At 41.1% G+C, this 57,671-nt stretch carries 48 protein-coding genes and 1 pseudogene (1 of these 49 running past the window's edge); 37 read left to right on the top strand and 12 right to left on the bottom strand.

Annotated features, from left to right (window positions below; genetic code table 11):
* The first annotated feature begins 40 nt into the window (after positions 1-40).
* Positions 41-85: a hypothetical protein gene (locus K5Q22_RS09885; RefSeq protein WP_363316014.1), complete on the top strand. Its 45-nt coding sequence runs from the start codon at positions 41-43 to the stop codon at positions 83-85.
* 105 nt (positions 86-190) lie between these two features.
* Here K5Q22_RS09885 and K5Q22_RS02365 read toward each other — a convergent pair whose 3' ends face one another.
* Positions 191-1,276 (bottom strand): Xaa-Pro peptidase family protein, encoded by a 1,086-nt coding sequence (locus tag K5Q22_RS02365; protein WP_024409133.1) that lies wholly within the window; start codon positions 1,274-1,276, stop codon positions 191-193.
* A gap of 210 nt (positions 1,277-1,486) precedes the next feature.
* Here K5Q22_RS02365 and ccpA point away from each other — a divergent pair, with 210 nt between their 5' ends.
* From ccpA to thrS, 9 genes and pseudogenes are all read left to right on the top strand, one after another.
* A complete protein-coding gene (ccpA, locus tag K5Q22_RS02370; protein WP_004298830.1) occupies positions 1,487-2,491 on the top strand; it encodes a catabolite control protein A in 1,005 nt (334 codons plus the stop codon).
* Positions 2,492-3,558: 1,067 nt separating this feature from the next.
* Positions 3,559-4,209 (top strand): response regulator transcription factor, encoded by a 651-nt coding sequence (locus K5Q22_RS02375; protein WP_024384330.1) that lies wholly within the window; start codon positions 3,559-3,561, stop codon positions 4,207-4,209.
* Positions 4,210-5,571, top strand: a complete 1,362-nt coding sequence (locus K5Q22_RS02380) for a HAMP domain-containing sensor histidine kinase (protein ID WP_205013469.1) — start codon at positions 4,210-4,212, stop codon at positions 5,569-5,571.
* 1,219 nt (positions 5,572-6,790) lie between these two features.
* On the top strand, positions 6,791-11,311 hold the full coding sequence (locus K5Q22_RS09890) for a DUF445 family protein (RefSeq protein WP_205013625.1): 4,521 nt from the start codon (positions 6,791-6,793) through the stop codon (positions 11,309-11,311).
* Between the two features lie 104 nt (positions 11,312-11,415).
* Entirely contained in the window at positions 11,416-12,414 is a 999-nt protein-coding gene (locus K5Q22_RS02390) for a glycosyltransferase family 4 protein (protein WP_014637671.1), read from the top strand.
* Complete coding sequence (locus K5Q22_RS02395) at positions 12,415-13,728, top strand: glycosyltransferase family 4 protein (protein WP_205013470.1); 1,314 nt, start codon at positions 12,415-12,417, stop codon at positions 13,726-13,728.
* A 14-nt stretch (positions 13,729-13,742) separates the two neighbouring features.
* A complete protein-coding gene (locus K5Q22_RS02400) occupies positions 13,743-14,117 on the top strand; it encodes a hypothetical protein (protein ID WP_105119128.1) in 375 nt (124 codons plus the stop codon).
* A gap of 263 nt (positions 14,118-14,380) precedes the next feature.
* Positions 14,381-14,787: pseudogene (locus K5Q22_RS09720) on the top strand (MazG-like protein).
* Positions 14,788-14,901: 114 nt separating this feature from the next.
* Complete coding sequence (thrS, locus tag K5Q22_RS02410; protein WP_205013471.1) at positions 14,902-16,851, top strand: threonine--tRNA ligase; 1,950 nt, start codon at positions 14,902-14,904, stop codon at positions 16,849-16,851.
* Between the two features lie 177 nt (positions 16,852-17,028).
* Here thrS and K5Q22_RS02415 read toward each other — a convergent pair whose 3' ends face one another.
* Genes K5Q22_RS02415 through K5Q22_RS02430 form a run of 4 tightly spaced genes read right to left on the bottom strand, consistent with a single transcriptional unit; the run spans position 17,029 to position 20,027 of the window.
* Positions 17,029-17,688 (bottom strand): amino acid ABC transporter permease, encoded by a 660-nt coding sequence (locus tag K5Q22_RS02415; protein ID WP_024384909.1) that lies wholly within the window; start codon positions 17,686-17,688, stop codon positions 17,029-17,031.
* A 14-nt stretch (positions 17,689-17,702) separates the two neighbouring features.
* Positions 17,703-18,401, bottom strand: coding sequence for an amino acid ABC transporter permease (locus tag K5Q22_RS02420; RefSeq protein ID WP_004298848.1), 699 nt, complete (start codon positions 18,399-18,401; stop codon positions 17,703-17,705).
* A 14-nt stretch (positions 18,402-18,415) separates the two neighbouring features.
* On the bottom strand, positions 18,416-19,255 hold the full coding sequence (locus K5Q22_RS02425) for a transporter substrate-binding domain-containing protein (protein WP_205013472.1): 840 nt from the start codon (positions 19,253-19,255) through the stop codon (positions 18,416-18,418).
* Between the two features lie 10 nt (positions 19,256-19,265).
* Positions 19,266-20,027 (bottom strand): amino acid ABC transporter ATP-binding protein, encoded by a 762-nt coding sequence (locus tag K5Q22_RS02430; RefSeq protein WP_002935839.1) that lies wholly within the window; start codon positions 20,025-20,027, stop codon positions 19,266-19,268.
* A gap of 193 nt (positions 20,028-20,220) precedes the next feature.
* On the opposite strand from K5Q22_RS02430, the gene yycF reads away from it, so the two are divergent.
* The 12 genes from yycF (at position 20,221) to K5Q22_RS02490 (ending at position 33,338) form a co-directional block, all read left to right on the top strand.
* Positions 20,221-20,925, top strand: a complete 705-nt coding sequence (gene yycF, locus K5Q22_RS02435; RefSeq protein WP_004298854.1) for a response regulator YycF — start codon at positions 20,221-20,223, stop codon at positions 20,923-20,925.
* Positions 20,918-22,267, top strand: coding sequence for a cell wall metabolism sensor histidine kinase VicK (gene vicK / locus K5Q22_RS02440; protein WP_105095421.1), 1,350 nt, complete (start codon positions 20,918-20,920; stop codon positions 22,265-22,267). The genes yycF and vicK overlap by 8 nt, the downstream gene beginning before the upstream one ends.
* A gap of 6 nt (positions 22,268-22,273) precedes the next feature.
* Positions 22,274-23,077, top strand: coding sequence for an MBL fold metallo-hydrolase (locus K5Q22_RS02445; RefSeq protein ID WP_024407014.1), 804 nt, complete (start codon positions 22,274-22,276; stop codon positions 23,075-23,077).
* Between the two features lie 253 nt (positions 23,078-23,330).
* A complete protein-coding gene (gene vga(F), locus K5Q22_RS02450) occupies positions 23,331-24,716 on the top strand; it encodes an ABC-F type ribosomal protection protein Vga(F) (RefSeq protein ID WP_205013473.1) in 1,386 nt (461 codons plus the stop codon).
* Positions 24,717-24,807: 91 nt separating this feature from the next.
* The gene (gene pbp2b, locus K5Q22_RS02455) at positions 24,808-26,883 is read left to right on the top strand and encodes a penicillin-binding protein PBP2B (RefSeq protein WP_024384903.1); all 2,076 of its coding nucleotides are present in this window, start codon (positions 24,808-24,810) and stop codon (positions 26,881-26,883) included.
* Between the two features lie 8 nt (positions 26,884-26,891).
* Entirely contained in the window at positions 26,892-27,488 is a 597-nt protein-coding gene (recR, locus tag K5Q22_RS02460) for a recombination mediator RecR (RefSeq protein ID WP_002935848.1), read from the top strand.
* 104 nt (positions 27,489-27,592) lie between these two features.
* Positions 27,593-28,639 (top strand): D-alanine--D-alanine ligase, encoded by a 1,047-nt coding sequence (locus K5Q22_RS02465; RefSeq protein WP_205013474.1) that lies wholly within the window; start codon positions 27,593-27,595, stop codon positions 28,637-28,639.
* 103 nt (positions 28,640-28,742) lie between these two features.
* Positions 28,743-29,123 (top strand): OsmC family protein, encoded by a 381-nt coding sequence (locus tag K5Q22_RS02470; protein WP_205013475.1) that lies wholly within the window; start codon positions 28,743-28,745, stop codon positions 29,121-29,123.
* Positions 29,124-30,200 (top strand): ABC transporter permease, encoded by a 1,077-nt coding sequence (locus K5Q22_RS02475; protein ID WP_205013476.1) that lies wholly within the window; start codon positions 29,124-29,126, stop codon positions 30,198-30,200. It abuts the gene before it with no gap.
* 9 nt (positions 30,201-30,209) lie between these two features.
* The gene (locus K5Q22_RS02480) at positions 30,210-30,878 is read left to right on the top strand and encodes an ABC transporter ATP-binding protein (RefSeq protein WP_205013477.1); all 669 of its coding nucleotides are present in this window, start codon (positions 30,210-30,212) and stop codon (positions 30,876-30,878) included.
* Between the two features lie 310 nt (positions 30,879-31,188).
* Positions 31,189-32,550 carry a UDP-N-acetylmuramoyl-tripeptide--D-alanyl-D-alanine ligase gene (murF, locus tag K5Q22_RS02485; RefSeq protein WP_205013478.1) on the top strand — a complete coding sequence of 454 codons (1,362 nt, stop codon included), beginning with the start codon at positions 31,189-31,191 and terminating at the stop codon, positions 32,548-32,550.
* An 89-nt stretch (positions 32,551-32,639) separates the two neighbouring features.
* Positions 32,640-33,338: a TIGR02206 family membrane protein gene (locus K5Q22_RS02490; RefSeq protein WP_205013479.1), complete on the top strand. Its 699-nt coding sequence runs from the start codon at positions 32,640-32,642 to the stop codon at positions 33,336-33,338.
* A gap of 29 nt (positions 33,339-33,367) precedes the next feature.
* On the opposite strand, the gene K5Q22_RS02495 is transcribed toward K5Q22_RS02490, so the two are convergent.
* Positions 33,368-35,704, bottom strand: a complete 2,337-nt coding sequence (locus tag K5Q22_RS02495) for a cation-translocating P-type ATPase (RefSeq protein ID WP_205013480.1) — start codon at positions 35,702-35,704, stop codon at positions 33,368-33,370.
* Positions 35,705-35,939: 235 nt separating this feature from the next.
* On the opposite strand from K5Q22_RS02495, the gene K5Q22_RS02500 reads away from it, so the two are divergent.
* Together K5Q22_RS02500 and K5Q22_RS02505 are read left to right on the top strand one after the other, a co-directional pair.
* Positions 35,940-37,484 (top strand): peptide chain release factor 3, encoded by a 1,545-nt coding sequence (locus K5Q22_RS02500; protein ID WP_105134474.1) that lies wholly within the window; start codon positions 35,940-35,942, stop codon positions 37,482-37,484.
* Between the two features lie 337 nt (positions 37,485-37,821).
* Positions 37,822-39,417 carry an ABC transporter ATP-binding protein gene (locus K5Q22_RS02505; protein WP_167787073.1) on the top strand — a complete coding sequence of 532 codons (1,596 nt, stop codon included), beginning with the start codon at positions 37,822-37,824 and terminating at the stop codon, positions 39,415-39,417.
* A 109-nt stretch (positions 39,418-39,526) separates the two neighbouring features.
* Here the strand turns inward: K5Q22_RS02505 and K5Q22_RS02510 are convergent, their stop codons facing one another.
* The gene (locus K5Q22_RS02510) at positions 39,527-40,279 is read right to left on the bottom strand and encodes a hypothetical protein (protein ID WP_205013481.1); all 753 of its coding nucleotides are present in this window, start codon (positions 40,277-40,279) and stop codon (positions 39,527-39,529) included.
* Positions 40,280-40,504: 225 nt separating this feature from the next.
* On the opposite strand from K5Q22_RS02510, the gene K5Q22_RS02515 reads away from it, so the two are divergent.
* The 5 genes from K5Q22_RS02515 to K5Q22_RS02535 all read left to right on the top strand — a co-directional run bounded on the left by K5Q22_RS02515 (position 40,505) and on the right by K5Q22_RS02535 (position 44,840).
* Positions 40,505-40,888 carry a PH domain-containing protein gene (locus K5Q22_RS02515; protein WP_002936200.1) on the top strand — a complete coding sequence of 128 codons (384 nt, stop codon included), beginning with the start codon at positions 40,505-40,507 and terminating at the stop codon, positions 40,886-40,888.
* A 77-nt stretch (positions 40,889-40,965) separates the two neighbouring features.
* Positions 40,966-41,559: a YitT family protein gene (locus K5Q22_RS02520; protein WP_205013482.1), complete on the top strand. Its 594-nt coding sequence runs from the start codon at positions 40,966-40,968 to the stop codon at positions 41,557-41,559.
* A 429-nt stretch (positions 41,560-41,988) separates the two neighbouring features.
* Positions 41,989-43,569: a DEAD/DEAH box helicase gene (locus K5Q22_RS02525; protein ID WP_205013483.1), complete on the top strand. Its 1,581-nt coding sequence runs from the start codon at positions 41,989-41,991 to the stop codon at positions 43,567-43,569.
* A 130-nt stretch (positions 43,570-43,699) separates the two neighbouring features.
* Positions 43,700-44,107 (top strand): GNAT family N-acetyltransferase, encoded by a 408-nt coding sequence (locus tag K5Q22_RS02530; protein ID WP_205013484.1) that lies wholly within the window; start codon positions 43,700-43,702, stop codon positions 44,105-44,107.
* Positions 44,108-44,228: 121 nt separating this feature from the next.
* Complete coding sequence (locus tag K5Q22_RS02535) at positions 44,229-44,840, top strand: FMN-dependent NADH-azoreductase (RefSeq protein WP_205013485.1); 612 nt, start codon at positions 44,229-44,231, stop codon at positions 44,838-44,840.
* A gap of 15 nt (positions 44,841-44,855) precedes the next feature.
* Here the strand turns inward: K5Q22_RS02535 and K5Q22_RS02540 are convergent, their stop codons facing one another.
* The 4 genes from K5Q22_RS02540 to K5Q22_RS02555 all read right to left on the bottom strand — a co-directional run bounded on the left by K5Q22_RS02540 (position 44,856) and on the right by K5Q22_RS02555 (position 46,463).
* Positions 44,856-45,128: a GIY-YIG nuclease family protein gene (locus K5Q22_RS02540; RefSeq protein ID WP_205013486.1), complete on the bottom strand. Its 273-nt coding sequence runs from the start codon at positions 45,126-45,128 to the stop codon at positions 44,856-44,858.
* Complete coding sequence (locus tag K5Q22_RS02545; protein ID WP_205013487.1) at positions 45,118-45,867, bottom strand: tRNA1(Val) (adenine(37)-N6)-methyltransferase; 750 nt, start codon at positions 45,865-45,867, stop codon at positions 45,118-45,120. The genes K5Q22_RS02540 and K5Q22_RS02545 overlap by 11 nt, the downstream gene beginning before the upstream one ends.
* An 80-nt stretch (positions 45,868-45,947) precedes the next feature.
* Entirely contained in the window at positions 45,948-46,199 is a 252-nt protein-coding gene (locus K5Q22_RS02550) for a hypothetical protein (protein WP_205013488.1), read from the bottom strand.
* Positions 46,200-46,208: 9 nt separating this feature from the next.
* Complete coding sequence (locus tag K5Q22_RS02555) at positions 46,209-46,463, bottom strand: hypothetical protein (RefSeq protein ID WP_024407103.1); 255 nt, start codon at positions 46,461-46,463, stop codon at positions 46,209-46,211.
* A 477-nt stretch (positions 46,464-46,940) separates the two neighbouring features.
* On the opposite strand from K5Q22_RS02555, the gene K5Q22_RS02560 reads away from it, so the two are divergent.
* Complete coding sequence (locus tag K5Q22_RS02560; protein ID WP_205013489.1) at positions 46,941-48,032, top strand: cystathionine gamma-synthase; 1,092 nt, start codon at positions 46,941-46,943, stop codon at positions 48,030-48,032.
* Between the two features lie 3 nt (positions 48,033-48,035).
* Positions 48,036-49,196, top strand: coding sequence for a MalY/PatB family protein (locus tag K5Q22_RS02565; RefSeq protein WP_205013490.1), 1,161 nt, complete (start codon positions 48,036-48,038; stop codon positions 49,194-49,196).
* Between the two features lie 31 nt (positions 49,197-49,227).
* On the opposite strand, the gene K5Q22_RS02570 is transcribed toward K5Q22_RS02565, so the two are convergent.
* Positions 49,228-50,067, bottom strand: coding sequence for an AraC family transcriptional regulator (locus K5Q22_RS02570; RefSeq protein ID WP_205013491.1), 840 nt, complete (start codon positions 50,065-50,067; stop codon positions 49,228-49,230).
* 105 nt (positions 50,068-50,172) lie between these two features.
* Between K5Q22_RS02570 and K5Q22_RS02575 the strand changes: the two genes are divergently transcribed.
* The 6 genes from K5Q22_RS02575 to K5Q22_RS02600 all read left to right on the top strand — a co-directional run.
* Entirely contained in the window at positions 50,173-52,347 is a 2,175-nt protein-coding gene (locus K5Q22_RS02575) for an alpha-galactosidase (RefSeq protein ID WP_205013492.1), read from the top strand.
* 12 nt (positions 52,348-52,359) lie between these two features.
* On the top strand, positions 52,360-53,595 hold the full coding sequence (locus tag K5Q22_RS02580; protein WP_105125873.1) for an extracellular solute-binding protein: 1,236 nt from the start codon (positions 52,360-52,362) through the stop codon (positions 53,593-53,595).
* A gap of 134 nt (positions 53,596-53,729) precedes the next feature.
* Complete coding sequence (locus tag K5Q22_RS02585; protein ID WP_205013626.1) at positions 53,730-54,602, top strand: carbohydrate ABC transporter permease; 873 nt, start codon at positions 53,730-53,732, stop codon at positions 54,600-54,602.
* A 10-nt stretch (positions 54,603-54,612) separates the two neighbouring features.
* Positions 54,613-55,443, top strand: a complete 831-nt coding sequence (locus tag K5Q22_RS02590) for a carbohydrate ABC transporter permease (protein ID WP_044983387.1) — start codon at positions 54,613-54,615, stop codon at positions 55,441-55,443.
* 69 nt (positions 55,444-55,512) lie between these two features.
* Entirely contained in the window at positions 55,513-56,961 is a 1,449-nt protein-coding gene (gene gtfA / locus K5Q22_RS02595) for a sucrose phosphorylase (protein WP_205013493.1), read from the top strand.
* Between the two features lie 71 nt (positions 56,962-57,032).
* Positions 57,033-57,671, top strand: partial view of an alpha-glucosidase gene (locus K5Q22_RS02600; protein WP_205013494.1) — the 5' portion only. 978 nt of this gene lie beyond the right edge of the window; only the first 639 of its 1,617 coding nucleotides appear in the window; its start codon is at positions 57,033-57,035; its stop codon lies beyond the right edge, outside the window.

The following is a 57,671-nucleotide window of genomic DNA, read 5'->3' on the forward strand; positions in this document are numbered from 1 at the left end:
TGAAAGCACATCTGCACTTGCATTGGTAGGTTTAGCTTTGTTGGGTACAGTTGCAGTGGCGTCACGTCGTCGCAAAGAAAAATAATAGGCTTTAGTTAGTAGCCCAAAGAGAAAAATCAGAAGTTCAAAGCGGACTTCTGATTTTTTTTGATGAAAATTGGTGAAGGAAGCATAACAAAAAAGAAGGGGGTTACCCTTCAAAATACAAAAGTTCTTTTGGTGTTTTTGTAAAGACTTCAAAGCCATTTTTGGTAACGTAACCACAATCCTCGATACGAACACCAACTTTTCCAGGGATGTAAATACCAGGCTCGACAGAGAAACACATACCTTCTTCGATGACCAAATCATTGCCTTCCATAATCGATGGGAATTCATGGACACTCATTCCCAAACCGTGACCGAGTCGGTGGTTGAAGTACTCGCCATAACCTGCTTTTTCAATCACAGAGCGAGCGGCATAGTCAATCTCACCAGCAGTCACACCAGGCTTAATCATATTGACAGCGGCCATGTGAGCCTCCAGAGTCAAGTTGTAAATATCTTTTTTAAACTGATCAGGTTTACCGACAGCGACAGTCCGTGTCATATCAGACGTATAGCCCAAAGCTTCCACGCCTAGGTCGAACAATAGCAGAGCGTTATTCTCGATTTTGTTTGTTGAGGGAATACCGTGTGGATTTGCGGCATTGTCGCCTGTTAAGACCATGGTCTCAAAGCTCATTTTTGAGATGCCTTGTTTCTTCATTTCAAATTCAATCTGAGCAATAATATCCGTCTCGGTTACGTTGAGTGAGATATTGTTAAACCCAACCTGCATAGCCTTATCCGCAAACTCTCCAGCAACCAGCATTTTTTCAATTTCATCACGAGATTTGATCAATTTCATAGTATTAATCAGAGGTGTAATGTCTGAAAATGGTTGGCTAAAGATAGACTGAAGACCATGGTAGCGGGTTAAATTCAAATTATCAAATTCTGCACCGATTGCTGAGAAAGATTTTTGTGGCAATTTGCTCTTGATAATCTGCCATGGATTTTCTGAGTCCATATAGCCGGCTACAGGAAAGTCAACAGTCGCAACCGCACGTTCTACATCCAAGGCAGGGAGAAAGAGTAGTGAGTCGTGGTCAGGCATAACAAAGAGCATCATGTGGCGCTCATGAGGATCGCTATGATAGCCAGTCAGATAATAGATGCTAACAGGATCAGAGAAGATGGCCAGGTCCATTTTGTTGGCTTCTAAGTAGGATTTAACATGATGTAATTTTGACATAGTGGAGACCTTTCTAGCATGTAGTGGTAAAAAAAAGTGAAAGTTTCGTTTATTATATAGACTATTGTTCCAAAAAATGAAAAAAATTGCAAGTATTATCAAAAAAATGGTGTTTTTCTCTTGAAAGTGGTTTCAAAAAGTGATACACTATACTTGAGTGAAAGCGTAATTTTCATAGAACTAGAACTATTGAAAGGGAGTACATAACGTATGTTAAACACTGACGATACGGTAACGATTTATGACGTTGCCCGCGAAGCAGGTGTATCCATGGCGACAGTATCGCGCGTGGTAAATGGGAATAAAAACGTAAAGGAAAATACTCGTAAAAAAGTATTAGAAGTCATCGACCGTTTGGATTATCGTCCAAATGCTGTTGCACGTGGATTGGCCAGCAAGAAGACTACCACTGTGGGGGTTGTGATTCCAAACATTGCTAATGCTTATTTTGCAACCTTGGCCAAAGGTATCGATGATATTGCCGATATGTACAAATACAATATCGTCCTAGCAAACAGTGATGAAAATGATGAGAAAGAAATCAATGTGGTAAATACCCTGTTCTCAAAACAGGTGGACGGAATCATTTTCATGGGTTATCATTTGACAGACAAGATTCGTGCGGAGTTTTCACGCTCACGTACACCGATTGTTTTAGCTGGTACCGTGGATTTGGAGCACCAATTACCTAGTGTCAATATTGACTATGCTGCCGCTAGTGTTGATGCAGTCAATCTGTTAGCTAAGAACAACAAGAAAATTGCCTTTGTATCAGGGCCGCTTGTAGATGACATCAATGGTAAAGTTCGTTTTGCAGGCTACAAACAAGGCTTGAAGGACAACGGAATCGAGTTTAACGAAGGATTGGTTTTTGAATCCAAGTATAAATACGAGGAAGGCTACGCTCTAGCAGAACGTATTTTGAATGCCGGAGCAACTGCAGCTTATGTTGCAGAAGATGAGATTGCTGCTGGTCTATTGAATGGTGTCAGTGATATGGGCATCAAGGTTCCAGAAGACTTTGAAATCATTACAAGCGATGATTCCCTAGTGACCAAGTTTACCCGTCCAAACCTGACCTCTATCAATCAGCCGCTATACGATATTGGTGCAATTGCTATGCGCATGCTCACCAAAATCATGCACAAGGAAGAGTTGGAAAACCGTGAGGTAGTTCTTAACCACGGAATCAAAGTACGGAAATCAACTAAGTGATAAATGAAAATAGCACTTCATCTATTGTGAGTGCTATTTTTATAAACTAAGGAATACTCTAATCTATATAAAAATAAAAGAGCAGTCACAGTTAACGTGATTGCTCTCTCTTTTTACCAAGCAAGTGATTAAACGAGTTGTATATTACCTGGGGGAGGATTTACAACATATTTTTGAAAAATTGGTCGTATATTTTTGGGGGAAAATAGTTTGCTAAATGCAACTATAAATATATAAGACCAATCAAATCTAGCATATACTAAAAAGTGAATGGCTAGGTTGATATTCAAATTATTCCGATCACACTTGCTTTATAATAATATCAAAAAAATCTACAAAAAAACCGTGTTTAATGTATTTTTTTTCTGTTTTTTGAAAAAATATCAACATATTTCAACATAAACTCTGTTGATATTGCACGGGAAATAGACTATGTTTGATTGATAAAAATATTTTTGAACAGATTAGTTGAATTTTTTGGGGATTATATATATAATATCTTTGCTAAAATGAATATATTTTGCATTTGGAATCACAGAGATCAAGACTACTTACTTTTGTAGCAAATTCATCTGATGAGACCTTCGTTTTTACCAAGCAATTGTGATATTTTATAGAGGCTGTTCGGGGGGACAGTTAGATTGTTTGAATGACAGCTCAATGATTGGAACATGTTTGAAAGTAGAAGACTTGTTTTTTCATTAGTTTTCTTACAATGTTTTAATTTTTGAGCAAGATATTTTATTGATTCCACTAGTCACCTTGACATGCTCGTTAATCTATTTTTAACGAAAACAAGCTGTATGAACAAAAAGTTGGACGACACGAACTTTTATTTCGTAAGCTTAGTGATATGAGGTGGAATTTTTACATTATTTACCTCTGTACAGTTTTGAGTTCTTGCAGAGGCTTTATTTTGTTTTCGATAAAAATGGATAGCGAGTAGGCTTGCGAACGAACGTTTGCGGGCGTGTAATCATTTTCGCTAAGAATTAGGAGTTTTGCCATTGCAGGCTACCTAATTGTTAGAATTGCTAGATTGTTTTATAAAAATGGAAGGAGAGCACATGGCAAAAATTTTAGTATTAGAAGATGATTTAGTTATTAATCAGGTAGTCTGCGAATTTTTAAGAGATAGTGGTCACGATGTTTTACCTCTATTTGACGGTGGACAGGCATTAGAAGAAATCCAGAAAATGGAATTTGATCTGCTTATTTTGGATATTATGGTGCCGACGATGACAGGATTGGAGTTATTGACAGCAGTTCGGAAAATTTCATCTGTTCCAGTATTGGTTTTGACTGCTTTAAGTGATGAGTATACTCAATTAATTAGCTTTAATCAGGATATAAGTGATTTTGTGACAAAGCCGTTTTCACCTCTTGTTTTAATGAAGAGAATTGAAAATATTTTAAAAGTAAAACATGTGGATGAGACTATACGAATAGGTGACATCCTTATTGATCAACAGGCTGGCTATGTTCATGTAGGGGAGCAGGAAGTACAGTTAACGAAGAAAGAGTATGAGGTCTTCCTCTACTTGGCAAAAAGAAAAGGTAATATTGTGAGTCGAGATAATCTAATGATGGGAATTTGGGGGTATACAGAATTGGATAGTCGTGTGTTAGATAATCATATTAAAAATATTCGTAAAAAGTTGCCTAGCTTACACTTAAAAACGGTAGTTGGTCGTGGTTACCAAATTGAAGAGGGTTAGATGAAACTTGCCCGTAGACAATTTATTATCGTTACATCTCTAATTTCAGTTACATCCCTCATTCTCGTTGCCCTACTTTATTTTGCTATGCCGATTTATTATAATCAGCAGAGACGTCAAGAATTACGAGATAATTTTAATACTGTTATGGTTAATTTGGACGGTCAATCGAACGAAGATATTCTGACCAATATTGAAAAGTATGATTTGAATCGTCCAGATTTATTGTATAGTCTTTTTGATAGTAATGGTGAGCGACTCTGGCCAAGAGAAGAATTGATAACTGATGATCAGGGGAGACATCCTAATTATAAAAATCTTAGCTCCTACGATGAAGTAGGGTCATGGTCGACAACGCTTGTTTCCAAAGAGAATACAGCTTATATTTTGATGGCAGAATATGGCTTTACTAGCCTTTCGCAAGTCAGTCAATCACTCTTGACCCTCTATCCTTTCGTGATGATCTTGATTGTTATTCTGGCACTGATTGTGGGAGCAATTTATAGTAAATTGTCTACTCGACGAATTGCTTTGATTTCAGAGACTGCACGTAAGATGCAAAGTTTAGAAAGCGGGATTGAATGTCAGGTAGTTGGTCAGGATGAAATTTCTGTTTTGGCTCAGGATGTGAATCGTCTCTATTCTAAACTGCTAATGAGTATTGAAGAGTTGAGAATAGAGACGAAACAGGCACAGAATAGAGAACGTGAAAAATCAGAATTTCTTCGGATGACTTCTCATGAACTAAAGACTCCGATTGCCAGTATGATGGGGCTTGTAGAGGGAATGATTTATAATGTAGGAGAATTTAAAAATCATGACCTTTATTTGAAAAAATGTCGTACAATTTTACAAAATCAATCAGAGTTGGTACATTCCATCTTGGATGCAACTAATATGGAAATTTCTACTCGAAATCCGGAAGAGATTTTCCAACTAGATGAAGTACTTCAGGAATCAATGGCGAGTTACAATGCATTAGCGATTGTTAACCAGTATCAATTCTCAACTATATTGTCTCCGACATCTATAAAAGGTGATCGTGTCTTGTTGATGAAGGCTTTAAAAAATATTATTGATAATGCTTTCCGATACAGTCGTTCAGGAGGAAAGATTAGTCTGATTTGCAAACAAGGGACGTTTATTGTGGATAATGAAGTGGCCCATATTTTACCTGAAGATGAGATAGAAAAGTTGTTCCTTCCTTTCTATAGACCGGATTATAGTCGTGCTAAGCAAGATGGGGGGACTGGGATTGGTTTGTATTTAGTGAAGCAAGTTTTGGATAAGCATGGTTTTAATTATAGTTTCACAGTGGTTGACGATAGTACTATGCGTTTTCGCATCGACTTTGACTTATAAAATTTATCGCCCATGTTGTATTAAGTAAATAGTAGAGAGAATACAAGTATTCTCTCTCTTTTTTATGCTCAAGTAATAGGGGGGATGGGAATGTGGGAAGGAAGAAATTCCTTTTTTTGCTTGTTATTATGTGTTAGTATCAACACGAATAGGGGAAGCTTATTTGATTTCCAATGGCCGTATTGCGAGTCAAAATTAAAAAATGTTATCAGGGAAAAGATATGATTTGTAAGAGATTTTCTCTTATTAGATGATACCTTTTGCCAGTATTTCATGACTACCAATAAACATGTATAGATTTTCAGTACAAAAAAAACAGAGTAAAAACAGATATTTTTGCATATATTTCCTTTCTAAAATAAAATCACAATGTTAAACTAATAATAGGCCAAAAAACAATATAATAAAAGGAGGTATTTCTATGGGAACAGGTGAAGATGGAGGACGAACTGTTGAACTAATCAGCGAGACAAAGGTGCGCCTTCATAAGGTAAAAAAGAAGTGGCTACGTAGAGTAACACGTCTTGTTCGCAAAAGAAAATTGGCAAGAGATTTGGATGATGTAAGAATTTCAAGTCCATCAATGGTCAAGGGGATCGTATCTATAGGGGCGTTATTGAGCGGTGTAGCGATAGAGCAAGTTGTGACTGAGGATGTCGTATATGCTTCAGAGTATACAGAAGAAACAGCGCTGGCAATGACTGATGAAGTCACAATGAATACGGTTGCATCGGAGAATGCTGAGCCCGCATCTATTGATGGTGAGCATAGTGTTTCAGAAAGTACAGAACCTGTTATAGAAGAGGTAGTGGAGGAGACTGTTGAAGAATCAATATCGGAGGAGGAAACTGTTCCTCTTGCAAGGGATAATAGTCGACTAGAGGCTATAATAGCTTCGATGAAAGCAGCGCTTACGGAATTGGTTGACCCCGGTGAACAGGCAGATTCTCAGGCTTATAAAGATTACCTGGAGGCACGAACTCGCTTAGAAGAAAAGTTAAAACTGGCTGAACAACTATTACAAGATAAGAGTCGGACACAAGAGGAATTAGATAAAGCAGCCTTGGAGTATGGTCAGGATGCAATCAATTTGACACGTTTGGCTGAAGAGTTTCGGACTTATTCGGCAAGTGTCGGTAGTGGTTTTAGAAGGTTGACCAATCAAGAAGTCATCACTTCAGGAACTGTTTCATTATCGATTCCCTCGACGGTTGAACCAATGGGCTTATCAGGGGGACAACTTCGTGCCACGATTCAATTTTCTGTCAATGATTTAGCTAAAGCTGGAGATCAATTCACAGTAACGTTATCCCAAAGTTTGAATCTATCAGGTAGCGGGGTACCGGCAGACGTAAAAATTCCTGATATTGTGGTAGATGGAAAAGTTATTGCAACAGGGGTTTGGAATCATGATGCTCGTACAATTACCTATACTCTAAATTCTAATGTTGATGATTTAAAATCTGTTACTGGAAGTATTAATCTTTCGGTATTTGTGGACCAGAAAGTTGTACAGAGTGAAGGAAGCCAGCAGTTTGCTGTCACTTTGAATAATCAATATTCAGATAGCCGTTATGCAAACGTAGTTTATTCAAATCCTGCAACTCGTATAGATGGTGCCTATTCTCTTCGGGCGTATTTGACCAATATTAATTTAACAAACGGAACTTATGACCATGTTATCTATCTAAACGAGAACGGAAGAAACAATAATAATTACAATGAAATTGTGCAGATTGTTTCCAAAGGAGCATCCAGTTTTTCAGCGGCAACAACTACTATTCGTGCCTATAGTGTGCCACAAGGACAGTTTATTGATAGTATGGAGGGGGATTTTTCGAACTATGCAGATGCTTCAAATAGGATAACCTCCAGTTTTGGCACAAATGGTCAATCCTTACGGTTGAATATTGGTGGCTATACAGGTTCACCGTTGTTAATTGTTGTTAGCAGCCGAGTTGATGTTAATTCAACAAAGAATATTTTGACAGAGACAACTTATGCGAACAGTGCGATGAATACTGGAAGTAGATGGACTAATGAAAACTACATGTTTTCTAATGCGGCAATTGCCAGGGGTGAATACAATTCTACCTCCATATCGTTATCCACTTCTGAGTCAATATCTACATCTATTAGTGAGTCTATCTTTGAATCTACCTCAGAGTCCATTTCTACTTCAGAGTCAGAGTCGATTATTCGATCCGCTAGTGAGTCCATCTCCGAGTCGGTTCGTGAGTCCGTATCTGAGTCCGTCTCCGAGTCGGTTCGTGAATCGGTTTCTGAGTCCGTCTCCGAATCAGTTCGAGAGTCCGTATCAGAGTCCATATCCGAATCGGTTCGTGAGTCGGTTTCCGAGTCCGTCTCCGAATCAGTTCGTGAGTCGGTTTCCGAGTCTGTATCCGTCTCCGAGTCGGTTCGTGAGTCGGTTTCCGAGTCCGTCTCCGAATCGGTTCGAGAGTCAGTAAGTGAGTCCGTCTCCGAATCAGTTCGTGAGTCGGTTTCCGAGTCCGTCTCCGTCTCCGAGTCGGTTCGTGAATCGGTTTCTGAGTCTGTCTCCGAATCGGTTCGTGAGTCAGTAAGTGAGTCGGTATCCGAGTCGGTTCGAGAGTCCGTATCTGAGTCCATATCCGAATCAGTTCGTGAATCGGTTTCTGAGTCCATCTCCGAGTCAGTCAGCGAGTCGATTTCAGAATCAGTATCTGAGTCCATCTCCGAGTCAGTCAGCGAGTCGATTTCCGAATCCGTCTCAGAATCCCTTTCCGAGTCAGTTAGCGAGTCAATCTCTGAATCTACATCTGAGTATATCTCCGAGTCAGTCAGCGAGTCGATTTCCGAATCCGTCTCAGAATCTATCTCCGAGTCGGTCAGCGAGTCGATTTCAGAATCAGTTTCTGAGTCCATCTCCGAGTCGGTTCGAGAGTCCGTATCTGAGTCCATATCCGAATCAGTTCGTGAGTCGGTTTCCGAGTCCGTCTCTGAGTCCATCTCCGAGTCAGTCAGCGAATCAATTTCCGAATCCGTCTCAGAATCCATCTCCGAGTCAGTGAGCGAGTCGATTTCCGAATCCGTCTCAGAATCCCTCTCCGAGTCGGTCAGCGAATCTATTTCTGAATCTACATCTGAATCAATTTCCGAATCTGTCTCTGAGTCAATTTCAGAGTCGGTAAGCGAGTCAATTTCCGAATCCGTCTCAGAATCCCTTTCCGAGTCAGTTAGCGAGTCTCTTTCTGAATCCGTCTCTGAGTCAGTAAGCGAATCGATTTCAGAATCCGTCTCTGAGTCCATCTCCGAGTCAGTTAGCGAGTCAATCTCTGAATCTACATCTGAGTCTATCTCCGAGTCAGTCAGCGAATCTATTTCTGAATCTACATCTGAGTCAATTTCAGAGTCGGTTAGCGAGTCAATTTCCGAATCAGTCTCTGAATCTATCTCAGAGTCAGTAAGTGAATCTATTTCCGAATCAGTCTCTGAATCTACCTCTGAGTCAATTTCAGAGTCAGTGAGTGAATCAATTTCCGAATCCGTCTCAGAATCTATCTCAGAGTCAGTGAGCGAATCGATTTCCGAATCCGTCTCAGAATCTATCTCAGAGTCAGTAAGTGAATCCATTTCCGAATCCGTCTCTGAGTCAATTTCCGAGTCAGTCAGCGAGTCGATTTCTGAGTCCGTCTCAGAATCCCTCTCCGAGTCAGTGAGCGAATCAATTTCAGAATCCGTCTCAGAATCCATTTCCGAATCGGTCAGCGAGTCGATTTCTGAATCCACATCTGAATCCCTCTCCGAGTCGGTCAGCGAATCTATTTCTGAATCTACCTCTGAGTCTATCTCTGAATCGGTCAGCGAGTCGATTTCAGAATCTACCTCTGAGTCTATCTCCGAGTCAGTAAGCGAATCTATTTCGGAATCAGTCTCTGAGTCTACCTCCGAATCAGTCAGCGAGTCAATTTCCGAATCAGTCTCAGAATCTATCTCAGAATCAGTAAGCGAATCTATTTCGGAATCAGTCTCTGAGTCTATCTCCGAATCAGTCAGCGAGTCAATTTCCGAATCAGTTTCTGAGTCCATCTCAGAGTCAGTCAGCGAATCGATTTCCGAATCCGTATCAGAATCTATCTCTGAGTCGGTCAGCGAGTCGATTTCCGAATCTACCTCTGAGTCCCTTTCAGAATCAGTCAGCGAGTCTATCTCCGAGTCAGTAAGTGAGTCTCTTTCAGAATCAGTCTCAGAGTCAGTAAGTGAATCAATTTCAGAATCTGTATCTGAATCCATCTCCGAGTCGGTCAGCGAATCCCTTTCAGAATCAGTAAGTGAATCTATCTCTGAATCAGTCAGCGAATCGATTTCAGAATCCGTCTCTGAATCTATCTCTGAATCGGTAAGCGAGTCGATTTCCGAATCGGTATCTGAGTCCCTTTCCGAATCAGTCTCTGAGTCCCTTTCCGAGTCAGTAAGTGAGTCAATTTCGGAATCTACATCTGAATCCATTTCCGAATCAGTCTCTGAGTCAATTTCCGAGTCAGTAAGTGAGTCAATTTCGGAATCTGTATCAGAATCTATCTCCGAGTCAGTTAGCGAATCTATTTCGGAATCTACATCTGAATCGATTTCAGAATCAGTCTCTGAATCTATCTCCGAGTCAGTCAGCGAGTCGATTTCAGAATCAGTCTCTGAATCTATCTCCGAGTCAGTTAGCGAATCTATTTCGGAATCTACATCTGAATCGATTTCAGAATCAGTCTCTGAATCTATCTCCGAGTCAGTCAGCGAGTCGATTTCAGAATCAGTTTCTGAGTCCATCTCCGAGTCAGTCAGCGAGTCAATTTCAGAATCAGTCTCTGAGTCCATCTCCGAGTCAGTCAGCGAGTCGATTTCAGAATCGGTATCTGAGTCCATTTCAGAGTCAGTTAGCGAATCGATTTCAGAATCCGTATCTGAGTCCCTTTCCGAGTCGGTCAGCGAATCGATTTCCGAATCCGTCTCAGAATCTATCTCAGAGTCGGTAAGCGAGTCAATCTCTGAATCAGTTTCTGAGTCCATCTCCGAGTCAGTGAGCGAGTCGATTTCAGAATCCCTTTCCGAATCCGTCTCAGAATCCATCTACGAGTCAGTAAGTGAATCGATTTCCGAATCAGTCTCCGAGTCTATCTCCGAGTCAGTAAGTGAATCAATCTCAGAATCCGTATCTGAATCTATTTCAGAGTCAGTGAGCGAATCTATCTCAGAATCTGTATCTGAGTCCATCTCAGAGTCGGTCAGCGAGTCAATTTCAGAATCCGTATCTGAATCCATCTCAGAGTCAGTATCAGAATCCCTTTCCGAATCCGTCTCAGAATCCATCTCAGAATCAGTCAGCGAATCGATTTCTGAATCTACATCTGAGTCTATCTCCGAGTCAGTTAGCGAATCGATTTCAGAATCTACATCTGAGTCAGTAAGTGAGTCTCTTTCAGAATCTGTCTCAGAATCAATCTCTGAATCGGTCAGCGAGTCCATTTCCGAATCCGTCTCAGAATCCATCTCCGAGTCAGTCAGCGAGTCCATTTCCGAATCCGTCTCAGAATCCATCTCCGAGTCAGAATCAACCCCGCCTCGTCACTCTCAAGCTCCGCGTAGACAAGGTGCATTACCGAATACTGGTGAACAATCATCAGCTTGGGCAGGAATCCTTGGAGCAGGCCTTCTTCTTGGCGGTTTATATAAGCGACGCAGACAGAATAAGGAGGAAGAAGAGGAGTAATTCTCTGAAAAGAAGAAAAATTAGCTAGTTTCGACTGGCTAATTTTTTTTGATAGAATACAGTTTAAAATATGAAAAAATGTAAAAAAGGGCTATAATGGTATTATGAAAGTACTATTGTATTTAGAAGGTAAAACTGTTTTAGAGAAATCAGGAATTGGTCGGGCGCTTCAACACCAGATGGAAGCGCTAGATATGGCAGGCATTCCTTATACAACAGACCTGCTGGGAGATTATGATGTCATTCATATCAATACCTATGGTCCACGCTCCTGGTTATTGCTACATGCAGCCAAACGGAGTGGAAAAAAGGTAATCATGCATGGACATTCCACGAAGGAAGATTTTCAAAATTCCTTTATCGGTTCGAATACCCTAGCTCCTTTTGTAGGGAAATATCTAGCAAGCATGTACCAAAAGGCAGACTTTGTTATCACTCCTTCAGAGTATTCAAAAAAACTCATCCAGTCTTATGGTGTGACAACGCCAATTATAGCCGTTTCGAATGGTATTGATTTAGATAAATATAAGAAGGATGAACGTAAGGAAGCAATCTTTCGAGAGCATTTTAAAATTGAAGAAGGTCAGCCAGTCGTTGTCTGTGCAGGGCTCTACTTCCGACGTAAAGGAATTGAAGACTTTGTCAAGGTAGCCGAAAAGATGCCGCATGTCCGCTTCATTTGGCTCGGTTCAATCAATAAGTGGCTGATTCCGTCATATATTAGAAAAATTGTTGAGGGAGATCATCCAGCGAATGTCGAGTTTCCAGGTTATTTTAAAGGTGCTGTTTTTCAAGGTGCAATGAGCGGAGCGGATGCCTTTTTCTTCCCATCGTATGAGGAAACAGAAGGGATTGTTGTTCTGGAAGCTCTTGCTAGTCATCAGCATGTTGTTCTAAGAGATATTCCAGTTTACGATGGTTGGATTGACGAAAACGTTGCCGAATTGGGACATACAGTGGATGATTTTGTCGATTCTATTCAGAAAATCTTAGACAAGCAGGTTGATAAACGTGAGGCGGGCTACCAGGTTGCGGTTAGTCGCTCGATTGACAATGTTTCCCACCAATTGGTGGATGCCTATCGACAAGTATTGGAGATGTAAATGCGGATTGGATTGTTTACGGATACCTATTTTCCACAGGTTTCAGGAGTCGCGACTTCGATTCGGACTCTTAAGACAGAGTTGGAGAAATTGGGACATACGGTATTTATTTTTACGACGACAGATGAGGATGTGAATCGTTACGAAGATTGGGACATTATCCGAATTCCTAGCGTACCTTTTTTTGCCTTTAAAGATCGTCGAGTGGCATACGCAGGTTTTACAGATGCCTTAAAAATTGCAAGTCGCTATAAACTAGATATTATTCATACTCATACAGAATTTTCTTTGGGGATTTTGGGGAAAATGATTGCCAAGGAACTTGATATTCCGGTGGTACATACTTATCACACCCAGTATGAAGACTACGTACACTATATTGCCAAGGGGAGGATTATTCGTCCCGGGATGGTTAAATATTTAGTACGGGCATTTTTAAAAGATCTGGATGGGGTAATTTGCCCCAGTGAGATTGTTGAAGATCTTTTAATGAGTTACAACGTTCCGATTTCTAAACGAGTAATTCCGACAGGAATTGATTTGGCAAAGTTTGATAGACCAGAAATTGGCAAGGATGAAACAGATGAGTTGCGGGAACAACTAGGAATTGCTAGTGATGAAACGATGTTGTTAAGTCTGTCTAGGATTTCTCACGAGAAGAATATCCAAGCAATCGTTCAGGCAATGCCGAAAATTTTGCTGGAAAATCCCAAGGTGAAGTTGGTCATTGTCGGAGGTGGACCTTATACAGATGATCTTCAGGAAATGATAGCGGAGCTTAGTCTAGATGAACACGTCCAGTTGACGGGAATGATTGCTCCAAGTGATACAGCGCTTTATTATAAAGCTGCGGATTTCTTTATTTCTGCTTCGACCAGTGAAACACAGGGACTAACTTTCTTAGAAAGCTTAGCTTCTGGAACTCCTATTTTGGCACATAGCAATCCCTACTTAAAAAACGTTATAACAGATAAGATGTTTGGGACACTCTTCATTCGAGAACAGGAGTTGGCAGATGCCGTCGTTGAGGCAATTATTGCTACACCACCAATGAATCCGTATGTGCTTGATAAGAAGCTCTATGAGATTTCTTCTACGAATTTTGGGCGCAAGGTTTTTGAATATTATCTAGATTTGAAGATTTCGTATGATTTTAGAAAAGAACATACTAATCAAGATAGTGTAGCAGAAGCTTTGATAAAAGAGGCTATTTACCTACCGCAAAAAGTAGTAGTTAAATCAACAGACACAACAGCAAAAATATTGAAAAAATCAGTCGAACAAGTAAAATCAATCCGGAATTTCTTTGAATAATTTGGAGGTTTCAAATGGAAAAGCTTCGGAAAGAGAGTTGGAAGAATCTGGTTTTGGCAACTCTCATTGTTCTATCCATGTATGCAGGTATTTATCTGATTGCCTTTCATCTGATTAGTGACACCATGCTTTCTAAGGAGCTGGTGGTTGGGAATGTACTGCTCTATACTCCCATTGTGTTATTCCTAACGGGTCTTCTTTATGGATTTTTTTATGGCTTTTCTCCTAGCCTTCTTGCCTTGGTTTTACTGCTTTATCCTGTAACCATCTTTTTCTTTAAGGAATGGATTATTCTCTATCAGATTGTCTACACCTTATGTGCTCTGATTGGAAATGGGATAGGAGCTCTGCTATTTTCTCTAAGAAAGAAAATGAGGAAAAATCCTTGAAAAATCAGAAAATCCTTGTTATAATAGCCTCTAGAGACTTATCAATTCTAGGAAATCTTTGAGAGAGTGTGCGGTGGGTGTAAGTACATAGAGGATAGGATTGACACTACTCGGTATAATTTTATGCAAACATAAAAGGGTGGTTCCCTTATCGCCGATCTGAGGTAGTCAGGCTTTTTGGCGTGACTGCGAATGAAGGTGGAACCACGTTACGACGTCCTTTTGCGAGGGCGTCGTGTTTTCTTTTTTGACAAAATAAGGAGATGAAGTTGACCAGCATTCCACAAGAAACGATTGACCGTTGCCTAGCCGTTCGCAAGGCTTACAGAGAGTTGGAAGTCAAGCACCACGACAAAGAGTGGTCCATTGAGGAGTGAAACAGTCTGGGGATAGACTGTTTCAGCTCAACAACTTAAAATAAAGACTTGTTGACCAATGATATTGGCAGTATGAACCGCCTGATTATGACCAAGCAGGGTCGTTACTATGATGAAACGCCTTATACTTTGGAGCATAAACTGGCTGAAAATATCTGGTGGTTGATCGAATTAGCCGATCGACTGGATATTGACAGTCAAAAAGAAATGGAAACCTGATAACTCAAAAAGAAGAGTTACTGGGGATTAAAAATAAAAAAATAGAAAGGACTAGGGCATCCGTATTTGGTTGAACTGAATACGGGCTACGGACTGGGCCAAAAAGATAAACGAGAACTAGACGCTTGCGTCGTCGTTCTGTTTCCTATTTTGTCTGTGTCCGCTTAACGCCCTTTATATCTTATATTATGATTCATATTACTTTCCCAGATGGTGCTGTTCGTGAGTACCAAGCTGGTGTGACTACTTTTGAAATTGCGGAGAGCATCAGCAAGTCTTTGGCTAAAAAGGCTCTTGCTGGTAAGTTTAATGGTAAATTGATTGACACCGCTCGTGCCATTGAAGAGGACGGCACGCTTGAAATCGTAACGCCTGACCACGAGGATGCCTTGGACATCTTGCGTCACTCAGCAGCTCACTTGTTTGCCCAAGCGGCTCGTCGTCTTTTCCCAGACATTAAGTTGGGGGTTGGTCCAGCTATTCAGGACGGTTTCTACTATGATACGGACAATGCGGCTGGTCAGATTTCAAATGAAGACCTGCCACGCATTCAGGAAGAAATGATGAAGATTGTCAAGGAAAACTTCCCTTCAGAACGCCGTGAGGTGACCAAGGAAGAAGCTCTTGAGATTTTCAAAAACGATCCATACAAGTTGGAATTGATTCAGGAGCATTCTGATGATGAGGGCGGTTTGACCATTTATACCCAGGGTGAATACGTTGACCTCTGCCGTGGCCCACACGTTCCGTCAACAGGCCGTATCCAGATTTTTGAATTGCTCAACGTGGCTGGTGCCTACTGGCGTGGTAAGAGCGAAAATCCGATGATGCAACGTGTTTATGGTACAGCTTGGTTTGACAAGAAAGACCTCAAGGCTTACCTTCAAATGCGTGAGGAAGCCAAAGAACGTGACCACCGTAAACTTGGTAAGGAATTGGACCTCTTCATGATCAGCCAAGAAGTTGGTCAAGGCTTACCATTCTGGTTGCCAAACGGTGCAACTATCCGTCGTACCTTGGAGCGTTACATCACAGACAAGGAATTGGCTTCAGGCTACCAGCACGTATATACGCCACCATTGGCTTCTGTTGAACTCTATAAGACTTCGGGTCACTGGGAGCATTATTCAGAAGACATGTTCCCAACTATGGACATGGGGGACGGTGAGGAGTTTGTTCTACGTCCGATGAACTGTCCGCACCACATTCAAGTTTATAAAAACCATGTGCGTTCTTACCGTGAATTGCCAGTACGTATCGCTGAGCTTGGTATGATGCACCGCTATGAAAAATCTGGTGCTCTTACTGGTTTGCAGCGTGTACGTGAGATGACTCTTAACGACGGTCATATCTTCGTGACACCTGAGCAAATCCAAGAAGAGTTCAAAAAAGCTCTCCAGTTGATTATCGATGTGTACGCAGATTTTAACCTAAACGACTACCGTTTCCGCCTGTCTTATCGTGACCCAGAGGACAAAGAGAAGTACTATGACAACGATGAGATGTGGGAAAATGCCCAGCGTATGCTGAAGGGTGCCATGGATGAAATGGGCGTGGACTACTTTGAAGCAGAGGGTGAGGCAGCCTTCTACGGTCCGAAGTTGGATATTCAGGTTAAGACTGCCCTTGGTAACGAGGAAACTTTGTCAACCATTCAGTTGGACTTCCTATTGCCAGAACGCTTTGGCCTGACCTATATTGGTGCTGACGGTGAGGAGCACCGCCCAGTTATGATTCACCGTGGTGTTATCTCGACTATGGAACGCTTCACTGCCATCTTGATTGAAACCTACAAGGGTGCCTTCCCAACTTGGTTGGCTCCAACCCAAGTGACCATGATTCCGATTTCTGTGGAAGCTCATTTGGATTACGCTTGGAAGGTTGCCAAAGAATTGCAAGACCGTGGTGTTCGCGTACACGTGGATGAACGTAACGAGAAGATGCAGTACAAGATTCGTCAGAGCCAGACCAGCAAGATTCCATACCAACTCATCGTCGGTGACAAGGAAATGGAAGACAATGCAGTCAACGTTCGTCGCTACGGAAGTAAAGCAACGCAAACTCAGTCTGTCGCAGAATTTGTGGACCATATCTTAGCAGATATTGCCCGTAAGTCACGTCCAGCAGAAGCTGAATAAATAAAGTAAGAAGTCCGAAAGGGCTTCTTTTTTGGCAGCAAAAACTCCCGACCAATTGGCTGGGAGGTTAGGTAGTACTCAATGAAAATCAAAATTAGGCTAGGCGACGCAGATGCAGATAGAACTGAAGTTCATCAAATCAAGTCAACAACGGCTGAGTTTGATTTTCGAAGAGTATTATTCAATACTGCTCGCCCAAGACTTCGCCACATAACGTGACAGGCTTGAGATGGCAAAGTTGATGCTAAAGTAAATCAAGGCGACCATGAGATAGAGGGCGAAAACTTGTTCTGCCTCAAAGTAGCGTCCCATGAGGATTTGACTAGAACCAAAGAGTTCTTGCAAGGCGATAACGGAGTAGAGGAAACTAGTGTCCTTGATGACCGTTACAATCTGCGAGATGATGGCTGGCAGCATCTTGCGAATGGCCTGCGGCATGATGATATAGACCATGATTTGTACAGGGGTAAAACCCTGTGATAAACCAGCTTCGGTCTGGCCCGGTCCGATGGCATTGAGACCACCACGGATAATCTCGGCCATGGCTGCCGTGGTAAAAATAGTAAAAGCAGTAATACCAGCAGGCGTTGACTTCATTTGGAAGACCAAGAAGACAGTGAAAATCCACAACAAGTTTGGCACATTACGCACAAATTCAATATAAATCGTTGCAATCCACTTGAAGAGTGGATTTTTTCCATTTCGCATAATGGCCAAAATCATACCAAACAGGACAGACAAGACCACGGAAATACTGGAAATATAGAGAGTGAGTTTCAAGCCGTTCCACAAGAGTTGGAAGGTTGAAGGTTTGAGTAATTCTAAAACATAATTCATCGTTCAACCTCCTTTTAGTGTGAAAATGCAGACTTATTCTTTTCTTCAATACGACGGCCCCAGCTTGCAACAGGGAAGCACATGATGAAGTAAAGGAAAGCAGCACCAGCAAAGGCTGGTATGTAGTTGGCATTCATGGCAGACCAAGATTTTGTCATAAACATAATATCAGCTCCAGAGATAATGGCAACAGTAGCCGTATTCTTAATTAAGTTTACTACTTGGTTGGTCAAAGGTGGAAGAATGGTCGGAATGGCCTGTGGCAATATGATGATTCGCATGGTTTCAGCCTGGGTAAATCCCTGTGAAAGTGCGGCTTCAGTTTGCCCAGTCGGCACAGCCTCAATCCCTGCACGAATGACCTCTGCGATATAGGCACCGTGATAGAGGCCCACGCAGATAACAGCTGTCCAGTAGATGGACGGCATGAGAACATAATTTGAAATCAGTGGAAGTCCATAATAAACAATCATGAACTGAACCAAAAGCGGTGTATTTTGATAGTATTCAACATAGACACGTGCGATGATTTTTAAAACTTTATTTTTACTTGAAGAGAGACTACCAAAGACAATTCCTAAAAACATGGCCATGATAAAGGCCCCGACAGAAATGGCTAAGGTAAAGAGAAAACCTTGGAAAAAGGTTGGAAAATCCTTGAAATAACTGACCCAATTCTCCCAAGCGTAAGGACTAGTTGTTAAAACTGTCATATTGTTTCACCTTTCTATTCGTCAGTTTCTGTGACTGGTTTGAGGCCATTGGCATCATAGATGCTTTGTAGGCTACCATCGGCAGTCCATTTTTCTACGAGACTATTTAAGTAGTCGTTAAGGTCTTTGTTAGATAATTTAGTAACAATTCCATAGTCAGAAGCTGAGAAGCTAAAGTCCATGAGTTCAGATTTTGAGCTGATATACCCAGAAAGGATAGATTGGTCTACAGAAAATGCGTCTGTACGGTGAGCACGTAGCGAGACAGAGAGTTCTGGATAAGAACCAAGTTCAGCAAAGTTTACTGAAATGCCATACTTATCTGCTAATTCAGAGATGAGGGTGCGTGTAATGGAACCCTGAGCTACACCGATTGTCTTTCCATTCAGATCGGTAAAGGTCTTAATTCCACTATCCTTATTGACCAAGAAGCCAACGGCATCTGTGTAGTAAGGAGTTGTGAAATTGTAGAGCAACTTGCGCTCCTCGGTGATGGTAAAAGTTGCGATGACCATATCAACTTGACCGTTATCAAGCAGCGGTCCGCGAGTTTGTGCCGTAACAGGGGTAAATTCAATCTCCACCCCTAACTCGTCTGCAATTTTGCGAGCAATGTCAATCTCCATTCCCTCAAATTCACCAGTATCAGGGTTCTTGTAGCCAAAGTTTGGGACGTCCTGTTTCACTCCGACGCGGAGCACGCCTCTATCGATGATAGCTTGAACTTGATTACTATTGGTAATGGATGCGGGTGTTTCTGTTTGAGCTACTGGTTGTTTTGCGAAAACGAGAAGAATAAGTCCGAAGACCAATAATCTAATTGCAAAGAAAATGTTGATTTTTTTCTTATCCATAGACTTCCTCCTAGAGTTTTACTTTGTCAGATTCGTGGTTGATAATCTTGCTGAGGAATTGTTGGGCACGAGGCTCTGTCGGGTTATCAAAGAAGCCATTCACATCTGTTGTATCAACTAAAACTTCTCCCTCGGCCATGAAGATGATGCGATCAGCTACTTCACGGGCAAAGCCCATTTCGTGTGTTACGACAATCATGTTCATCCCGTCACGTGCCAATTTTTGCATAACTGCAAGTACATCGCCGATAGTTTCTGGGTCCAAGGCAGATGTTGGTTCATCGAAGAGTAGAAGCTCAGGTTTCATAGCTAAGCCGCGAGCGATGGCGACACGTTGTTTTTGGCCTCCGGATAGCATAGCAGGATAGGAATCCTTCCGATCCCAGAGGTTAACAAACTCAAGATACTTTTGAGCGGTTTTTTCAGCCGTAGCTTTATCGATTCCCAAAACCTTAATAGGTGCCAAAGTAACATTTTCTAACACGGTTTTGTGTGGGTAAAGGTTAAAATGCTGGAAAACCATGCCAACTTCTTTGCGAAGTGATACGAGCTCTTTGATAGAAGTAGAGGAAATATCATGTCCGTTGACAATGAGCGTTCCTTCATCAATTGCCTCTAAACCGTTAATCGTGCGAATGAGAGTAGATTTTCCGGATCCGGAAGGTCCAAGGAGAACGACAACCTGTCCAGGTTCGAATTCCAAGTTGATATTGCGTAGGGCGTGGTAGTCGCCATAGTATTTGTTGACATCTTTAAATTCTACTAAAGCCATAAAATTCTCCTTGCATAGTGTTTTTTAGGTATTCCCATCTTAGCATTGCCTATATACAATGTCAAGTAAATTCTGACAATTTAATGTATTTTATGTTATAAAATATGACATAGCTGTGTCAGGTGGTTTTGAAATATGAATTTTTTAGGTAAGTTTGATATAATAGAAGAAATAAAGCAAAGGTAAGATACTAATGAAAAAAATATTAATTGTAGATGATGAAAAACCAATCTCAGATATTATTAAGTTTAATATGACGCGTGAGGGATATGAAGTTGTGACAGCTTTCGATGGACGTGAAGCCTTGGAAGTCTTTGAGGCTGAGTTTCCTGACATTGTCATTTTGGACTTGATGCTGCCAGAATTGGACGGACTAGAGGTCGCTCGAACGATTCGTAAGACCAGCAATGTTCCAATCTTGATGTTATCTGCTAAAGATAGCGAATTTGATAAGGTTATCGGGCTTGAAATCGGGGCGGATGATTATGTGACCAAGCCCTTCTCTAATCGCGAATTGCAGGCGCGTGTTAAGGCTCTTCTTCGTCGTAGTGAATTGGCAGAGACGCAGACAAATATTGAGTCAACAGGGACTCCAGAGTTGGTGATTGGCGATTTGGTCATTCTGCCTGATGCGTTTGTCGCTAAGAAGCATGGCAAAGAGCTGGAGCTGACTCATCGTGAGTTTGAATTGCTCCACCATCTGGCCAAACACTTAGGTCAGGTTATGACTCGAGAACATCTATTGGAAACAGTTTGGGGTTATGATTACTTTGGTGATGTCCGCACGGTGGATGTAACGATTCGTCGTCTGCGTGAGAAAATTGAAGATACACCAAGTAGACCAGAATACATTCTTACTCGTCGCGGAGTGGGGTATTTTATAAAAGGAAATGATTAATCAATTACGTTATTTAATGACTACGGCAGAATTTTGGTTTGTTGTCATTTTGATTGGCTTTCTAATTGCTCTGACGGTCCTTTTGATTGAAAACTATCGGGATAATAAGCAAATTAAACAACTCAATCAAAAAGTCAATGCCTTAATTGAGGGGAATTATGCAGATGTGTTAGACATGAGGGGAAGTCCTGAAATCACAGACATGGCGAATTCTCTTAATGATTTGTCGGAGGTCATCCGCTTAACTCATGATAATTTAGAACAAGAAAAGACACGTCTGTCTTCCATCCTGTCCTATATGAGTGACGGTGTTATTGCTACAGACCGTATCGGACGGATCATCATGATTAACGATATGGCCCAGAAACAGTTGGGGCTTTCTAGCCAAAAGCAGGAGCAGTATCATCTGCTAGAGGTTTTAGATTTATCAGACCGTTATACATTGAGAGATTTGTTGGCTCAGACACCTGAGATTGTGATTGATCACACCAATGAAAACGAAGAATTTCTGACTTTACGCGCTAATTTTGCCACGATTCGTAGTGAGAGTGGTCTGATTTCTGGCTTGGTTGTCGTCTTGCATGATATGACCGAGCAGGCCAAGGAAGAACGGGAACGTAGGCTGTTTGTGTCAAATGTGAGTCATGAATTGCGTACGCCATTGACTTCCGTCAAATCCTATCTAGAGGCTCTGGATGAGGGAGCGCTGACGGAGTCTGTTGCACCGAGTTTTGTTAAGGTATCCTTAGATGAGACCAACCGCATGATGCGGATGATTACAGACCTCCTAAGTTTATCGCGTATTGATAATCAAGTTGGTCAGATAGATGTCGAACTGATAAACTTTACTGCTTTTGTGACCTTTATTCTTAACCGTTTTGACCAAATGAAAAATGCTGATTCTGATAAGGTCTATACGATTGTTCGTGACTATCAAATCAGTCCTATTTGGGTTGAGATTGATACAGATAAGATGACTCAGGTTTTGGATAATATCTTAAATAATGCCATTAAATATTCGCCAGACGGCGGGACAATTACCTTCAGCATGAAGACCACAGATAGCCAGTTGATTGTATCCGTCTCAGACGAAGGTCTGGGGATTCCGAAAGCAGATTTACCTAGAATTTTTGACCGATTCTATCGCGTGGACAAGGCACGATCTCGTGCCCAAGGCGGTACAGGTCTTGGTTTAGCTATTGCAAAAGAAATCGTAAAACAACATAAGGGATTTATCTGGGCTAAAAGCGAATATGGTCATGGCTCAACGTTTACAATTGTCTTGCCGTACAGCAAGGACATCGCACTAGATGAGTGGGATGATTCAGATGAGGAAGAATAGGAGAATATGATCGGAAAAGGTTTTAATTATAGTATTTTAGCTTCGGGGTCCAGCGGGAATTGTTTTTACCTGGAAACAGATAAAAAGAAAATCTTAGTGGATGCGGGCTTGTCAGGGAAAAAGATTACCAGTCTTTTGGCGGAAATTGACCGAAAGCCTGAGGATATTGATGCTATCCTGGTAACGCATGAACATAGCGATCACATCCATGGTATCGGTGTTTTAGCACGTAAGTATGGGATGGACATTTATGCCAATGAATTGACCTGGCAGGCTATGGAGAGCAAATTGGGCAAGATTGATGTGGCTCAAAAACATATCTTCGAATTGGGTGCTATGAAGACTTTTGGCGACCTAGATATTGAGTCCTTTGGAGTTAGCCATGATGCTGCATGTCCGCAATTTTACCGTTTTATGAAGGATGACAAATCCTTTGTTATGTTGACGGATACAGGCTATGTCAGTGACCGCATGGTTGGAATTGTAGAAAATGCCGATGCTTATTTGATTGAATCGAACCATGATATTGAAATTTTGCGCTCGGGTTCTTATTCATGGAATTTGAAGCAACGGATTCTATCCGATAAGGGCCATCTTTGTAACGAAGATGGAGCTGATGCCATGATTCGCTCGCTTGGAAATCGGACCAAAAAGATTTACCTAGGGCATTTGTCAAAGGAAAACAATATCAAGGAATTGGCTCACATGACCATGGTTAATCAGTTGGCGCAGGCTGATTTAGGAGTTGGAGTAGATTTCCAAGTCTATGACACATCGCCAGATACAGCGACTGCCTTGACCAAGATTTGACAAATTCATTTAACTTGTTTAGAATAAATATATAAAATACGTGAGGTGAAGTTACATGAATAATTAAGCTACTTATTAGTCGTTCTTAAAACTTGTATGAGGTTACATTAACCGATAATATAAGGGATAAGACTGCTCATAAGGGCTTACTATTCGTGTGACTTTTTCCGTAGGGAAAGGTCATGTTTTGCATGGCTTTTTTCTTGTTCATTGAGCAGAATAGGGGCCCTTTTTGTGAAGAAAAGAGGTCTATATGGAAGTAATGAAATGTATTCAATTAGAGAAGGAATTTGCGGGACGAAGTTTGTTTACAATCAAGCAGTTGAGCCTTCAAGCTGGTCAAAAGGTTGGTTTGGTTGGAAATAATGGTGTCGGCAAGTCTACTTTTTTGAAGCTCCTGCTGGGAATGGATGGGGATTATGCAGGACAGATTAAGGTAATAGCAGATTGGGCCTATGTACCCCAGTTACAGGAAATGAGCTCGCTTTCAGGCGGGGAACAAGTTTGGAAGTCTATTCAAGAGGCTTTTGCCCAAAGACCACAGTTGTTAATCATGGATGAACCGACTGCCAATCTGGATCAAGAACATCAAGAAAAGCTGATCAAACAAATCAAACGTTATCGTAGCAGTCTACTGGTTGTCAGTCATGATCGGCATTTTCTCAATCAAGTAGCCAGTCACATTTGGCATTTAGAAGAAGGAAGTATTCAGGTCTATACAGGGAATTACGAGGCGTTTGTAGAAAGTCTCCGGGCTAGGCGAGAAGGACAGCAGGAGGCTTATGAAGCCTATCAGAAAAAAGTCGCTCAACTAAAAAAAGCCCAACAAGAACGTCAGGTCAAGGCTCAGAAGATGGGGAAGAGAAAGAAAGGTGTTTCATCGTCTGAGTGGAAAGTCAGTGCTATGATGGGTTCCTATGATAGTCAAGCCAAGTCAATGGCTAAGTCTGCTAAACAGTTAGATAAAAGGATTGAGAGGTTGGAAAAGGTTAGTCAGCCCAGAAAGGAGGCGTGGGTAAAGATGGAAGCGAAAGGTGCTTTGGATACTGGTCTTCACAGCCTCTTTCGCTTACAGGCTGGTCAGCTCTGGATTAGGGAAAAGTATTTATTTGGTTTCCCTCAGATAGGGATGACGTTTGGGGAGAAGTTAGCCTTAGTGGGGGCGAATGGTTCTGGAAAGACTAGTTTTGTCCAAAAATTATTAAGGAAAGAATTAGCAGGCTATTATAATCCTAAGTTAAAAATTGCTTATTTTGCACAGGATTTGATAAACCTTGATGAAGAAAAGACTGCTTTGGAAAATATTAGTTGTACCTCTCTTCAAGATAGGATGACGATTCTCAATTTATTAGGTATGTTAGGACTTTCTTACGATAAGGCTCAGCAGAAGGTAGCAAATCTGTCTGGTGGTGAGCGTGTTCGTCTCTCCTTAGCTAAGGTATTGTTGGCGGATGCAAATCTTTTGATATTAGATGAACCGACAAATTTTCTAGATATGGCAGCTATTGAAGCTTTGGAAACATTCTTGAAAGAATACGAAGGAAGTGTCCTCTTGATTTCCCATGATCAACAGTTTGTGGAAACATCTGTTCACAGTCAATGGGAGATAGTGCAAGCTTGTCTCGTGAAGAAATCATAAGAAAATATTTTCTGAAAAGGAGGCTCTGTCTAAAAAATATTTTTTGCCTGTGGTATAATAAGAAGGATATTTCTAGAATGAGGTCTTTGAAGTGAAAAAAAGAAAGAACAAGCCTTTGGAACACGATGGAAATTTTATCTCCCTTCGTTTAAATATTTTATTTTCTATCGTGATTTTCCTTTTCCTAGTTTTGATATTGCGTCTGGCAGATATGCAGATCATCAATCATGATTTTTATAGTAATAAGCTGTCTACTGCCAGTCAGAAAATCATCAGCAATGGCTCTATCCGTGGGCAGATTTACGATGCACAGGGAAAACCTTTGGTTGAAAACGAGATTCAGCAGGTTGTCTCCTTCACACGTTCCAACAAGATGTCTGCTCAGGAAATGAAAGAAGTAGCTAATAAACTCTTGCAGTGGGTCAATGTGTCGGACGTAACAATTACTCAACGTGATAAGGCTGACTATTATTTGGCGGATGAAGAAGTTTATCGTCAGGTAGTCGAGGCCTTGCCAGAAGATAAAAAATACGATTCTGATGGCAACTATCTGAGTGAATCGACAATTTATTCTAATGCGGTTGATAGTATCCCTGCTGAAGCATTACAATATTCTGAGCAAGATAGCAAGGCGATTGAACTGTTTAAGCAGATGAATGGAGCTACTTACTTCTCTACTGTTAATTTGGTAACAGATACTCTAACTGCTGAACAGGTTGCTCATATTGTAGCCAATGAAAGTCAACTTCCAGGCATTTCAACGACTAACAACTGGCAACGGACGATTTTACCAACTTCCCTCAGCTCTATTATTGGTACAGTAACGAGTGAACAGGCTGGTTTGCCTGCGGAAGATGCGGAATACTATCTCTCCAAGGGCTATTCATCAAATGACCGTGTGGGAACTGCCTACCTCGAGAAACAATATGAAGAAGTCTTGCAAGGTCAACGTGAGAAAAAACAAATCAACCTTGATCGAAATGGCAATGTCGAAAGTATTGAGACAATCCAAGAAGGGCAGCAGGGAAATAATATTAAACTGACCATTGATTTAGCCTTTCAAGATGGGGTCAATGCTATTTTGAAAAAATACTTTGAAAGTGAGCTGGCTACTGGTAGTGCACTTTACTCGGAAGGGGTTTATGCAGTCGCATTGGAACCTTCAACAGGTGCGGTGCTTGCCATGTCTGGATACAGTCATGAAAAAGGAGCAGGTAGCATAACAGAAGATGCCCTTGGTACGATTACAAGTGTTTTCACACCAGGTTCCATCGTCAAGGGAGCGACAATCAGCTCTGGTTGGGAAAATGGAGTTATCAGTGGCAATCAAGTGCAGTTAGACGAACCAATCTATTTTGCAGGTTCAGCACCAATTACATCTTGGTATGGGGCCTATGGTAGTTTTAATATTGATGCGACAGAGGCTCTAGAATATTCTTCTAACGTCTACATGGTTAAGATTGCCTTAGGACTACTTGGTCAGACCTATTCAGCTAACATGTATTTGAATGATGGCGATACATTGACAAATGCCATGACTAAGCTTCGTTCGACTTTTGCAGAGTATGGTTTAGGTGCTTCTACAGGTATTGACCTGCCACTCGAATCTACAGGATTTTTACCAGAAGAGTATTCGACAGCCAACTTTATTACCAACGCTTTTGGACAGTTTGATAACTATACACCGATGCAGATGGCACAGTATGCAGCGACCATTGCGAATAATGGAACACGGATTTCTCCACACCTCGTTGAGGGAATTTATGGGAATAATGCCCAAGGTGGTTTGGGAGAATTAATTGAAACCGTATCTGGTAAGGAGATGAATCAGGTTAATATTTCCGCTGAGGATATGTCTCTTCTTCGTCAAGGTTTCTACCAAGTTGTCAATGGTAGTGGGCGCTTTAATACAGGTAGTGCTATCGGTCGTGGTGCGGCTGTGACCATCAGTGCCAAGACTGGTACAGCCGAAACCTATACAACGACAGCTTCTGGGGATGTAGTTACTGCGGTCAATACCAACGTTGTTGCTTATGCACCTAGTGATAATCCTCAAATTGCGGTAGCAGTTGTCCTACCAAATTTGACCAATCAAAGTTCAACAACTACTAAGACAATTACTCAAGAAATTATCAATTTATATCAATCACTTCACCCAATGAATTAAGGAGGCTTATGCTTTACCCTACACCTATTGCCAAGTTAATTGATAGTTATTCTAAATTGCCAGGTATTGGTATAAAAACGGCTACCCGTTTAGCTTTTTATACTATTGGCATGGAGGATGATGTCGTTAATGAATTTGCGAAAAATTTATTGGCAGCCAAGCGAGACCTATCTTATTGCTCTATTTGTGGTAATTTGACAGATCAGGACCCCTGTGCCATTTGCCAGGACTCAACGCGAGACCAATCTACTATTTTGATTGTAGAGGATAGTCGAGATGTTACAGCTTTGGAAAATATTCAAGAATACCACGGTCTTTATCATGTCTTGCATGGCTTGATTTCTCCCATGAATGGTATCGGACCAGATGATATTAATTTGAAAACCCTCCTTACTCGCCTGATGGACAATGAGGTTACAGAAGTTATTGTGGCGACCAATGCAACAGCAGATGGAGAGGCTACATCTATGTATATCTCACGTGTCCTCAAACCTGCAGGAATCAAAGTAACCCGACTAGCTCGTGGCTTAGCGGTAGGCAGTGATATTGAATATGCAGATGAAGTGACCCTGTTGAGGGCTATTGAAAACCGCACAGAGTTATAGCTGTTCTGTAGTTAGATACGTTCCTAATTTTAAGATAGGATAGATATGATTTGTTAAATTATGCTATACTAAGAGTAATAGCGTTGATACAGGAAGGAAAATATATGTCAAAAGAAACCTTGATTTTACTATATGGTGGGCGTTCTGCAGAGCGTGAGGTATCCGTTCTGTCTGCCGAAAGCGTCATGCGTGCCATCAATTATGATAAATTTTTTGTCAAAACCTGTTTCATCACACAAACTGGGGACTTTATTAAGACGCAAGAGTTTTCTCAAACACCGTCTGCCGATGAAAAACTCATGACAAACGCGACAATTGTTGAAGAGCAAAAAATCCGTCCGAGCGATATTTATGAAGAAAATGCGGTTGTCTTCCCTGTCCTTCACGGACCGATGGGGGAAGATGGCTCGATCCAAGGCTTCTTGGAAGTGCTTCGTATGCCGTATGTTGGTACCAATATCTTGTCTTCCAGCGTTGCTATGGACAAAATCACTACCAAGCGTGTTCTTGAATCAGCAGGAATCTCCCAAGTACCTTATGTGGCAGTTATCGAGGGTGAAACTATCGACGATAAGATTGCAGAGATTGAAGGAAAATTGACTTATCCGGTCTTTGTAAAACCAGCTAATATGGGGTCAAGTGTCGGTATCTCAAAAGCTGAGGATTTAGCTGGCTTGCGTAAGGCGCTTGATTTGGCCTTCAAGTATGACAGCCGTGTCCTCGTTGAGCAGGGGGTTAATGCGCGTGAGATTGAGGTTGGTCTTTTGGGAAATGCTGACGTGAAAACGACACTTCCTGGCGAAGTAGTCAAAGACGTTGCTTTTTATGACTACGATGCCAAATACATCGACAACAAGATTACCATGGAAATCCCAGCTAAAATTGATGAGTCTATCATGGACACCATGCGGGATAATGCTGCCAAGGCCTTCCGTGCTATCGGTGGTTGTGGCCTTTCTCGCTGTGATTTCTTCCTGACTGAAGACGGAGACATCTTCCTCAATGAGCTCAACACCATGCCAGGATTTACCCAGTGGTCTATGTATCCACTCCTTTGGGATAATATGGGACTTGTTTACCCAGATTTGATTGAAGAGCTTGTTCGTTTGGCCAAGGAAATGTTTGAAAAACGTGAAAGTCATTTGCTTTAATGAGAATGAAAAGGATTGGAAAATTTCCAATCTTTTTCTAGTTCACATTCTTGCAAAGGTTTGCAAAAAGGAATAGAATGGTTTCAAGTATGTGGAGGTATTTATGTATCAAACGACAGTAAAAGGGGAAGGTCTGTTTCAGGCAGTTTCTAAAGGTTATGGTGAACCGGTTCATACTTTTGGTGTAACAGAGCAGGGAGAAACTCCCGTAAGCCTTGTGAACATTGGCTTAGCTGCCTGTGTGACCATGTGTGTGCAGGGCTATTATGCCAGCCAAGAAGGCAATAAAACCATGCCTGTTCAGGTAGAAAGTCGCTTGGACAATCAGCATTTTGAGGTGTTGATTGGAATTGGAGAGTCGGTTTCAGCGCAAAAGCAGAAAGAGATTCTTGCCTATGTGGAAAAGAAATGTAAAGTCAAAGCTCTTTTGAGGGAAGACTTGAAGTTTGAGACAAGTTTTTATGTCTTAGAAAGTGTGGAGTAGATGTTTTTAGCAATTGAAGAAATGCGACAAAATAAGTTGCGTTACGGCTTGATTTTAGGTTTGTTAATCCTGATTTCCTACTTGGTCTTTTTCCTGACAGGTTTGGCTTATGGACTCATGCAGGAAAACAGGACAGCAGTTGATAAATGGCAAGCAGATTATGTCTTGCTCAATACAGAAAGCAATCGCTTGATAACAGCATCCAAAATTGATACAGCCTTGCTTGACCAGGTGGACGCTGGTAACAAGGCCTTGATTCGCCAACAAGCTGGAGTTGCCTATGTGGATGAAAATGCCACCTCAGACGAAAAAGAAAAGGTAAACATCTTTGCCGTTGAGTCTGATAGTTTTATCGTCCCAAATATTGTAGAAGGTCGTTTGTATGAAAAAACGGGAGAAGTCGTTGTAGACAAAACCTTGTCAGAAGTAGAAGGATTTGGGCTTGGAGATCAAATCTATCTATCAGGTTCGGATGAAAAAGTGACCATTATAGGTTATACAGATAATGCTTATTTTGGAGTGGCACCTGTCGTTTATATGGACTTTACGGCATTTGCAGAATTGATGCAGGCTGATAAACAACAAGCAGCAACGAGTAATCTTGCCAGTGCCATTGTCGTTCGTGGAGATGTCGCATCTGTACCAGATGAGCTGGAAAAAGTTGCCATTGCAGACTTTATTGAAAATCTGCCAGGATATAAGGCACAAAATATGACCTTTGGCTTTATGATAGGATTCTTGATTGTCATCTCAGCCATTGTTATTGGTATTTTTATCTTTGTTTTGACAACACAGAAATCACCGATTTTTGGCTTGATGAAAATTCAAGGTCTTTCAAATGGCTATATTTCAGGTTCTGTACTGGCTCAAACCTTCCTACTTGCTGGTTTGGGAACCGTCCTTGGATTGGCTGGAACTTATTTGTCATCCCTTGTCTTGCCAAGTGCTGTTCCATTTGAGAATAACTGGACCTTCTATATTGCAATCGGCCTAGCACTAGTTGTATTTGCCCTATTGGGTGCTAGTTTCTCTGTACGTTCTATCTTTAAGGTAGATCCATTACTAAATCTATCTTAGGAGGTTGTTATGAAAACGCTTATTTTTGAAAATATTAGTAAGACCTTCCAGGATGGCAGTCAAATCATTACGGCTCTTAAGCCAACAAATTTTAGCATTGAAGAAGGCGAATTTGTTGCCATCATTGGACCATCTGGTTCTGGGAAGTCAACATTTTTGACCTTGGCAGGTGGTTTACAAACGCCGACAACAGGTCGTGTTTTAATCAATCAATCGGATTATTCTGATTTACCTGAGAAAAAACGTGCCAAATTGCGCTATAAGGACATTGGTTTTGTCTTGCAGGCTTCCAATTTGATCCCCTTTTTAACAGTCGAAAAACAATTAACCTTGGTTGATAAGGTCAATAAGAAAGCTGATCCGAGCAAGCGAAACGAACTTCTATCTGAATTGGGTGTGGACCATCTCAAAAACAAGTTCCCTAAGGATTTGTCAGGCGGAGAACGGCAGCGTGTAGCTATTGCCCGTGCACTCTACAATGATCCAGCCTTGATTCTAGCTGATGAACCGACAGCCAGTCTAGACAGTAATCGTGCTTTTGAAGTGGTTGAGTTACTAGCTAAGGAAGCCAAAGAACGAAACAAATCCATCATCATGGTAACGCATGACCAGCGCATGATTGAAAAATGCGACAAGGTATATGAGATGAAAGATGGTGTCCTGACTCAAGTTCGATAAAAAGTGGTATAATGGGAGCGGGAAAGAACTCAAACATTCAAAGAAGAGTTTCCCTCACTTTCAAACAGTAGGTTCGGGCTAAAATAGTCCGCTGGACTATTTTACTCCCACCCCCGTACACCTCCAACTGTCTGGGAGACAGTTGGAGGTTGGAAATGGAGCGAACTCTGTTCGCATCAGCCGTAGAGGACAGATTTGGAGTGTAAAACACGAACAAATCTGCCAATCAACCACTGCGCTGAGATGTTGACTCAAACTTTGAGAAACGGTGCTGGGCTTGAGCCCAGCCTCTAGTTTATTGGAGAAAACAATGAAATTAACCTTACACGAAGTCGCTCAGGTCTTGGGCGCAAAAAATGATATTAGTCTTTATCCTGATACAGCACTCAACAAGGTCGAGTTCGATAGTCGACTCGTTACAACTGGCGACCTCTTTGTTCCCCTCAAGGGGGCGTGTGACGGTCATGACTTTATTCCTGTAGCTTTTGAAAATGGCTGCGCAGTAACCCTGTCTGAAGTCAGCCTTGATGTTCCCCACATCCTAGTAGATGACTGCTTGGCTGCGCTTCAACAATTAGCGGCCTACTACCTAGAGAAAACAGGGGTAGAAGTCATTGCTGTGACAGGCTCAAACGGTAAAACGACCACCAAGGACATGATTCACGATGTTCTGGCGACGACTTACAAGACTTACAAGACACAAGGCAACTACAACAACGAAATTGGTCTGCCTTACACCGTCCTCCATATGCCTTACGATACAGAAAAACTGGTATTGGAAATGGGCCAAGACCACTTGGGCGATATTCACCTCTTGTCTGAAATTGCCAAACCAAGTCTATCAGTTATTACCCTTTTTGGTGAAGCCCATCTGGAATTTTTCGGCTCACGCGAAGAGATTGCCAAAGGAAAATTACAGATTGCGGATGGAATGACAGCTGGTAGTAAACTCTTGATCCCAGCAGATCCGATTGCGGACAAACTCTTGCCAAGCAATGTAGAACTCATTCGTTTCGGTGAGCAGGCTGATTTGCAGGTGACCAGTCTGGTCGAGTCAAAAGATAGCCTGACCTTCACCGTCAACTTTATGGACGGCGACATTTTCCTCCCGGTAACGGGCAAGTACAATGCCACCAATGCCATGGTAGCAAGCTATGTGGGCAAGACCTTGGGTGTGCCTGATGAGGCAATCAAGTCAGCTTTAGCCAGTCTGAATTTGACCCGCAACCGCACCGAGTGGAAGAAGGCGGCAAATGGAGCAGATATTCTCAGCGATGTCTACAACGCAAACCCAACGGCCATGCGCTTGATTTTGGAAACCTTCACTAGTATTCCAGCCAATGAAGGCGGCAAGAAAATTGCCGTTTTGGCAGACATGAAAGAACTGGGTAGCCAATCCGTCGATCTCCACAATCAGATGATTCTAAGCCTGTCGCCTGATGTGCTAGACACTGTTATTTTCTATGGTCAAGATATTGAAGGCCTGGCTCAGTTGGCTAGTCAGATGTTCCCAATTGGAAAAGTCTATTTCTTCAGGAAAAATGCAGAGCAGGACCAATTTGAAGACCTGGTGAAGCAAGTCAAGGAAGTCCTTGGTGGGAAAGACCAAATCCTCTTTAAAGGCTCTAATTCTATGAACCTTGGAAAAGTGGTGGAAGCAATAGAAAAGTAGAGAGGCAAGACCTCTCTTTTTAGCAAGTCTTGTCAAAATGTCGAAAAGTTGATATACTGATTCCTGGGGAAAGAAAGGAATTTAATAAGATGAGTGATTTTTTTAGTAATCAGATTTCTGAAGCACCGAACTTGGACGTATTGGAACATCTGTTTCTCATGATTATTTGGTTTTTCATGCTCTATCTTTGTTTTCGTTGTTACCAAAAGAGATGGTTTCATACTGTTTTTTGGTGGCTTCAATTTATACAGATTGTCTCCCTTTATACTTGGTATATCGTAGCTGATTTTCCTCTTTCAGAGAGTCTTCCTTTTTATCATTGTCGCTTGGCCATGCTCTTTATTCTTTGGGCGAAGCCTGGGCCCTTGAAACGTTATTTTGCCTATCTGGGTCTTTTTGGATCGCTTTCAGCCTTTATTCATCCGGTATTTGACCCGTTTGCTTTTCCACACCTTACCTTCTTTACTTTTGTTATTGGCCACTATGCCTTGACCGTTAATTGTATGTTGTACCTATTATCTGATTTAGAAGGGGAGATGTTGAAGGGGAAAGAGGTAGTGAAATATACGCTTATTATGAATATGCTGATTCTAGGAGTAGCTCTTTTAACTGGTGGGAATTATGGATTTTTAAGACAGGCACCCTTAGTGAATACTAATAATATTCCTTTGAATTTCTTCTTGGTAACTTGCCTACTCTGTTTCTCTATTTTGAGTATACAAGCTATGCTGATTGCCTATTTGAAAAAAGAAAGCAAACAAATGAATTCGCAGATATTGAAAAAATAAGACTTGAAATTAGTTTTTCAAGTCTTATTTTAGTTTTTAAATGCGCCTTGTTTGTAGCTAATCCAGAAAAAGACAGGAATAAAAATAAGCATTAATCCAGAATAGATTGGCAATGTGTGACTGTTTAGAGGGTGAATTTCAATCAGACCATGTAGGAAATGGGAGCTGATGAAGAAACCGAAAACGGAATAAATAATAAGAGCCAGTCGAGCTTTTGTCAGTGGCAAACAGGCACGAATGACAGCCAGTAGACCTGTTGAACCAAGAACATAATAAGAGAGGGTTTGCATGTCATGCAAGTTTAAGTATCCAAAGACTTGCAGTAAATGGAAAATAAGGACACTGAGAACAACCATGAGAGCATTTGGTAGGGCTAAGAGAAGAGATTTTCTGAGAAAATGTTTTTCTACGGGGCGGATATTTCGTTCAAAAGTTAGGATAAAAGGAGGAAAACCTTCAACAAATTGACCAATGAGGGTCATTTGTATCTGAATAAATGGGAAAACTAACAAATATTCTGCTTTACCAAGGGTGATACTAGCGATACAGATAAGGCCAAGTAAGAAAGAGTAGATTGTTTTGATAAGAAAGATGGGAGCAATGTGGGAGATGTTATTAACAACGCGTCGTCCCTCAAAGAGAATCTCAGGAATATCTCGAAATTCAGAATCTAGGAGGACTAGATTAGCGATTTGTCTAGTAGCGGGATCGCCTTCTGCCATAACAATGGAACAATCAGCTTCGCGTAGTGCAAGAATATCATTGACCCCGTCACCGGTCATTGCAGTAGTATGTCCCTGTGCTTTGAGGGTTTGGATGAGCAATTTTTTCTGATGTGGTGATACGCGACCGAAAATGGCGGTTGTTTCAGCTCTGGCAATTAGTTCTTCGTCGTCAACTTTGGAACAATCGATATAGCTATCGTAGTCAGCAAATCCAGCTTCCTTAGCAATGTGTGAGACAGTCACAGGATTGTCACCAGAGATTATTTTTAGTGTCACTTCTTGTGAGCGAAGATAGGCTAGTGTTTCTGCGGCGTCTTCTCGGATTGGGTCGGCAATTTCTAATAGAGCTAGAGGTTCAATATTCTCAGGTAGCTGATTTTGAGAAGAAGGAAGGGGCTGTTGGCTAAGCGCAAGAATCAGGACACGGGAACCACGAGCCTGTGCCTCAGAAACAGAAGGAGGATTTTGTGTTAGCAACATTTCTGGTGCCCCTAGAAAAATGCGACCAATGTTTTCTATTGTCATTGCTCCCCATTTTCTATCGCTAGAAAATGGAATGATGTGACTAGCTTTATAGTGGTGCTCTAAATCACCATATTCTTTTCGAATGGCCTGAGCTGTTGAATTAGTATCCTCACTTGTCTGGATATAGGTAGCGAGTATCTCTTGGATAGTGTCAAGTGAATAATGGTTGGTTAAGGGGAGCAGGTTTTCGACGGTCATTTTCCCCTGAGTAATCGTTCCGGTCTTATCCAAACAAAGAACATCAACTCGGGCAAGTGTTTCGACGGAATACATTTCTTGTACGAGGACATTTTTCATTCCCAGTTTGATAACGGCAGTTAAGAGAGAAGTGATGGTTAGCAGAGCAATTCCCTTTGGTAACATACCTAGTAGGGCAGTAGAGCTGGTAATAACTGAGTCTTTTAAGGGAAGAAGTTTGATGAAAAAGGCTTCTAGAAAAAGAGCGAGTCCGAATGGAATGATAATTTTTCCTGTAAATTTAGCAATTTTATCCATATTGTAAAGAATACGAGAGACGATAGGTTTGTGAGTTTTCGCCTCGAGCATGAGCTTATTGGCATAGTTTTCTGCGCCAACATGGATGACTGTTGCATAAATCTGTCCGCTAACTAGATAGCTACCAGACAATAATTCAGCCCCATTATTTTTCACAATCAAGTCGCTTTCACCAGTTAACATGGCCTCGTTTGCCTCGGCTATACCTTCTAAAACAATAGCATCACTAGGAACTTGTTCGCCAGCAGACAGCAAGAGAACATCATCTAAGACAATATCTTCTGGTGCAATAGAGATTGTCTCGCCGTCACGAACAACTCGGATAAAATCCTTGTTCATCAGGTTGAGTTTGTCAATCATTCGTCGTGCCCGCCATTCTGTCAGCATTCCTGAAACAGCGTTGAGGACAATAACTCCGAAGAAGAAAAGGTTGGACCATGCCTGAACAGCTAGTAAGGCTAAGAAAATGGCAAAATTGAGTGCGTTAAAAGATGTAAACACATTTCGTCTGAAGATTTCCCAATTACTGGCACTGGTCTTTGTCTTAAAATGATTGGTTTGCTGGTTTTGAATACGTTCTTGTACTTCCTTGGTTGATAAACCTTTTATTTTTTTATTCATTATTTTATCTTTCTTTTTCTAGTATATAGAATACATCTCATACTTATTGTAACATATTTATAATACAACAGTATAGGTCTGTAGACCTATTCTTCAATAGTTTGAAAAATTCCCTTATTTCCGATATAATAAAAGAGTTGTCTAGTAAAGAATAAGGATGAATCCAATGTAAATCGAATAAGATAAGAGCTCAGCTCTGCTATGAATCAAAATACAAAAATGAAAAGGAAATATTATGTCACTACAAGAAGAAATCAAGAAACGCCGCACCTTTGCGATTATTTCTCACCCGGACGCGGGTAAAACAACCATTACCGAGCAGTTGCTCTACTTTGGGGGTGAGATTCGTGAAGCAGGTACGGTCAAGGGGAAAAAGACTGGTAATTTTGCCAAGTCTGACTGGATGGATATTGAGAAACAACGTGGTATCTCTGTTACCTCCTCTGTTATGCAGTTTGACTACGCAGGCAAGCGTGTCAATATCTTGGATACACCAGGGCACGAGGACTTCTCTGAGGATACTTATCGTACCTTGATGGCGGTGGATGCGGCTGTCATGGTGGTGGACTCTGCCAAGGGTATCGAGGCCCAGACTAAAAAGCTCTTTGAGGTTGTGAAGCACCGCAACATTCCTGTTTTCACTTTTATCAACAAGTTGGACCGTGACGGTCGTGAGCCGTTGGATTTGTTACAGGAGTTGGAAGAAGTCTTGGGCATTGCCAGCTACCCAATGAACTGGCCGATTGGTATGGGGAAATCCTTCGAGGGACTTTATGATCTCCATAACAAACGCTTAGAACTCTATCGAGGTGATGAGCGCTTTGCAAGCTTGGACGAGGGTGACAAGCTCTTTGGTTCTAACCCTTTTTATGCACAAGTTCTAGATGATATTGAACTCTTGGCAGAAGCGGGGAATGAATTCTCCGAGCAGGCGATTTTGGACGGCGATTTGACACCTGTTTTCTTCGGATCTGCCCTGACAAACTTTGGTGTGCAGACCTTCCTTGACACCTTCTTGGAATTTGCTCCAGAGCCACATGGTCACAAGACAACGACAGGGGACGTTATTGACCCGCTCGATAAAGATTTTTCGGGCTTTGTCTTCAAAATCCAAGCCAACATGGACCCTCGTCACCGCGACCGCATTGCCTTTGTCCGTGTGGTTTCGGGCGAATTTGAACGCGGTATGGCGGTCAACCTGCCACGTACAGGCAAGGGGGCCAAGTTGTCCAACGTGACCCAGTTCATGGCTGAATCCCGTGAGAATGTGGAAAATGCAGTAGCGGGTGACATTATCGGGGTTTACGACACAGGGACCTATCAGGTAGGAGATACCTTGACCGTAGGTAAGAACAAGTTTGAATTCGAACCGCTACCGACCTTCACCCCTGAAATTTTCATGAAAGTTTCTGCTAAAAACGTTATGAAACAAAAATCCTTCCACAAGGGAATCGAGCAACTGGTACAGGAAGGGGCTATCCAGCTCTACAAGAATTACCAGACTGGCGAGTATATGCTGGGTGCCGTTGGTCAGCTCCAGTTTGAAGTTTTCAAACACCGCATGGAAGGCGAGTACAATGCTGAGGTAGTCATGACCCCAATGGGTAAAAAGACTGTCCGTTGGATTAAGCCAGAAGACCTGGATGAACGCATGTCATCAAGCCGCAACATCCTAGCCAAAGACCGCTTTGACCAACCAGTTTTCCTTTTTGAAAACGACTTCGCCCTCCGCTGGTTCGCGGATAAATATCCAGATGTGGAGTTGGAAGAGAAGATGTAGCGGAAAGACATAAATCAGTAATCAACAAAGTTGATTTGATTTCGTCGTCTTTCCCTCGCAAGGGCGTCCAGTAATGTGTTGACGCCTACTGCGTCGAAGGCCAGTGGACCTTTTCTAGTGGGAGATGAGAGCTGATGGTAATCAGCTTACCTTTTACTAACAGCTGTTCAGCTTTGAAAATCACTATCTACTCGAAATAATAGAGGAATAAGGCTCGGTTAATCCGATCCTTTTCTTTTACCTCGTTTCTATGGGGGATTTTTTTTGCAAAAAAACAATATTTTAATATAATTGTATTAACAGCAAATACTCGAATCAATCGGAGGTGCCGATAGCAATGTTCCATTACCTAAAAAAGTGTCGTTCAGAATTTTTTATCTATAGCTTGGTTTCAGTTGTTTATGCTCTGATTTTAGCAGCGACAGGTTTCGTCTATGCTCGGGTTTCTGAGTCGGCTTTGTCTGGAAATCAGCAGGTATTTTTGACAAGTTCTCTTATAGCAGTTGGATTCTTCATTTGTGATATTTATTTTGATTATTTGCCACGCTATCTCAAGTTTAAATTGGTCAATCGTATCATGGAATTGACAAGAAATGAGTTGGTTGCAACCTATGCAGTAGAGGATATTGCTCAATTTGAAGAAAAAGCAAGCTCAGATAGGGTAAGTGTTTTAGTGAATCATTTAGATGTATTAGAAAATGGCTTTTTAATACCAGGTTTATCAATGGTAACGAGTGTCCTTGTATTTACTTTCTCCTTAATTGGAGCACTTTACTTGCAAGGAACAATGACTATTATCATGTTGGTGCTTTGTTTTATCCCTTTCTTAGCACCGTTGATAAATAATAAAATTTTGGCTCATACGACTAAAGAAAGTCAAGAAGAGAAAAATGTCTATTTAAAACGATTTAGTGAGTTTGTACAAGCATTTTCTTTCATACGTATTAGTAATATTACGCCAGTCTTTGAAAAGAATCTAGAGACTTCTAGTCAAGAATACGCTAAAAGAGCCATCCTATTTTCCAAAAAGCAATCTCAAACCTATGCAGTATCTTACGGTTTGAGTAGTATTGTCTATTCTGGTTCATGGATTATTGGAGGTATCTTTGTTTTCCAAGGGATGCTGAAAATTTCAGACTTGATTGCTATGACCACACTAATGGGAACGGTTGCTGGTCCCATTCAAACCATGTCAGGACTGATTACAGAGTATCTTGCTAGTCGAACGGTCGTGGAAGAATTGACGACTATTCTGAAAGGACAATCACATGAAGACAAAGTCCAACAAGAGTTGACAGAACCTATAAGGACTTTAACTTTAGATGGGGTTAGTTCCCATAATCAACAACACCCTATATTTGACAACTTTTCTTATCAATTTCTTGCTGATAAAAAATATGCTATCGTTGGTAAAAGTGGTAGTGGAAAGACGACATTGCTGAGACTCTTGCTAGGTGTTCAATCACCAGATGAGGGGGCGATTTTCATAAATCAGATTAATCTTTCAGAAGTGGCTCAGGCTTCCTATTTTGATAAGATGTATTATCTACCGCAAAAAACAGCTATTTTTGCAACAACTATAGGAGATAACTTGACACTGTTTGAAACTTTGGATGAGACTAAAGCCCTGAAATGTTTAGAACAAGTAGGGTTGCTGGACTGGTTTGAGAGACAGGAGGCTGGATTCGATACGCCTTTATCCTCCTCTAAACAACTATCGGGTGGTGAAGAGCGGAGATTTGATTTGGCGCGGGCCCTTTATAGAGATGCGGAGGTCTTACTATTTGATGAACCAACAACGGGATTAGATAGTGAGAATGAGGCTTTTATTGCAGAGACTCTTGCTAATATTAAAGAGAAATTGTTGATAGTGGTTACTCATTCACAAAGTGAATCATTCTTATCCGTTTTTGATGAGAAGGTTGAGTTATGATGTTTAAAGTCCTTAAAGCAATTAAGCACTACAAGCTTTTGAGTATATAGACTACATCTTGATATGAAAATCATAAAAGGACGAGCTTTGTACAACTCGTCCTTGTTTGTTATTTTTCTAGAGTAAATTCTTCATTTCCGTTAATAATGGTGGTATTTCCCTTGCGAGAATAGGAAATAATATCTTTTACAGAAATATCATATGTAGTTAGCTGGTTGATGGCTGCGTCATTAATTTTTGTAATGGTCACGGTATGGAAGAGCTGATCGACTTCTCCCTCGAAAAAGGTAGCTGAGATAGTACCAGTTTCTTGATTGTATGTGGCACCTAGTTCTTTAGCATACTCGTCTTGGTACTTATGAAATTCTTTTTCCGCCTCAGCTTGTGTAGGTAGAAATGATTTCAATTGCTTTTCATAGTCTGCTCCGAGAGCGGTTGTTAAGTATTCTTCTACGGAAATTCCTAGAGAACTTGCTTCTTTTTGTGCTTCCTCTAACATTACCTTGTAAGCTTGATCCAAGGTTAATTTTGCGATTTTAGGAATATCAAAGCTTGTTGTAGCGGTGAAGACAGCTTTCTTATCTACGACTGTCATCGTATAAGTTGCATCAATCCACGTTTTATCGATACCTGGAAGTTGATTTTGCAATTCCTTGATACTGGTTTCGACAATATCTTGTTCAGCTTGGGAATTGCGCCATGTACCGCTAATGTTGCCACTATTATATTTGAATAATGCAAGACAGGCAAAAAATACGATAATAGTCATAAAGACAGTGATGATTATTCCAAGAATGCGATTACGTTTCTTTTTCTGTTCCGCAACGAGTTCTTCGAAAGCTTGAGTAGCTGTGTTTTCCATAATATTCTCCTTCTGTTCCCCCTTTTTCAATATACTATAGTTTGTTTGCTCTGTCAATGGCTATATTAGTGTACAGAGCGAGGAAGAAGTGTCGAGACTCCTCGCCTTACAGAAGTAGATAAAGAAGGAGAGCGGAAGTGTTGTGACGTATGATTGACAAGGACAAAGTAGTCTATTTTCATTATTTTGTGTTATACTATAGAAAAATATCAAAGGAGCCATATTATGGGACTATTTTCAGGTTTACTAGGTAATGCCTCGCAAATGGATAATGATAAGATTGAACAGGAATTGGAGCATGTTCTACTGGATAATGAACAGGTTGAGATGGCATTTAGTCTGGTTCGTGATTTGATTGTTTTTACAGAATATCGATTGATTTTGGTCGATAAGCAAGGAATGACTGGGAAAAAGGTATCTTATAAATCGATTCCTTACCGCTCGATTTCACGATTTACGGTAGAAACCTCTGGTCATTTTGACTTAGATGCTGAGCTGAAAATATGGATTTCCTCGGCTGTTGAACCTGCTGAAATTCTTCAGTTTAAGAGCGATAAGAGTGTCATTGCTATTCAAAAAGCTCTGGCTTCAGCTGTCTTAGGAAAATAGGAAAAAAGTACAGAAAGTGGCTATCCGCTTTCTGCTTTTTTTGATATACTAAGGTGGACTGTTTGTGAGGAGAGAATATGATGCAGATAAAATGGAGAGACTGCTTATTGATATGTTTTGGGGCAATCCTATATGCCCTTGTTTTGAATATGCTCATCATTCCACATGAATTTGGTGAAGGTGGGATTACTGGTGTTACCCTACTTTTGTTTTATACGACAGGGATTGAAACAAGTCTGTCCAGTTTTGTTTTGAATGGGATTTTGATTGTATTAGCCTACCGTTTTTTGAGTAAGTTAACGGTTTTCTATACTTTCTTAGCGGTTGCTACTATGTCCTTAACCATGCATTATACGACTTTTCTGCAAATAAAATGGTTGCCCCTGATTCCCTCTGCTCTCTTGGCGGGATTGGTGACAGGTTTATCAATGGCTCTAGTCATTTATGGAAACGGGTCCACGGCAGGAAGTGATATTATTGCATTGTTGTGTAATAAATATTTCAAATGGAAGATTTCCACCGTTATTCTCATTTTTGATGTATTTGTGGTAACTCCTTTGGCTTTTAAAATTGGATTTGTAAAAACATTTTGGACATTGGTAATGGTTGTCATTATCAGTAAAAGTTTGGACTGGTTCTTGCAAGCATTGAAAAGGAATAATCATAAATAAAAATACAAGAAAAAACTAGTTATGCATATATAGCTAGTTTTTTATTATAGTCGAATGAATTAATACTCAATGAAAATCAAAAACAGACTAGGCGACGCAGATGCAGATAGAACTGAAGTTCATCAAATCAAGTCAACAACGTCTGATTTTGATTTTCGAAGAGTATAACTTTCAGACAAGGAGCTGGTACTCGAGTAGGGCAAACCGAAAGTGTCAATGTATCAAAGCTGATTTAAATGACTATAAAAATGATGGACTTCTCATGAAAACGTATTATTGACTTTTTAAAGGTAAATACTAACTATTATTGTTAGATTGTGTTATACTTGGTAAGTTGCAAATCCAATATCAGTGGTTCGACCCTGATATCTTGTTACAAAAAAAGTTAGATAAGGTAGCTTCGCACTGCCTTTTAGAAAAGAGAATACATTGAAATTTACAGATTTACAATTGTCCGAAGACATTTTGCTTGCCGTTGAGAAGGCTGGTTTTGAAACGCCGTCACCTATCCAGGAGCAGACCATTCCGCTTGCTCTGGAAGGAAAAGATGTGATTGGTCAAGCCCAAACGGGTACAGGGAAAACTGCAGCCTTTGGTCTGCCAACCCTCAATAAAATTGATACCAACAATCAAGTTGTACAAGCCCTGATTATTGCCCCAACGCGTGAGTTGGCGGTTCAGAGTCAGGAAGAGCTTTTCAAATTTGGTCGTGAAAAGGGTGTGAAAGTCCGCTCTGTTTACGGTGGATCAAGCATTGAAAAACAAATCAAGGCCCTTCGCTCAGGTGCCCACATCGTTGTTGGTACACCAGGACGCTTACTGGACTTGATCAAACGCAAGGCCCTCAAGCTTGACGGTGTTGAAACCCTCATTCTTGATGAGGCTGATGAAATGCTCAACATGGGCTTCTTGGACGATATTGAAGCAATCATCGAACGTGTACCAGAAAGCCGTCAAACCCTTCTGTTTTCTGCAACTATGCCAGAGCCAATCAAGCGTATCGGTGTCAAGTTCATGAAAGAGCCTGAGCATGTTAAGATTGCGGCTAAGGAATTGACCAATGTGAACGTTGACCAATACTATGTCCGTGTCAAAGAACATGAAAAATTTGACACCATGACACGCCTCATGGATGTTGACCAGCCTGAATTGTCTATTGTCTTCGGTCGTACTAAGCGCCGTGTCGATGAATTAACTCGTGGTTTGAAACTGCGTGGCTTCCGTGCAGAAGGTATCCACGGAGATTTGGACCAGAACAAGCGCCTCCGTGTCATCCGTGATTTTAAAAATGACCAGATTGACGTCCTTGTTGCGACGGACGTTGCGGCGCGTGGATTGGATATTTCAGGTGTAACGCATGTCTATAACTACGATATTCCACAGGACCCAGAAAGCTATGTGCACCGTATCGGTCGTACAGGTCGTGCGGGTCAATCAGGTCAGTCTATTACCTTTGTTTCGCCAAACGAGATGGGCTACTTAGCAATCATCGAAGATTTGACCAAGAAACGTATGAAAGGTCTCAAACCAGCAACTGCTCAGGAAGCATTCGAAGCTAAGAAGAAAGTTGCTTTGAAAAAGATTGAGCGCGAAATGGCTGATGAAACCATCCGTAGCAATTTCGATAAGTTCAAGAAAGATGCAGTCAAGTTGGCAGCTGAATTTACCCCTGAAGAGTTAGCGCTTTATGTATTGACCTTGACTGTTCAGGATCCAGAAAGCCTGCCAGAGGTAGAAATTGCGCGTGAAAAACCACTGCCATTCAAGTTTGCACCTGGTCAAGCCAAGGGCAAGGGTGGCCGTGGTGGTCGCGACCGTGATCGTGGTGGCCGTCGTGACGGTGACCGCAACCGAGACCGCGGAGGACGCCGTGGTGATCGTAACGACCGCAACCGTCGTGATGACAAGTTCAAACGTGACAACCGCCGTCAGGACAACAAAAAACCACACCAACGCACATCAAGTGAAAAGAAAACAGGCTTTGTTATCCGTAATAAAGGCGAGAGATAAGCTTAAAACCGCTTCCTAATTGGAGCGGTTTTTGTTATACTAGAAGTAGCAAAACAGGAGGAAAGACCATGGGCGTTTTGACAATGGATAGAGCCTTTGTATTCTAAAAAACTATACAAAGGAGAAGAAAATGATTACTTACAAACAACATCCTCAACTTGATTTTCAAGCAGTCCTTGACCTCTATGCTTCAGTTGGTTGGACAAATTATACTGACCGGCCTGCCATGTTACAGAAGGCTTTGGAACATAGCCTGTTTGTTCTTGCGGCCTTTGACGGTGATCGTCTCGTGGGTCTCTTGCGAGCAGTTGGTGATGGCTATTCAATCGTTTTTATTCAGGACATCTTGGTCCTGCCCACCTATCAGCGTCAGGGAATTGGTCGTCAGCTTTTGGAGCAGGCCATTACCCATTTTCCAGAGATTTATCAGCTTCATCTCTTGACGGACAATACTGAGAAAACGCGGTCTTTCTATGAGGCAATTGGCTTTACAGCCGTTGATAGCCTGGACTGTGTCGCCTACACCTATTTAAAATAATAAGACAATCTAAAAAAGCAGAGGCTGGGAGACCAGCCTTTTGCTTTGAGCAAATGATTTGAATTTCAAATCAAAAAGAGTAGAATAGAACTATCAATAATTAGTGATAAGGAGATGAATAATGGCAACTGTATTAATTGTAAAGGCCCACCCCCTCGACGCACAAAAGTCCTATGCCTTGCGGGCTTTGGAAGAGTTTCAAACTCGGTACGCCAGTTTGCACCCAGAAGATAACATAGAAATAGTAGATGTCTTTGAGGATCAGATTCCAGCCTTGGACAAGCCCTTGTTTGAAGCCATGGGTGCAGCCAAAAAAGGAGTTGAGATCAGTCCAGAGCAAGCCGAGCGCTTGGAGCGCTATAATGCCTTGACCCAACAATTTCTTGCAGCAGATAAGATTGTCGTGGTCAATCCCCTTTGGAACCTCAATGTGCCAAGTCAATTAGTGTCATGGATTAATACCATTAACGTTGCAGGCTTGACCTTCAAGTATGGATCTGAAGGCTCTATCGGTCTGATCAAGGGCAAAAAATTGTTGCATATCCAGTCCAATGGTGGAGTTTACGCAGGTCAAGATCCAGCAGCCCAATACATCAAGTCTATCTTTGAGTTTCTGGGATTTGAAGACGTTCATCAGGTCTTCATCGAAGGGCAATCGGCTGATCCAAGCCAGGCTCAAGCGATATTTGAAGAAGCTATGGGGAAAATTGATACAATTTTGGAAGTATTTTAAATAAAAAGCCTCGTACTATTTTGTACGAGGTTTTTTTGTCATTTCTGCGATATAGTCTAACTTGCTCTGTCGGCTGCGTTTCTTAAAGAGAGACTCGGCAGACATGGCTTCCTGCTTACTGGCAAAAGCTTCTTGATAGAGCAGGCTGACAGGCAAGCGTCCGCGGGTGTACTTGGCCCCTTTCCCACGATTATGGGTAGCAAGCCGTTTCTCCACATCAGTCGTATAACCAGTATAAAGACTCCCGTCGGCACATTCCAAGACATAAAAGTAGGCCTTATTTTCCATAATAAATCTCATGAATAGCCGGAGTATAGTCGCCGTTTTCCTCATGGACAACCAGAGGTGGCAGGATGTGCAGACCGTCCACCGAGCCGTCCTTGATAGCCTCAATTAGTAGCATATTGGCCTCCTTGCTGGCCTTGGGATAGACAAACTGGATGCGTTTGGGAGCAAGTTTGTAGGTTCTTAGTGTGTCCAAAATATCTAAAAATCGGTCGGGCCTGTGGACCATGGCCAAGCGACCATTGGATTTGAGCACCTGTTGGGCCACCTGGCAAATGTTGTCTAGGTTGGTTGCAATCTCGTGTCGGGCTAGAAGATAATGCTCGCTTTCATTGAGGTTTGAACCCTCGTCTACCTTGAAGTAGGGAGGATTGCAGAGCATCAAATCCACCTTGGACCGCAAATTATACTGGGGTAGATTTGCCAAGTCGTCATTGATGATCGAAACCTGCTCCTCCAGACCATTGAGGGCGATGGAACGGCGGTTCATGTCAGCAAGCCGTTCCTGCAACTCGACTTGAATAATCTGAGCCTTAGTACGCGTGGAGGCAAAGAGGCCCACCGCCCCATTTCCACTACAAAGGTCAACAATCAGCCCCTTCTGAGCAGGCATTTTTGGAAAACGCGACAGGAGGACACTGTCGATGGAGTAGCTAAAAACCTCTCGATTTTGAATAATCTGAACATCTGTCGAGAAGAGCTGGTCAATCCGCTCTCCGTCTAATAACTCAATTTTTTGCATGGTTTTATTATACCATCTTTAGCAGAAAATCTCAGTCCATTTTGGAAGAAAAAGGGAGCGCATATCACGCTCCTTTCAATCTAACTAAAAAATTCAATCCAAGCCCCGACCAGCAAGAAGGCGATACAGAGATAGATTTGCCAATTTGCTTTCAAGGTCCATTCTTTTGACCAAAAGGCACTACGGGCCGTACCGACCGTAGCAAATAGCAAGAGTGCAAGCCAGAGGCTAGGTCCCTTATTTAGCCACTCCCCTACACTTCCTAGAAACAACAATATCATCAAATAAAAATTCAAACTCCGATAAAATTCTTTATTAAATTCCTTAAACATATAAAATCCTCACAATACAAAGAAGGAAATGATTATCCAACTAGCAATCAATCCAATCGTCAGATAAATCTGCCATGTTTTTTTTATCCAGCTACGTGACTTAAAGAAAGCTAGATAACCAGCATAAAGTCCAATTCCAAGCTTGAGAAAATGGATAAACCAAAACGGTCCATTTACAGCAGCATAAATCACTTGTAGGATACAAAGAATGGAGAAATAAAATTCCCAAGTTCGATAAAATGTTCTATTGAATTGTTTAAACATTCTTGTCTCCTTTCAGCTATTTACCAAAAATAAAACGCAGAAAAATAATCAATACAATCAATCCGATATAGAAGATATAACCCATGCGAGTGAGCTCCTTTTCTTCGTTTAGGAAAAAAGCCCTGAAAATATGAATAGGAATGATTATTAGAATTAGGCTTGTATACCAGAGTGGCCACTGATCAAAGCTATCATTGGCAGTTGGTAGCAGAAAGCAAATCCAAAATACCATAGAATAAAAATTACTGAAACGGTAGAAGTATTTGTTGAATCTGACTTTCATAATGACCACCTCTTTGTCATTATATCAAATTAATAATGGATAATCCAGCAAGTATATGTAAGGGGGGAGATATTGTTATAAAGAAAAACTATAACAAAGCTTGCTATTTTTCTATAAGTATTTTTGGATATTTTTCACACCAAATCTCCTATTTCATGCTAGACTATATTGTAAGTTAGATTGGAGTAGATGTTATGACAGATTATAAGATTGATACGATTTTGGCACATACTGGCATCAATAGCGATGAGAGAACAGGTGCCTTGATTTCCCCTATCCACCTTTCGACGACCTATCAACACCCTGAGTTTGGTCAATCGACAGGTTATGACTACACGAGAACAAAAAATCCGACACGTGCCAGTCTAGAGACGACTTTGGCAGCTATTGAAAAGGCCGACTATGCCCTAGCAACGAGCTCGGGAATGGCTGCTCTGGTCTTACTTTTTAATGGTTTTCCTGTAGGGAGTCAAGTGGTAGCGGCGCGTGATTTGTACGGTGGTTCCTTCCGCTGGTTCAATGAGCAAGAGAGTATCGGTAGATTTCAATTTACCTATGTAAACACCGAGGAGGAGCTGATTGCAGCCCTCACCGAAGAGACAGACTATGTTTATCTGGAGACGCCGACCAACCCACTCATGGTGGAGTTTGACATCGCCAAGGTTTCGGCTATCGCCCATGCCAAAGGTGCTAAGGTAATTGTCGATAACACTTTTTATAGCCCTATTTATCAAAATCCACTTGTTCTAGGAGCGGACGTTGTCCTACATTCAGCAACCAAGTACCTATCTGGGCATAATGATGTACTAGCTGGCGCTTTGATGACCAATGATCAAGCCCTATATGATAAGCTCTTTTATGACCAAAATACATCGGGTCCAACCCTATCTCCACTGGATTCTTACTTACTCATGCGTGGACTCAAAACCCTCTCGCTTCGAATGGAGCGGGCGACACAAAATGCTCAGAAAATTGTTGCCTATTTGGAGAAGAGTCCAGCAGTCAAGCAAGTTTACTACACAGGAAAAGGTGGGATGATTTCGGTTAAGGTGGTAGATGACAGTCGGATTCCCCATATTCTCAACACCCTGAAAGTCTTTACCTTTGCTGAAAGTCTGGGTGGAGTAGAGAGTCTGATTACCTATCCAGCCACTCAGACCCACGCAGATATTCCAGCTGAAACCCGTCATTCTTACGGTTTGACAGATGATTTGCTTCGTTTATCTATTGGTATAGAGGATGCGGAAGACTTGATTGCAGATTTAAAAACAGCCTTGGAGGGATAAGATATGACACAGTATAATTTTATAGAGAGTCCAAATCGCCTATCCCAGCATGCGGAAAAATGGAGAAAAGTAGAGACGGATAAAGAACTCTTACCCTTGTGGATTGCAGATATGGACTTTGAGCCACTTCCAGAAATTCGCCAAGCTATCCGTGACTACGCAGATCATCATGTTTTTGGTTATCCTTATGCTAGTGATAGCCTCTATCAGTCCATTATTGACTGGGAAGATAGACAGCATGGCTATAAGATTGAAAGAGAATCCATCCTACTCATCGAAGGAGTTGTTCCTGCTTTATCTGTAGCTATTCAATCTTTGACCGAAGAAGGGGATGCAGTCCTAATTAACACACCAGTCTACCCACCCTTTGCACGGACTGTCAAATTAAACAATCGCCAGCTTGTTACAAACTCACTTGTAGATGTGGATGGCGTTTTTAGAATTAATTTTGACCAGCTTGAAAAGGACATTGTAGAGAATCAAGTGAAACTCTATATTTTCTGTAATCCCCACAACCCAGGTGGTAGAGTTTGGACAAGAGAGGAAGTTTTGGCTATTGGACGCCTCTGTCAGAAACACGGTGTTATCCTTGTCTCAGATGAAATCCATCAAGATTTGACCTTGTATGGTCACAAGCATTATTCCTTTAACACAGTGGATGAAAGTTTTAAAGAGTTTTCAATCATCTTATCATCTGCGACCAAGACCTTCAATATCGCTGGTACAAAAAATAGCTTTGCAATCATTGAAAATCCAAGCATTCGCAAGACTTTCGCTAAGCGTCAATTGATAAATAATCAGCACGAGATTCCAACGATTGGCTTGTTAACCACGGAAGCTGCTTTCACTTATGGAGATGAGTGGTTGAAGGAGTTGAAGGTTATTTTGGAGAGAAATATAGACTTTGTTGAGGAGTATTTGACAACCCATACAAGGATCAAGGTCATGAAGCCCCAGGGAACCTACCTCATCTGGCTTGATTTTTCTGCTTATGAGTTAGAGCATGCGGAGCTCTTTGATATTCTTCATTGTAAAGCGAAGTTGATTTTGAATGATGGTTTGACCTTTGGTAAGGAAGGTAAGCACCATGCACGTCTGAATGTGGCAGCTCCATTTGATGTCATTGAAGAAGCTTGTCAGCGACTTGGTAAGGTTTTTGGATAAAGAAATAAGGACTAGGTGTAAGTATAATCACCTAATCCTTATTTTTTTGTGTTTTTCGAAATTCTGTCGGGCTCATATGGAAATAATTTTTGAAGGCCGCACTGAAGGTAAGAGGGTCTTGGTAGCCGACAGAATAGGCGATTTCAGTGATACTCCGAGAAGCATCTTCTAATAGTTGACAAGAACGATTCATTTTTACTTGTAAAATATAATCTTTCATAGAATAGCCAGTTTCCTGCTTAAAAATTTTATAGAGATAGCTTCGGCTTAGAGCTAGAAAATCTGCTATTTCAGAAACTTTAATTGGATGAGCATAGTGGTTGTGGATCATCTTGATGGCTTGATGAACATAATGCTTGGTTTGTGTTTCAGGCTTAATTAATGTTTCACTTGGAAATTCCTCGATGAGTGCTGCTAAGAGTTGATTGAGATAGCCAATTAAGACCAATTCTGTGATAGAGGGGATGGGATGCATCTGAACATGGTTAATCTGATGCATGTAGCCTAGAATTGGTGACTCTAGATTGGAGTGGAGGTAGTAGTTTTCTAGCAGTTGACTTTGATTCAGTAGGTCTTTTGCTCGTGATCCACTAAAGCCAACCCATATATAGGTCCAAGGATCTATATCATCAGCTTGATAGAAAATGGAAACATCCTTTGGAAGAATAAATAAATCGCCTGCAGCAAGATAGCTTGTTTTTCCATCAACAAGAATTTTTCCTCTTCCTTTTGTAATAAAATGCAGGACAAAATTATCACGGATAGTAGGACCGAAGGAATAGCCCTTGTCACATTGTTCGGCACCGTAATGGTCTACATTTAGGTCAAAGTTGTGACTATCAAGCTCGTTATAGATGTTCAGAATATTCATCTTACTCCTCCTTAGGAAACATTATAACATGTTTTAAATACAAAAGGCTATTAAATAAAGCGTTTTCATTTTGTAAAATAATAGCATAAAGAAGAGATGGGAGAGATGAATGTGATTGAGATTCATGAAATAAAACAGATTTTTCACCTGAAAACAAGAGAATTCTCTTATATCATCCAAGTGTTGGAAACAGGAGATCTGGTTCATCGTTATTTTGGGAAAAAAATCGAAAAATTTAGCGATGGAAACAAAATAACATATTTAGATCGATCGTTTTCTCCGAGTCCAATTACTGGGGATAGGACATATTCATTGGATGTCCTCCCACTCGAATATTCTAGCAATGGTCTGGGAGATTTTAGAACCTCAGCAATAGATGTTCGGAACGAATTTGGAGTTACTCTTGACCTAAAATACAAAGAGTATCGATTATACAAGGGGAAAAAAGAACTGAGGGGATTACCAGCAAGTTTTGGAAATCAAGAAGAGGTAGAGAGTCTTGAAATTGATCTTTATGATCAGTTGACAGATGTTACCGTAACACTTCAGTATTCTGTTTTTGAAGAAGCTTCTTATCTCGCACGGTCAGCTACAATTCAAACTGGCAAATATCCATGCAAACTAGAGAAAGCCTTATCTGCAACGGTTGATTTTCCACATCAAGATTTCATTGTTCACAGCTTGGCAGGACGTTACGCTTATGAAAAAGAGTGGACACAGACCCCATTGACAAAAGGTCAGTATTCGATTGGTAGCATTCGAGGTGCTTCAAGTCATTCAAGAACCCCCTTCTTAGCACTAGCCTCACCCGATGCAAGTGAGGACAAGGGCGATGTTTATGCGGCCCACCTTGTCTATAGTGGCAACTTTACAGCATTTGTCGAAACGACAGCCATGGAAACCAGTCGATTGGGATTAGGATTGGAAAGTCACTATTTCTCATGGCAATTGGATAAGGATGATCGGTTTCAAACTCCAGAAGTTCTCTTATCATATACTGATAAAGGATTTACTGGCATGACACAAAATAGTCATCACTTTATCACAAAACACCTCATTCGATCATCGTTTGTAAACAAACCAAGGCCCATTTTAATCAACAACTGGGAAGCGACCTATTTTGAATTTACAGAAGAAAAGATTTTACAGTTAGCTCAAGTCGCAAGTCGAGCTGGTATTGAATTATTTGTTCTGGATGATGGTTGGTTTGGTAAACGAAACAATGATGAAAGTTCATTGGGCGATTGGAAAGTCAATTTGGATAAGTTGCCAAATGGTTTGAATGGCTTAGCAGAGCGAATAAATGAGCTTGGCATGAAATTCGGACTGTGGTTTGAACCAGAGATGATTTCTATTGATAGCGATCTTTATCGTGAACATCCTGATTGGGCAATTCGCACAGAAGGACGCTTACCAATTTACAGCCGAGAACAATTAGTTTTGGATTTGACCAAGCAGGAAGTCTGTGACTACATCATTGATAGTGTCTCTTCAATATTAGAATCAGCCAATATTTCTTATGTAAAATGGGATATGAACCGTAATATCACCAATATCCCTGAAGGTTTAGCAAATGACCAGCGCTTTGAGTTCCACCATCGTTACATACTAGGTCTCTACCGTGTATTAGACCACCTTACCAAGCGGTTCCCAGATATTCTTTTCGAATCTTGTGCAGGCGGTGGAGGTCGTAATGATTTGGGAATCATGTATTACATGCCGCAAGCTTGGGCAAGTGATGATACAGATGCGATTGAGCGCTTATCTATTCAAGAAGGTACTAGTTTGATTTATCCCCCTTCCTCAATTGGTGCACACGTCTCTGCCGTTCCAAACCATCAGGTTGGTCGTATCACACCTCTTGCTACACGAGGCAATGTGGCTATGATGGGAGGAGCATTTGGTTACGAGCTGGATTTAACGAAACTTTCGGAAAAGGAATTGGATGAAATCAGTCAGCAAATCAAAACCTATCATTCCATTCGTGAGACCATTCAATTCGGTCAGCTCTACCGTCTGAAAAAGACGACCAATACCTGGGCTGCCAATTATGTTAGTCAAGATAAGAATCAAGCGGTCTTTACATTTGTAAAAATTCTTGCCAAGCCAGAAGCGCCTTTGATTTATGTTCGGTTGAAGGGGCTAGACCCAGATGCCCTTTACGAATGCCCACAATTAGGAGAGACATTCTACGGGGATGAACTGATGAACATTGGTCTTACAATGCCACATGTTCAAAAAGATTATTATAGTGTACAATATATTTTTAACAAAATCTAGGAGGATTTTATAATGAAAATGAAAACATTTTTAAAATGTGCGTCAGTGTGTGCTTTTGCTAGCTTCTTGGTTGCTTGTGGGAATGCAAGTAGTAGCGATAAGGTAGAAATTGAATATTTCTCACAAAAACCTGAAATGCAAGCGACTCTTCAGGAAATTATTGATGATTTTGAAAAAGAAAATCCTACGATTGATGTTAAATTTTCAAATGTACCAGATGCAGGAACTGTTTTGAAAACCCGTATGGCAAATAACGAAGCGCCAGATGTTATCAACATTTATCCACAAAATGCGGACTTCAAAGCATATGCAGCGGATGGTCGTTTCCTAGAAATTGGTGATGATGCAGGTTTAAACCACTTGAAAGATGGTGCTGTAACACCTTATCTTGTTAACGAAAAAAATTACACCCTTCCTTTGACAGCTAATGCTTATGGTATTTACTATAATAAAGATAAGTTCAAAGAGTTGGGGCTCGAAGTTCCAACTACCTATGCAGAATTTGTGGCTCTGGTAGACAAAATCAAGGCTGATGGCAGTGCAGCACCGTTTGCTCTTTCCTTGAATGATGCATGGTCATTGAACGGTTACCATCAGTTGGCTTGGGTAACTGTTGCAGGTGGATTTGATGGTGCAGAAGATATTCTGATTCGCAGTGCAAAGGGTGCGATTCAAGATGATGCTACAACGAAAGCTGTCTTAGAACGCTTGCAACTACTGACTGATAATGGACAAAAAGGTGCGACAGGCGCGCTCTATGCAGATGCAGTGGCAGCCTTTGCAGCAGGTGATGCTCTCATGCTTCCACAAGGTACATGGGCAGCTACAGCTGTTAACCAACAAGAACCAGAATTTGAATATGGTATGTTTACCTTCCCTGGTGATAAAGAAGGTGGCGATTATACCATCGGTGCAGCTGACCTTGCTCTCTCTATTTCCGCAGATACAGAGCACCCAGAAGAGTCTAAAAAATTCCTAGAATACCTTTCTCGTCCAGAAGTTATCCAGAAATACTATGATGTAGATGGCTCACCAACTTCAGTTGAAGGAGTAGATACTGAGGGCAAGTTTGAAGAAACTGCTGGAGTTACACAATATGCCTTCACTGACAAACACGTAGTTTGGTTGCAATCTGAATGGGAATCAGAAGAAGAGTTCTGGAATATCACTGTTGAAATGGTTAAAAATCCAAACTCAGCAGAATTAGTGAAAAAACTGAATGCATTCTTTGACCCAATGAAAAAATAATCCAGGAAAACTATAAGCAGAGGCTAGTTGTAGCCTAGCCTCCTTATAGTTGCCTAGTGTCAGTTTTAGTAACCCTATGGGATTCCTTGAACTGAGACTAAGCAACTATAACTTTATCAAAAAGGAGTACCATGATGAATCAAAAAGGATTTATTGCTAAATATTGGCCCTATCTATTTGTTGCCATACCAATTGGCCTACAGTTAATCTTTTTCTTCTATCCTCTATTTACAGGTATCTATTATAGCTTGACGGATTGGAATGGATTGACATCTGATTTCAAACTAATCGGTATTCAGAATTACTTAGATATTTTAAAAAATCCTGATTTTTATACTTCCATGACTTTTACCATTATCTTCACCATTGGTTTAATCATTGGAGAAATAGTCATAGGGATTTGGTTGGCTACCCTGCTCAATCGTAAGATTAAAGCAGTTGGTTTCTTTAGAACTTGGTATTTCTTCCCAGCAGTGCTATCCACAGTCACTTTAGGATTGATTTTCGTTCAGCTGTTCAACTATGGTTTTACACAGATTGGTGAGATTCTGCATATCGATTGGTTGATGGAAAACTTATTGGTACAAGAAAATACGGTCATTCCAGCTGTACTTTTTGTGGCTCTTTGGCAAGGGTTGGCGATGCCGGTTATCATCTTCTTGTCTGGTCTGCAAAGTATTCCAGAAGATGTGAAGGAAGCGGCTGCTATTGATGGTGCAAGTCGTTCTCAACAGTTCTTCAACATTGAGCTTCCATTCTTATTGCCATCTATCAGTATGGTTTTCATCTTGGCTATGAAATCAGGTTTGACAGCATTTGATCTTATCTTTGCATTGACAAGTGGTGGACCAGATGGCAAAACAGAATCCTTGGGTTTACTCGTTTACAACTATGCCTTTGTAGACAACAAATTCTCTTATGCCAATGCTTTGGCTGTAGTACTCTTCATCTTCATTATTGTCATCTCATTGGTTCAGATGAGAATTTCGAAGAAATTTGAAATTTAGGAGGACTGTCATGAATACTCAAAAACAGAAAAATTGGTGGGTCTATCTCGTGCTCTTCAGCGGTATTCTCTTCATGTTTATTCCGCTACTTGTGACGATTATAAGTTCGTTCAAACCAACCAAGGAAATCACGAGCAACTTCTTTGGTCTTCCTGAACATTTCACTTTAAATAACTACGAACGCTTGTTTAATGATGGGATTGTACAATATTTTGGCAATTCTGCCTTGATTACGATTGTAGCTGTTGGCTTGATTTTACTGGTTATTCCAATGGCAGCTTTCGCCGTAGCCCGTCAAATGAAACGCCAGACAGTATTTAATTTTATCTACTTTTTCTTGATTATTGGGATTTTTGTACCTTTCCAAGTGATTATGCTCCCAATGACCAAATTAATGTCAAGCCTTGGTTTGAACAATATTGTCGGTTTGATTATCCTCTATTTGACCTATGCAGTTCCTCAGGCCCTCTTCCTCTACGTCGGCTATATTAAGACCATTGTTCCTGAGGAAATGGATGAGGCGGCAGCTATTGATGGCTGTGATAAATTTACCATGTATTGGAAAATCATTTTCCCACTCATGAAACCTATGCATGCAACTGTTTTGATTATCAATGCCCTCTGGGTATGGAACGATTTCCTCTTGCCCCTATTGGTATTGAACCGTGACCAAAGCATGTGGACTTTACCACTTTTCCAATACAACTATCAAGGCATGTATTTCAGTGATTATGGACCATCATTTGCATCCTATGTGGTGGGAATTATTCCAATCTTACTTGTCTATCTTGTCTTCCAAAAACATATTATTTCAGGTATGACGAGTGGATCTGTCAAATAAATCTAAAGGTTGACTTGTTCAACCTTTTCTAACAATGAAAAAAGAAAAGGCTTGCAAAGGAGAAAATCTATGAAAATTAAAAATCAAGCTATGTTGATTACTTATTCGGATAGTTTAGGCAAGAATCTCAAGGATTTGAAAAAAGTTCTTGAGGGGCCATTGAAGGATGTTGTGGGAGGTATCCATATTCTGCCGTTTTTCCCATCATCAGGTGACCGTGGGTTTGCGCCAATGGATTATACAAAGGTAGATCCTGCATTTGGAGATTGGTCAGATATTGAAGCACTAAGCAAAGACTACTATCTCATGTTCGATTTTATGATCAATCATATTTCTGCAAAATCTCCTTATTTCCTTGATTTTCTTGAAAAGAAAGATGAATCAGCTTATGCGGATTTGTTTATTCGCTATAAAAACTTTTGGCCAAATGGTGAGCCAACGCAAGAAGATGTTGATTTGATCTATAAGCGTAAACCACGTGCTCCATATAGAATTGCAATATTTGCTGATGGTAGCGAGGAGAAGGTATGGTGTACCTTTGATGAGCAACAGATTGACTTGGATGTGACTACAGAGACAACACGCCGGTTCATCCAAGAAAATCTGGAACAGTTGGCAGAACATGGTGCTTCAATCATTCGTTTGGACGCCTTTGCTTATGCCAATAAAAAAATCGGAACCAATTGTTTCTTTGTGGAGCCTGATATTTGGGAAATGCTACATTTTCCACGTCAGTTATTGGCACCAAAAGATGTAGAAATCTTACCTGAAATCCATGAACACTACACCATTCAGCAAAAAATTGCGGAACAGGATTATTATGTTTATGACTTTGCCTTGCCAATGCTGGTTCTCCACGCTTTGTATTCTGGTCATGTCAATCGCCTGGTTCACTGGATGGAGATTTGCCCTCGTAAGCAATTTACAACTCTTGATACCCATGATGGAATAGGTGTTGTGGACGTTAAGGATTTGCTGACGGATGAGGAGACAGAGGAAACGCGTGAAGCCTTGTATGCACAAGGTGCCAATGTGAAGAAAATTTATAGTACAGAAGCCTATAATAATTTGGATATTTATCAGATTAACTGTACATATTATTCTGCCCTTGGCAACAACGATCAAGCTTACCTATTAGCGCGTGTTCTTCAATGTTTTGCACCAGGTATTCCACAGATTTACTATGTTGGTTTACTTGCAGGTGAAAATGATATTGAACTTTTAGAATCAAGTAAGGAAGGCCGCAATATCAATCGCCATTACTATGATTTGGAAGAAATTGAGTACGAAGTACAGCGGCCAGTTGTACAATCCTTGTTCAAACTCCTTAAATTCCGCAATACAAGTCCGGCTTTCGATGGGGAGTTTTCTGTTAAGATGCTGGATGAAACAAGTATGGAAATTTTCTGGAATAATCAAGATGCAGGGGTATCTGCCCGCCTAACAGCCGACCTAAAAGAAAAATCCTTTGAAATTGTTGAAATAGAAGAGGGCAAAATTACCACAATTGAGTTATAATATGATTATATAGAAAGAGGGGATTCCCCTTTTTCTTGCGTAAATAAGATTGTACAGAAAGGATCAATCAAATGTCAGAAATACAAAAAACAGATTGGTGGAAGAAGTCCGTCATTTACCAAATTTACCCTCGTAGTTTTCAAGATTCAAATGGAGATGGAGTAGGGGATATTCGAGGGATTATCAGCCGATTAGATTATCTTCACGAGCTTGGAATTGATGCAATTTGGCTTAGTCCTGTTTATCAGTCTCCCATGGATGACAATGGTTACGACATCAGTGACTACCAAGGAATTGCTCCAGAATTTGGGACCATGGAAGATATGGAAGAGCTGATTGCAGAAGGCCATAAGCGCAATATCAAAATAATCATGGATTTAGTGCTCAATCATACCTCGGATGAACATTTCTGGTTTCAAGAAGCCCTCAAAGGACCAGATAATCCCTATTATGACTATTATGTTTGGGCTGATGAGCCGAATGAATTACGCTCGACCTTTTCAGGCTCTGCTTGGGAATACGTTCCACATCTGAACAAATACTATCTCCACCAATTCTCTGTTAAGCAACCAGATCTGAACTGGAAAAATCCTGCTCTGAAACAAGAAATCTGGGATATGATCAATTTTTGGATTGAAAAAGGTGTCGGTGGTTTCAGGCTAGATGTGATTGATTTGATTGGAAAAGAACCGGAAAAATTAATTACAGCC

Source organism: Streptococcus sp. 2018162 (genome assembly GCF_019754175.1).
Taxonomy (GTDB): Bacteria; Bacillota; Bacilli; order Lactobacillales; family Streptococcaceae; genus Streptococcus; species Streptococcus hashimotonensis.

What these genes read in the sequence shown, in the direction of transcription:
- K5Q22_RS02400 (WP_105119128.1), top strand. Translation starts at nt 13,743, where the DNA reads ATGGAAAAGCTTCGGAAAGAGAGTTGGAAGAATCTGGTTTTGGCAACT.
- K5Q22_RS02565 (WP_205013490.1), top strand. Translation starts at nt 48,036, where the DNA reads ATGACACAGTATAATTTTATAGAGAGTCCAAATCGCCTATCCCAGCAT.
- K5Q22_RS02515 (WP_002936200.1), top strand. Translation starts at nt 40,505, where the DNA reads ATGGGACTATTTTCAGGTTTACTAGGTAATGCCTCGCAAATGGATAAT.
- K5Q22_RS02390 (WP_014637671.1), top strand. Translation starts at nt 11,416, where the DNA reads ATGAAAGTACTATTGTATTTAGAAGGTAAAACTGTTTTAGAGAAATCA.
- K5Q22_RS02445 (WP_024407014.1), top strand. Translation starts at nt 22,274, where the DNA reads ATGATCGGAAAAGGTTTTAATTATAGTATTTTAGCTTCGGGGTCCAGC.
- gtfA (WP_205013493.1), top strand. Translation starts at nt 55,513, where the DNA reads ATGAAAATTAAAAATCAAGCTATGTTGATTACTTATTCGGATAGTTTA.
- K5Q22_RS02425 (WP_205013472.1), bottom strand. Translation starts at nt 19,255, where the DNA reads ATGGATAAGAAAAAAATCAACATTTTCTTTGCAATTAGATTATTGGTC.
- K5Q22_RS02545 (WP_205013487.1), bottom strand. Translation starts at nt 45,867, where the DNA reads ATGCAAAAAATTGAGTTATTAGACGGAGAGCGGATTGACCAGCTCTTC.
- K5Q22_RS02375 (WP_024384330.1), top strand. Translation starts at nt 3,559, where the DNA reads ATGGCAAAAATTTTAGTATTAGAAGATGATTTAGTTATTAATCAGGTA.
- K5Q22_RS02540 (WP_205013486.1), bottom strand. Translation starts at nt 45,128, where the DNA reads ATGGAAAATAAGGCCTACTTTTATGTCTTGGAATGTGCCGACGGGAGT.
- K5Q22_RS02570 (WP_205013491.1), bottom strand. Translation starts at nt 50,067, where the DNA reads ATGAATATTCTGAACATCTATAACGAGCTTGATAGTCACAACTTTGAC.
- K5Q22_RS02535 (WP_205013485.1), top strand. Translation starts at nt 44,229, where the DNA reads ATGGCAACTGTATTAATTGTAAAGGCCCACCCCCTCGACGCACAAAAG.
- K5Q22_RS02585 (WP_205013626.1), top strand. Translation starts at nt 53,730, where the DNA reads ATGAATCAAAAAGGATTTATTGCTAAATATTGGCCCTATCTATTTGTT.
- K5Q22_RS02380 (WP_205013469.1), top strand. Translation starts at nt 4,210, where the DNA reads ATGAAACTTGCCCGTAGACAATTTATTATCGTTACATCTCTAATTTCA.
- K5Q22_RS02495 (WP_205013480.1), bottom strand. Translation starts at nt 35,704, where the DNA reads ATGAATAAAAAAATAAAAGGTTTATCAACCAAGGAAGTACAAGAACGT.
- K5Q22_RS02480 (WP_205013477.1), top strand. Translation starts at nt 30,210, where the DNA reads ATGAAAACGCTTATTTTTGAAAATATTAGTAAGACCTTCCAGGATGGC.
- vicK (WP_105095421.1), top strand. Translation starts at nt 20,918, where the DNA reads ATGATTAATCAATTACGTTATTTAATGACTACGGCAGAATTTTGGTTT.
- K5Q22_RS02465 (WP_205013474.1), top strand. Translation starts at nt 27,593, where the DNA reads ATGTCAAAAGAAACCTTGATTTTACTATATGGTGGGCGTTCTGCAGAG.
- K5Q22_RS02430 (WP_002935839.1), bottom strand. Translation starts at nt 20,027, where the DNA reads ATGGCTTTAGTAGAATTTAAAGATGTCAACAAATACTATGGCGACTAC.
- K5Q22_RS02395 (WP_205013470.1), top strand. Translation starts at nt 12,415, where the DNA reads ATGCGGATTGGATTGTTTACGGATACCTATTTTCCACAGGTTTCAGGA.
- K5Q22_RS02420 (WP_004298848.1), bottom strand. Translation starts at nt 18,401, where the DNA reads ATGACAGTTTTAACAACTAGTCCTTACGCTTGGGAGAATTGGGTCAGT.
- K5Q22_RS09890 (WP_205013625.1), top strand. Translation starts at nt 6,791, where the DNA reads ATGGGCTTATCAGGGGGACAACTTCGTGCCACGATTCAATTTTCTGTC.
- K5Q22_RS02555 (WP_024407103.1), bottom strand. Translation starts at nt 46,463, where the DNA reads ATGTTTAAACAATTCAATAGAACATTTTATCGAACTTGGGAATTTTAT.
- K5Q22_RS02575 (WP_205013492.1), top strand. Translation starts at nt 50,173, where the DNA reads ATGAATGTGATTGAGATTCATGAAATAAAACAGATTTTTCACCTGAAA.
- murF (WP_205013478.1), top strand. Translation starts at nt 31,189, where the DNA reads ATGAAATTAACCTTACACGAAGTCGCTCAGGTCTTGGGCGCAAAAAAT.
- K5Q22_RS02470 (WP_205013475.1), top strand. Translation starts at nt 28,743, where the DNA reads ATGTATCAAACGACAGTAAAAGGGGAAGGTCTGTTTCAGGCAGTTTCT.
- K5Q22_RS02415 (WP_024384909.1), bottom strand. Translation starts at nt 17,688, where the DNA reads ATGAATTATGTTTTAGAATTACTCAAACCTTCAACCTTCCAACTCTTG.
- K5Q22_RS02365 (WP_024409133.1), bottom strand. Translation starts at nt 1,276, where the DNA reads ATGTCAAAATTACATCATGTTAAATCCTACTTAGAAGCCAACAAAATG.
- ccpA (WP_004298830.1), top strand. Translation starts at nt 1,487, where the DNA reads ATGTTAAACACTGACGATACGGTAACGATTTATGACGTTGCCCGCGAA.
- K5Q22_RS02490 (WP_205013479.1), top strand. Translation starts at nt 32,640, where the DNA reads ATGAGTGATTTTTTTAGTAATCAGATTTCTGAAGCACCGAACTTGGAC.
- K5Q22_RS02560 (WP_205013489.1), top strand. Translation starts at nt 46,941, where the DNA reads ATGACAGATTATAAGATTGATACGATTTTGGCACATACTGGCATCAAT.
- K5Q22_RS02500 (WP_105134474.1), top strand. Translation starts at nt 35,940, where the DNA reads ATGTCACTACAAGAAGAAATCAAGAAACGCCGCACCTTTGCGATTATT.
- thrS (WP_205013471.1), top strand. Translation starts at nt 14,902, where the DNA reads ATGATTCATATTACTTTCCCAGATGGTGCTGTTCGTGAGTACCAAGCT.
- K5Q22_RS02510 (WP_205013481.1), bottom strand. Translation starts at nt 40,279, where the DNA reads ATGGAAAACACAGCTACTCAAGCTTTCGAAGAACTCGTTGCGGAACAG.
- recR (WP_002935848.1), top strand. Translation starts at nt 26,892, where the DNA reads ATGCTTTACCCTACACCTATTGCCAAGTTAATTGATAGTTATTCTAAA.
- K5Q22_RS02580 (WP_105125873.1), top strand. Translation starts at nt 52,360, where the DNA reads ATGAAAATGAAAACATTTTTAAAATGTGCGTCAGTGTGTGCTTTTGCT.
- K5Q22_RS02590 (WP_044983387.1), top strand. Translation starts at nt 54,613, where the DNA reads ATGAATACTCAAAAACAGAAAAATTGGTGGGTCTATCTCGTGCTCTTC.
- K5Q22_RS02550 (WP_205013488.1), bottom strand. Translation starts at nt 46,199, where the DNA reads ATGTTTAAGGAATTTAATAAAGAATTTTATCGGAGTTTGAATTTTTAT.
- K5Q22_RS02475 (WP_205013476.1), top strand. Translation starts at nt 29,124, where the DNA reads ATGTTTTTAGCAATTGAAGAAATGCGACAAAATAAGTTGCGTTACGGC.
- yycF (WP_004298854.1), top strand. Translation starts at nt 20,221, where the DNA reads ATGAAAAAAATATTAATTGTAGATGATGAAAAACCAATCTCAGATATT.
- K5Q22_RS02520 (WP_205013482.1), top strand. Translation starts at nt 40,966, where the DNA reads ATGATGCAGATAAAATGGAGAGACTGCTTATTGATATGTTTTGGGGCA.
- K5Q22_RS02505 (WP_167787073.1), top strand. Translation starts at nt 37,822, where the DNA reads ATGTTCCATTACCTAAAAAAGTGTCGTTCAGAATTTTTTATCTATAGC.
- K5Q22_RS02530 (WP_205013484.1), top strand. Translation starts at nt 43,700, where the DNA reads ATGATTACTTACAAACAACATCCTCAACTTGATTTTCAAGCAGTCCTT.